At 62.1% G+C, this 57,243-nt stretch carries 50 protein-coding genes and 2 tRNA genes (1 of these 52 running past the window's edge); 17 read left to right on the top strand and 35 right to left on the bottom strand.

The window, feature by feature from the left end; all coding sequences use genetic code 11:
- Positions 1-281 precede the first annotated feature (281 nt).
- On the bottom strand, positions 282-764 hold the full coding sequence (locus tag A8B82_RS15355; protein ID WP_067294225.1) for a class I SAM-dependent methyltransferase: 483 nt from the start codon (positions 762-764) through the stop codon (positions 282-284).
- 147 nt (positions 765-911) lie between these two features.
- Between A8B82_RS15355 and A8B82_RS15350 the strand changes: the two genes are divergently transcribed.
- The 5 genes from A8B82_RS15350 (at position 912) to A8B82_RS15330 (ending at position 7,934) form a co-directional block, all read left to right on the top strand.
- Entirely contained in the window at positions 912-2,681 is a 1,770-nt protein-coding gene (locus A8B82_RS15350; protein WP_067294222.1) for a dipeptide ABC transporter ATP-binding protein, read from the top strand.
- Positions 2,674-4,593 (top strand): ABC transporter substrate-binding protein, encoded by a 1,920-nt coding sequence (locus A8B82_RS15345; RefSeq protein WP_067294219.1) that lies wholly within the window; start codon positions 2,674-2,676, stop codon positions 4,591-4,593. Before A8B82_RS15350 ends, A8B82_RS15345 begins: the two co-directional genes overlap by 8 nt.
- Positions 4,590-5,618 carry an ABC transporter permease gene (locus tag A8B82_RS15340; protein WP_067294218.1) on the top strand — a complete coding sequence of 343 codons (1,029 nt, stop codon included), beginning with the start codon at positions 4,590-4,592 and terminating at the stop codon, positions 5,616-5,618. Before A8B82_RS15345 ends, A8B82_RS15340 begins: the two co-directional genes overlap by 4 nt.
- Positions 5,615-6,769 (top strand): ABC transporter permease, encoded by a 1,155-nt coding sequence (locus A8B82_RS15335; protein WP_067294215.1) that lies wholly within the window; start codon positions 5,615-5,617, stop codon positions 6,767-6,769. The genes A8B82_RS15340 and A8B82_RS15335 overlap by 4 nt, the downstream gene beginning before the upstream one ends.
- 211 nt (positions 6,770-6,980) lie before the next feature.
- The gene (locus A8B82_RS15330; protein ID WP_067294214.1) at positions 6,981-7,934 is read left to right on the top strand and encodes a hypothetical protein; all 954 of its coding nucleotides are present in this window, start codon (positions 6,981-6,983) and stop codon (positions 7,932-7,934) included.
- 225 nt (positions 7,935-8,159) lie between these two features.
- Here the strand turns inward: A8B82_RS15330 and A8B82_RS15325 are convergent, their stop codons facing one another.
- Positions 8,160-8,933 (bottom strand): MBL fold metallo-hydrolase, encoded by a 774-nt coding sequence (locus A8B82_RS15325; RefSeq protein WP_067294211.1) that lies wholly within the window; start codon positions 8,931-8,933, stop codon positions 8,160-8,162.
- Positions 8,934-9,023: 90 nt separating this feature from the next.
- Complete coding sequence (locus tag A8B82_RS15320; protein WP_067294209.1) at positions 9,024-11,459, bottom strand: mechanosensitive ion channel family protein; 2,436 nt, start codon at positions 11,457-11,459, stop codon at positions 9,024-9,026.
- A gap of 346 nt (positions 11,460-11,805) precedes the next feature.
- On the opposite strand from A8B82_RS15320, the gene A8B82_RS15315 reads away from it, so the two are divergent.
- Genes A8B82_RS15315 through A8B82_RS15285 form a run of 7 tightly spaced genes read left to right on the top strand, consistent with a single transcriptional unit; the run spans position 11,806 to position 18,261 of the window.
- A complete protein-coding gene (locus tag A8B82_RS15315; protein ID WP_067294393.1) occupies positions 11,806-13,011 on the top strand; it encodes a glycosyltransferase family protein in 1,206 nt (401 codons plus the stop codon).
- Positions 13,008-14,246 carry a glycosyltransferase family 4 protein gene (locus A8B82_RS15310; protein WP_067294206.1) on the top strand — a complete coding sequence of 413 codons (1,239 nt, stop codon included), beginning with the start codon at positions 13,008-13,010 and terminating at the stop codon, positions 14,244-14,246. The genes A8B82_RS15315 and A8B82_RS15310 overlap by 4 nt, the downstream gene beginning before the upstream one ends.
- On the top strand, positions 14,246-15,319 hold the full coding sequence (locus tag A8B82_RS15305; protein ID WP_328586504.1) for a glycosyltransferase family 4 protein: 1,074 nt from the start codon (positions 14,246-14,248) through the stop codon (positions 15,317-15,319). Before A8B82_RS15310 ends, A8B82_RS15305 begins: the two co-directional genes overlap by 1 nt.
- Positions 15,316-15,900 carry a histidine phosphatase family protein gene (locus tag A8B82_RS15300; protein ID WP_067294204.1) on the top strand — a complete coding sequence of 195 codons (585 nt, stop codon included), beginning with the start codon at positions 15,316-15,318 and terminating at the stop codon, positions 15,898-15,900. The genes A8B82_RS15305 and A8B82_RS15300 overlap by 4 nt, the downstream gene beginning before the upstream one ends.
- Positions 15,897-17,030, top strand: a complete 1,134-nt coding sequence (locus tag A8B82_RS15295; protein ID WP_067294202.1) for a glycosyltransferase family protein — start codon at positions 15,897-15,899, stop codon at positions 17,028-17,030. The genes A8B82_RS15300 and A8B82_RS15295 overlap by 4 nt, the downstream gene beginning before the upstream one ends.
- Complete coding sequence (locus A8B82_RS15290) at positions 17,027-17,788, top strand: polysaccharide deacetylase family protein (protein ID WP_067294199.1); 762 nt, start codon at positions 17,027-17,029, stop codon at positions 17,786-17,788. Before A8B82_RS15295 ends, A8B82_RS15290 begins: the two co-directional genes overlap by 4 nt.
- On the top strand, positions 17,785-18,261 hold the full coding sequence (locus tag A8B82_RS15285) for a class I SAM-dependent methyltransferase (RefSeq protein ID WP_067294196.1): 477 nt from the start codon (positions 17,785-17,787) through the stop codon (positions 18,259-18,261). The genes A8B82_RS15290 and A8B82_RS15285 overlap by 4 nt, the downstream gene beginning before the upstream one ends.
- Here the strand turns inward: A8B82_RS15285 and A8B82_RS15280 are convergent.
- Entirely contained in the window at positions 18,258-18,758 is a 501-nt protein-coding gene (locus A8B82_RS15280) for an alkylphosphonate utilization protein (RefSeq protein WP_067294194.1), read from the bottom strand. The two genes, A8B82_RS15285 and A8B82_RS15280, sit on opposite strands and share 4 nt — an antisense overlap.
- 400 nt (positions 18,759-19,158) lie before the next feature.
- Here A8B82_RS15280 and A8B82_RS15275 point away from each other — a divergent pair, with 400 nt between their 5' ends.
- Positions 19,159-19,734, top strand: coding sequence for a hypothetical protein (locus tag A8B82_RS15275; RefSeq protein WP_067294191.1), 576 nt, complete (start codon positions 19,159-19,161; stop codon positions 19,732-19,734).
- A 319-nt stretch (positions 19,735-20,053) separates the two neighbouring features.
- Here the strand turns inward: A8B82_RS15275 and lepA are convergent, their stop codons facing one another.
- Positions 20,054-21,853, bottom strand: a complete 1,800-nt coding sequence (lepA, locus tag A8B82_RS15270; RefSeq protein WP_067294388.1) for a translation elongation factor 4 — start codon at positions 21,851-21,853, stop codon at positions 20,054-20,056.
- Positions 21,854-22,150: 297 nt separating this feature from the next.
- Between lepA and A8B82_RS15265 the strand changes: the two genes are divergently transcribed.
- Positions 22,151-22,537 (top strand): hypothetical protein, encoded by a 387-nt coding sequence (locus A8B82_RS15265; RefSeq protein WP_235604709.1) that lies wholly within the window; start codon positions 22,151-22,153, stop codon positions 22,535-22,537.
- A 58-nt stretch (positions 22,538-22,595) separates the two neighbouring features.
- Here A8B82_RS15265 and A8B82_RS15260 read toward each other — a convergent pair whose 3' ends face one another.
- From A8B82_RS15260 to A8B82_RS24360, 8 genes are all read right to left on the bottom strand, one after another.
- Positions 22,596-23,183 (bottom strand): GNAT family N-acetyltransferase, encoded by a 588-nt coding sequence (locus tag A8B82_RS15260; protein ID WP_067294188.1) that lies wholly within the window; start codon positions 23,181-23,183, stop codon positions 22,596-22,598.
- 1 nt (position 23,184) lies between these two features.
- Positions 23,185-23,577 carry a ketosteroid isomerase-related protein gene (locus A8B82_RS15255; protein WP_067294186.1) on the bottom strand — a complete coding sequence of 131 codons (393 nt, stop codon included), beginning with the start codon at positions 23,575-23,577 and terminating at the stop codon, positions 23,185-23,187.
- A 9-nt stretch (positions 23,578-23,586) separates the two neighbouring features.
- Entirely contained in the window at positions 23,587-24,048 is a 462-nt protein-coding gene (locus tag A8B82_RS15250) for an arsenate-mycothiol transferase ArsC (RefSeq protein ID WP_067294184.1), read from the bottom strand.
- A 3-nt stretch (positions 24,049-24,051) separates the two neighbouring features.
- Positions 24,052-24,531, bottom strand: a complete 480-nt coding sequence (locus A8B82_RS15245; RefSeq protein WP_067294182.1) for a UPF0262 family protein — start codon at positions 24,529-24,531, stop codon at positions 24,052-24,054.
- Positions 24,532-24,618: 87 nt separating this feature from the next.
- The gene (gene hisD, locus A8B82_RS15240; RefSeq protein WP_067294179.1) at positions 24,619-25,920 is read right to left on the bottom strand and encodes a histidinol dehydrogenase; all 1,302 of its coding nucleotides are present in this window, start codon (positions 25,918-25,920) and stop codon (positions 24,619-24,621) included.
- Between the two features lie 200 nt (positions 25,921-26,120).
- Positions 26,121-26,591 (bottom strand): DUF2948 family protein, encoded by a 471-nt coding sequence (locus tag A8B82_RS15235; protein ID WP_067294178.1) that lies wholly within the window; start codon positions 26,589-26,591, stop codon positions 26,121-26,123.
- Entirely contained in the window at positions 26,588-27,859 is a 1,272-nt protein-coding gene (gene murA, locus A8B82_RS15230; protein ID WP_067294175.1) for a UDP-N-acetylglucosamine 1-carboxyvinyltransferase, read from the bottom strand. Before murA ends, A8B82_RS15235 begins: the two co-directional genes overlap by 4 nt.
- Position 27,860: 1 nt before the next feature.
- Complete coding sequence (locus tag A8B82_RS24360; RefSeq protein WP_162841714.1) at positions 27,861-28,031, bottom strand: hypothetical protein; 171 nt, start codon at positions 28,029-28,031, stop codon at positions 27,861-27,863.
- Positions 28,032-28,117: 86 nt separating this feature from the next.
- On the opposite strand from A8B82_RS24360, the gene A8B82_RS15225 reads away from it, so the two are divergent.
- Positions 28,118-28,192: transfer RNA gene (locus A8B82_RS15225), tRNA-Thr, on the top strand.
- A 396-nt stretch (positions 28,193-28,588) separates the two neighbouring features.
- On the opposite strand, the gene A8B82_RS15220 is transcribed toward A8B82_RS15225, so the two are convergent.
- Both A8B82_RS15220 and A8B82_RS15215 read right to left on the bottom strand, forming a co-directional pair.
- A complete protein-coding gene (locus tag A8B82_RS15220; RefSeq protein ID WP_067294172.1) occupies positions 28,589-29,002 on the bottom strand; it encodes a MerR family transcriptional regulator in 414 nt (137 codons plus the stop codon).
- 93 nt (positions 29,003-29,095) lie between these two features.
- Complete coding sequence (locus A8B82_RS15215; RefSeq protein WP_067294169.1) at positions 29,096-31,555, bottom strand: heavy metal translocating P-type ATPase; 2,460 nt, start codon at positions 31,553-31,555, stop codon at positions 29,096-29,098.
- Between the two features lie 210 nt (positions 31,556-31,765).
- On the opposite strand from A8B82_RS15215, the gene A8B82_RS15210 reads away from it, so the two are divergent.
- Complete coding sequence (locus A8B82_RS15210) at positions 31,766-32,758, top strand: aldo/keto reductase (RefSeq protein WP_067294166.1); 993 nt, start codon at positions 31,766-31,768, stop codon at positions 32,756-32,758.
- 2 nt (positions 32,759-32,760) lie between these two features.
- Here the strand turns inward: A8B82_RS15210 and A8B82_RS15205 are convergent, their stop codons facing one another.
- The 7 genes from A8B82_RS15205 to A8B82_RS15175 all read right to left on the bottom strand — a co-directional run bounded on the left by A8B82_RS15205 (position 32,761) and on the right by A8B82_RS15175 (position 41,686).
- Positions 32,761-32,943, bottom strand: coding sequence for a hypothetical protein (locus A8B82_RS15205; RefSeq protein ID WP_067294163.1), 183 nt, complete (start codon positions 32,941-32,943; stop codon positions 32,761-32,763).
- A gap of 15 nt (positions 32,944-32,958) precedes the next feature.
- Positions 32,959-34,407, bottom strand: a complete 1,449-nt coding sequence (locus tag A8B82_RS15200) for a peptidoglycan-binding domain-containing protein (RefSeq protein WP_067294160.1) — start codon at positions 34,405-34,407, stop codon at positions 32,959-32,961.
- Positions 34,389-36,173, bottom strand: coding sequence for a hypothetical protein (locus A8B82_RS15195; protein ID WP_067294158.1), 1,785 nt, complete (start codon positions 36,171-36,173; stop codon positions 34,389-34,391). The genes A8B82_RS15200 and A8B82_RS15195 overlap by 19 nt, the downstream gene beginning before the upstream one ends.
- Positions 36,170-37,879 carry a lipase/acyltransferase domain-containing protein gene (locus A8B82_RS15190; protein ID WP_067294155.1) on the bottom strand — a complete coding sequence of 570 codons (1,710 nt, stop codon included), beginning with the start codon at positions 37,877-37,879 and terminating at the stop codon, positions 36,170-36,172. The genes A8B82_RS15195 and A8B82_RS15190 overlap by 4 nt, the downstream gene beginning before the upstream one ends.
- A gap of 207 nt (positions 37,880-38,086) precedes the next feature.
- Complete coding sequence (locus A8B82_RS15185) at positions 38,087-39,235, bottom strand: lytic murein transglycosylase (protein ID WP_067294152.1); 1,149 nt, start codon at positions 39,233-39,235, stop codon at positions 38,087-38,089.
- A gap of 101 nt (positions 39,236-39,336) precedes the next feature.
- Entirely contained in the window at positions 39,337-39,777 is a 441-nt protein-coding gene (locus A8B82_RS15180) for a CreA family protein (RefSeq protein ID WP_138069783.1), read from the bottom strand.
- 292 nt (positions 39,778-40,069) lie between these two features.
- Complete coding sequence (locus A8B82_RS15175) at positions 40,070-41,686, bottom strand: winged helix-turn-helix domain-containing protein (RefSeq protein ID WP_235604708.1); 1,617 nt, start codon at positions 41,684-41,686, stop codon at positions 40,070-40,072.
- A gap of 105 nt (positions 41,687-41,791) precedes the next feature.
- Between A8B82_RS15175 and A8B82_RS15170 the strand changes: the two genes are divergently transcribed.
- Positions 41,792-43,318 carry a hypothetical protein gene (locus A8B82_RS15170; protein WP_082899329.1) on the top strand — a complete coding sequence of 509 codons (1,527 nt, stop codon included), beginning with the start codon at positions 41,792-41,794 and terminating at the stop codon, positions 43,316-43,318.
- A 757-nt stretch (positions 43,319-44,075) separates the two neighbouring features.
- Here A8B82_RS15170 and A8B82_RS15165 read toward each other — a convergent pair.
- The 13 genes from A8B82_RS15165 to araD form a co-directional block, all read right to left on the bottom strand.
- Positions 44,076-44,152 (bottom strand) — tRNA-Arg (locus A8B82_RS15165).
- A gap of 89 nt (positions 44,153-44,241) precedes the next feature.
- Entirely contained in the window at positions 44,242-45,195 is a 954-nt protein-coding gene (locus A8B82_RS15160) for an MYG1 family protein (protein WP_067294147.1), read from the bottom strand.
- 569 nt (positions 45,196-45,764) lie between these two features.
- Positions 45,765-46,757 carry an aldose epimerase family protein gene (locus A8B82_RS15155; protein WP_067294144.1) on the bottom strand — a complete coding sequence of 331 codons (993 nt, stop codon included), beginning with the start codon at positions 46,755-46,757 and terminating at the stop codon, positions 45,765-45,767.
- Positions 46,754-47,599, bottom strand: a complete 846-nt coding sequence (locus tag A8B82_RS15150) for an SMP-30/gluconolactonase/LRE family protein (protein WP_067294140.1) — start codon at positions 47,597-47,599, stop codon at positions 46,754-46,756. The genes A8B82_RS15155 and A8B82_RS15150 overlap by 4 nt, the downstream gene beginning before the upstream one ends.
- A complete protein-coding gene (locus A8B82_RS15145; protein ID WP_067294137.1) occupies positions 47,596-48,198 on the bottom strand; it encodes a 2-dehydro-3-deoxy-6-phosphogalactonate aldolase in 603 nt (200 codons plus the stop codon). The genes A8B82_RS15150 and A8B82_RS15145 overlap by 4 nt, the downstream gene beginning before the upstream one ends.
- Entirely contained in the window at positions 48,195-49,091 is an 897-nt protein-coding gene (locus A8B82_RS15140) for a 2-dehydro-3-deoxygalactonokinase (RefSeq protein WP_067294134.1), read from the bottom strand. Before A8B82_RS15140 ends, A8B82_RS15145 begins: the two co-directional genes overlap by 4 nt.
- Positions 49,088-50,053 (bottom strand): galactofuranose ABC transporter, permease protein YjfF, encoded by a 966-nt coding sequence (gene yjfF, locus A8B82_RS15135; protein WP_067294128.1) that lies wholly within the window; start codon positions 50,051-50,053, stop codon positions 49,088-49,090. The genes A8B82_RS15140 and yjfF overlap by 4 nt, the downstream gene beginning before the upstream one ends.
- The gene (locus A8B82_RS15130) at positions 50,050-51,075 is read right to left on the bottom strand and encodes an ABC transporter permease (protein WP_067294125.1); all 1,026 of its coding nucleotides are present in this window, start codon (positions 51,073-51,075) and stop codon (positions 50,050-50,052) included. Before A8B82_RS15130 ends, yjfF begins: the two co-directional genes overlap by 4 nt.
- Complete coding sequence (locus A8B82_RS15125) at positions 51,072-52,589, bottom strand: sugar ABC transporter ATP-binding protein (RefSeq protein ID WP_067294123.1); 1,518 nt, start codon at positions 52,587-52,589, stop codon at positions 51,072-51,074. The genes A8B82_RS15130 and A8B82_RS15125 overlap by 4 nt, the downstream gene beginning before the upstream one ends.
- Positions 52,590-52,685: 96 nt before the next feature.
- A complete protein-coding gene (gene ytfQ, locus A8B82_RS15120; protein ID WP_067294120.1) occupies positions 52,686-53,633 on the bottom strand; it encodes a galactofuranose ABC transporter, galactofuranose-binding protein YtfQ in 948 nt (315 codons plus the stop codon).
- Between the two features lie 98 nt (positions 53,634-53,731).
- Positions 53,732-55,255, bottom strand: coding sequence for an aldehyde dehydrogenase (NADP(+)) (locus A8B82_RS15115; RefSeq protein ID WP_067294117.1), 1,524 nt, complete (start codon positions 55,253-55,255; stop codon positions 53,732-53,734).
- Position 55,256: 1 nt separating this feature from the next.
- Positions 55,257-56,219, bottom strand: coding sequence for a Gfo/Idh/MocA family protein (locus tag A8B82_RS15110; RefSeq protein ID WP_067294114.1), 963 nt, complete (start codon positions 56,217-56,219; stop codon positions 55,257-55,259).
- Positions 56,206-57,243: the 3' portion of an L-arabinonate dehydratase gene (gene araD, locus A8B82_RS15105; protein WP_067294109.1), read on the bottom strand. Its footprint extends 708 nt past the window's final position; 1,038 of the gene's 1,746 nt are visible here — the last part of the coding sequence; its start codon lies beyond the right edge, outside the window; it ends in the stop codon at positions 56,206-56,208. The genes A8B82_RS15110 and araD overlap by 14 nt, the downstream gene beginning before the upstream one ends.

The following is a 57,243-nucleotide window of genomic DNA, read 5'->3' as shown; positions in this document are numbered from 1 at the left end:
GCGACCTACCAGCGCCCCTAGGCTCTGGACCCATTAATCTTATATGCTCAGCGGCGATTTCACGAAATTTCAAGGGTTTGGGGCGTGCCGCCAATAGTGGTTCTATTTGCAAACGACTCAAGACGTTGAAATGAAGTGAAATCTCCGCCCTTCGGGTTTGACGGATTTTCCCGCAGCCTGCGTCACATCTGCTTGAAATAGAACCACTATTCTTGCGCAGATTTTCCTAGTCTGCGAAAAAATCTGTCAAACTGAGCATATAAGATTAATGGGTCCAGAGCCTAACCGTAGATGAAACACCGCCCCGGCACCGCGTCCGGCGGCAGGTCCTGTTCCTGCAAACGCTCGAAATACATCCTGTCCGATGACACCATCAGGCCACCGGGGGCCAGAAGCGGCTCTATCAGGGGCGACACCAGCCGCGCAAAGGCATCGTTCTTGGCCAGGTTGTGACCGCCCAGATCGGCATGGATCAGCGCCACCGTCGGCCCGAACCGCGCAAGTGCCTCGACCAGCGTTTCCCGCACGTCGCCGAGAATCAGCATTTCGTCAGACGGGGTGCTGTCAGGGTGCGCGGCAACGGCCCGTTCAAAGACATAGATGTCCCGGCCCGTCATCGTCTCGCGCATGTGGTGATAGGTACGGCCGTTGCCCAGCCCCAGTTCGAAAACCGGCCCGGCGAAATCGGCTGTCCGCGCGGCTGCATGATCCAGACAAGCACGCTGCGACACCATCCGGTTGATAAAGACATCTAGGCGGCTCATGCTGTTCTCCTGTTACGTTTCCGGTCCTACATGGCGCAGGCGCACCGCAAAGTGAAGCTTTGACAACCAGCGCAACGCGCCTCTGGACCTATGGCGCGGAATAGGCTTCACTTCAAATTCTGCACTTTTACCCCTGACAGGAAGCTGATGACCTCACTGCTCGATGTTGACGGACTTACAATCGGCTTTGGCACTGCCCTGCCGGTGGTCAACAACGTGAGCTTTTCGGTCCGCGCGGGCGAGACGCTGGCGCTGGTGGGCGAGAGCGGATCGGGCAAGACACTGACCTGCCGCGCGGTGCTGCGCATCCTGCCGGAGACTGCACAGGTTCGGGGGGGCGGGATCACCTTTCATCAGCCTGACGGCGCGACCAACCTGCTGACCTGTTCCAGCAGGCACATGCGGCGCATCCGGGGCAACCGGATCGCGATGATCTTTCAGGAGCCGATGCGCTCGCTGTCGCCGCTGCACCGGCTGGGCAATCAGGTCGGCGAGGTGCTGCGCATTCACCGCAACCTCGGCCGCGCCGAGACAAAGCGACGGGTGCTGGCACAATTCGAGAAGGTCGGCTTTGCCGATCCTGAACGGGCGTGGCGCAGCTATCCTTTCGAGATGTCGGGCGGGATGCGTCAGCGCGCCATGATCGCCATGGCCATGGTTGCCGAACCGGAGCTTTTGATCGCGGACGAACCCACCACCGCGTTGGATGTCACGACACAGGCGCAGGTCCTGGGCCTGATCCGCAGGTTGCAAAAGGATACCGGCATGGCCGTCATTCTGGTGACCCACGATCTGGGCGTGGTGGCCAATATGGCGCAGCAAGTTGTGGTCATGAACAAGGGCCGTGTGATGGAGAGCGGCTGTGCAAGTGACGTTCTGGGCGCGCCAGCACATGGCTACACGAAAAAGCTCTTTGCCGCCGCACCGATGATCCCGGAGGTCGCGCAACCCGCGCGGGCACTGGACCACAGGGATATCATCCTGGACCTCAGAAGCGTGTCCAAGACCTATACCATGCGGGCAGGCGGCTGGCGCAAGCCGGTGCAGATCGCGGCCTGCCGGGACGTGAACCTTCAGGTGGTGCGCGGCAAGACGCTGGCAGTGGTGGGCGAAAGCGGCTCGGGCAAGACGACCTGCGCACGCATCGCCCTAGGGGCGGAACGCCCCGATCCCGGGGGGCAGGTGCTTTTTGCCCCGGACAAGGACGATGCGCCCCTGCCGGTCCATGACATGACGCGCGTCCAGCGCACCGCCTTTCAGCGGCAGGCGCAGATGGTCTTCCAGGACCCCTATTCATCGCTTTCACCGCGCATGCGGGTCCAAAGCGCGATGATTGAGCCGATGCAGATCCACAACATCGGCAACCGCGCGGAACAGCTTGAAAAGGCCGCCGAAATGCTGCGCTGGGTCGGGCTGGACCCGGACATGCTGCGCCGCTACCCACATGCCTTTTCCGGTGGCCAGCGGCAGCGGCTGTCCATTGCGCGGGCGCTGACCCTCGATCCCAGGCTGCTGATCTGTGATGAGCCGACATCGGCGCTGGATGTGTCGGTGCAGGATCAGATCCTGACCCTGCTCGAAGACATCCGCGACCGCGCCGCGCTGAGCTACCTTTTCATCAGCCACGACCTGGCTGTGGTCGCGCGGATCGCCGATGAGGTGGCGGTGATGCGTGCCGGGGTGATCGTGGAACAGGCCCCGCCCGAAACGCTGTTCTACAACCCGCGCCATCCCTACACATGCGCATTGATCGCCGCGCAGCCGGAACCGGACCTCGCCCGCCCCATCGACCTTGCCCTTGTCGCCAAAGGGGCCGGATCACCGGCAAGCTGGCCGGACCAGTTCCGCTTTGAAGGGGCCGACGCGCCCATGCTGCGCGAGTTGGACCCCGGACATCTGGTGAGATGCCATGTTTAGGTTCATTGCACTTTGCCTGGCCCTGATGCTGGCCTCTCCCGCCCCCGCCCAACAAAGGCCAGCGCTCCAGGAAAGCTCTTTCTGGCAGATGGAGATAAACCAGGGCCATCTGCCCCGGATCGCGGACCGTCTGCCCGAAACCCCGCTGATCGTTGACCTGCCGGCCAAGGGGCGCAGTTTTGGCAGGCAGGGCGGCACCCTGCGCACCATGGTCTCGCGCGCCAAGGACGTGCGCCAAATGGTGATCTATGGCTATGCCCGGCTGGTCGGCTATGACACGAATTACGAACTTTATCCCGACATCCTGCGCGACATCGAGATCGAGGAAGACCGCAAGTTCACCATGCATCTGCGCCCCGGCCACCGCTGGTCCGACGGCGCACCCTTCACGTCGGAAGATTTCCGCTACTGGTGGGAATATGTCGTGAACAATGAAAAGATCACGCCAACCGGGCCGCCGGAGTTCATGTATGTCGATGGCGTTCTGGGCAGCGTGACCTTTCCCGACGCCCATACCGTCGTGTTCGAATGGCCCACGCCCAATGCGAACTTCCTGCCGCTGCTCGCTCAGGCGGCCCCGCCGTTCATCTACCGGCCTGCGCATTACCTCAGCCAGTTTCACGGCGATCTCGCCGATCCCGACGCATTGAAACTGGAAACCCGGAAGGCGCGGGTCAAAAGCTGGGCCGCGTTGCACAACCGTCGCGACAGCATGTACAAATTCGACAACCCGCAACAGCCAACCCTGCAGCCCTGGATCAACGCAAGCGGCACGACCTCAAGGCAGGTTTTTGTGCGCAATCCCTATTATCACCGGATCGACGCCCAAGGCGTCCAACTGCCCTATATCGACATCGTCGAGATGAGCATCGTCGGCGGCGGGTTGGTCGCGGCCAAGGCCAACGCGGGCGAGGCGGACCTTCAGGCACGCGGCCTCGATTTTCCGGACATCTCGATCCTCAAGAAAGGCGAAGCAGACGGCGGCAACTACCGCACGCTGCTCTGGGGCAACGGGGCGGCCAGCCAGATCGCGATCTACCCCAACCTCAACTTCAACGATCCGGTCTGGCGCGACGTGATGCGCGATGTGCGGTTCCGCCGGGCGCTCAGCATGGGCATCGACCGGCACATGATCAACCGCGCCCTCTATTTCGGTCTGGCGCTGGAAGGCGGCATGACCGCCCTGTCGTCCAGCCCCCTGTTCAACCGCGACGACCTGTCGATGTGGGCCGCAATGGACATCGACGCGGCCAATGAGCTGCTGGACGAGATGGGACTGACCGAACGCACCTCGGACGGGCTGCGCAGGCTGCCGGACGGGCGACCGATGGAGTTCATCGTGGAAACCGCAGGCGAACGGCAGGAAGTCGAGAACGCCCTGGCCATCGTCACGGACACCTGGCGCGATCTGGGGATCAAATTGGTGATGCGCCCGCTTGACCGCGACATCCTGCGCAACCGCGTCTATGCCGGCGTGTCCATGTCAGCGGTCTGGTTCGGCTGGGACAATGGGCTGCCTTCCGCCTCGACGTCCCCGATGTATCTTGCCCCCACCAATCAGGAATTCTTTGCCTGGCCAAAGTGGGGCCAGTACTACCAGTCGGGCGGCGAGGTTGGCGAAGCCCCGGATATGCCGGAGGCGAAACGCCTGCTGGAGCTGTCGGACCAATGGAACCACACCTTCAATCGCGACGAACGCCGCGCGATCTGGGCCCAGATGCTCGACATCCACGCAGAGCAGCAATTCGCGATTGGCATCCTGTCCGAAGCCCCCCAGCCCGTCGTCGTGAACAAAAGGCTGCGCAACGTCCCCGAGACAGGCATCTGGGCCTTCGAGCCCGGCGCCCATTTCGGCGTTCACCGGATTGACGAATTCTACTTTGAAGATGCGTTGCAGCAGGTGACGCAATGACCTTTCTCAAATACGCAGTCTATCGCTTTTTCACCATGTTGCTGACGCTCTGGGTCGTGTCGATCCTGGTCTTCACCATCATCAACCTGCCACCCGGCGATTATCTGTCCAACCAGATTGCCGAACTGCGCGCCACGGGTCAGGCCGAAGGGGTGGCCAAGGCCGAATTCCTGCGCACAGAATATGCGCTGGACCGACCGATCTGGGAACAATACCTGATCTGGGTCGGCTTTGCCCCCGGCCCGAACGGGTTTTCCGGGCTGATACAGGGCGATTTCGGCTGGTCCTTCGAATTCGACCAGCCGGTCGGGGAAATTGTGGGCGATGCGCTGTGGTTGACCGTGCTGGTCAATCTCGCAGCCGTTCTGTTTGTCTATGTCGTCGCCCTGCCGCTCGGCGTGCTGGCCGCTGCCAAGGCAGAGACCTGGACAGATTACACCGCCGGATTCGCGGGGTATCTCGGCCTTGCCACGCCCAACTTCCTGCTGGCGCTGATCCTGTTCTACTATGGTCACAAGTATTTCGACATTCCCATCGGCGGCCTGATGGATGCCAATTTCGAGGGTGAACCGCTGAGCTGGGCCAAGGTCAAATCCATCGCCATCCACCTGATCGTGCCCACCTTCGTCATCGGCACCTCGGGAGCGGCGGCGATGATGCAGCGCCTGCGCGCGAACATGCTGGACGAGCTTAGCAAACCCTATGTGGAGACCGCCCGCGCCAAGGGGCTGGCACCGGCGCGCCTGTTGGCCAAATATCCCCTGCGGATGGCCTTCAACCCCTTTGTCGCGGACATCGGCAACCTGCTGCCCGCCATGGTTTCGGGCTCGGTGCTGGTGTCGGTCGTTCTGGCCCTGCCCACCATCGGCCCGGCCCTGCTGGCCGCGCTGAAAAGCCAGGATCAGTTCCTTGCCGCCTTTGTGCTGATGTTCGTGGCCCTGCTGACGCTGGTCGGCACGATGATCTCCGACTTGCTGCTGGTGCTGCTCGATCCGCGCATCCGCTACGGGAGCCGTGACGCATGAGCATCCAGCCCGACAACCGTTACGTCGACACAGAACCCTGGTCCGACGATACCGATATCAGCGCGCCTGAACGTGCAGACATGGATGCACCGGCTTGGCTGCTGACCTGGCGCAAGTTCAAACGCCACCGGATCGGGCTGGTCTCGGGCATTTTCCTGCTGCTGTGTTACCTGATGCTGCCGGTCGCGGGTTTCATTTCACCCTACACCCCCAATGAGCGCAGCGCCGACTACCTCTATGCGCCACCGCAAAGCGTCAACCTCTGGCACGAGGGGTCGTTTGTCGGGCCTTACGTCTATCCGATCACGGCAGAGGCTGACCTCATCAATTTCCGCTGGACCTATACCACCGATACATCCACGCCGATGCCGCTGGAATTCTTCTGTGAAGGTGCGGAATACAACCTCTTTGGCCTGATCCCGTCCGACACCCATCTGTTCTGCGCGCCGCAGGGGGCCACGATATTCCTCTGGGGGTCCGACAGGCTGGGCCGCGACGTGTTCAGCCGCATCCTCTATGGCGCCCAACTGTCGCTGACCGTCGGGCTGATCGGCATAACCGTGTCCTTCCTGCTCGGCATCACTTTCGGCGCACTTGCAGGCTACTTTGGCGGGCGCACCGACTGGATCGTCAACCGCGCCATCGAAATCCTGCGCTCCCTGCCGGAATTGCCACTCTGGCTTGCCCTTTCGGCGGCGGTGCCCTCCAACTGGGGGCCAGTGGCCGTCTTTTTCATCATCTCGATTATCCTGGGGATTCTGGACTGGCCCGGCCTCGCACGCGCAGTCCGGTCAAAATTCCTGTCGCTGCGCGAAGAGGAATTCGTGAAAGCGGCGGAAATGATGGGGGCCAGACCGGCGCGGGTCATCAGCCGCCACCTGCTGCCGAATTTCATGTCGCATCTGATCGCCAGTGCAACCCTGTCGATCCCCGCCATGATCCTGGGCGAAACCGCGCTCAGCTTCCTTGGTCTGGGGTTGCGCGCGCCTGCCGTTAGCTGGGGTGTCATGCTGAACGACGCGCAAAACCTGGCCAGCATCGAAATCTACTGGTGGACCGCGATCCCCATGCTGCCCATCATCATCGTCGTGCTGGCGTTCAATTTCCTCGGCGACGGGCTGCGGGCATCTCTCGACCCCTACAAGAGCTGAAAGGCGCATGAAGATGACTGAACCAATAATCTGCCAAGACCAATTTTCACCCTTCCCGGACCTTGGAACATTGCCGCAAGAGGGATTCACTGATACGGAAATTTCCTTGCAGGGTCAGTTTCCCATGGCCAAAATGAAGCATCGACCGGACCATCCGGGTTACCTTGTATTGCCACATTGAAATGAAATTCATCGAGTTTTCGAGGAAAGCATGTCACAACCAAAAGAAATTCTGCTGCACGTTGGCCATGGCAAAACCGGCACCAGCTTCTTGCAGTCGGTTCTGGCAGCTTCCAGTGACGCATTGCATTTCCGACAAATATGCTACCCGATAAGCAACACCGATCGGGAGCGCGCCGCAAAAGGCCTGACGACGTCAGGAAACCTGTCAAACGGTGAAAATTCTTGGGACAAAATGTTGATGCAGGCAGATGATATTGCTGGCATGAGCTTGCTCGTCTCGAACGAGAACCTGTTTCAACGCCTCTTCGACACCATTGCCGAGGATATTTCCACGCGGCATCCCGGCGTCCCGGTTTCCGTGTTGCTTTTCGTGCGCAACCCCTTGGAAAATGTCGCTGCGAGCTATAGCCAAGCTGTGAAAAGCGGCAATCTGGCCCTCGCGTTCGAGTATGCCCTGAACAATCCCCATAACGACAATATCTCAAGAGCCATAAAGTTCGCGGAAGCGTGTAAAAGGGCAAACTTCAAACTTACAGTTCGCAATTACTCGTATGAGCGAAACAGATTGCTGACACACTTGTCGGACTGGTTATGCCAACCGGAATCCACTTTTGTTTTGCCGCCGGTCCGCGTCGTCAACCGCTCACTGGATAGTGCCGAGCTGGAAATACAGCGCGCGATGAACAAGTACCTGCCTGTGGATGGTGCGTTCCTGGCTCAGACCATGTCGGCGCGCCTTCCTCCAGCCGCAAATTCCAAACCCAAGGCATCGCGAGAGGCTTTGGAAACCTACAGCGAGGAAATTGGCGAGCGCATCAAAAAAGGCAACGCGTACTTTGGCCGCGAACTCTATTATGAGGAGGACATCGAACCTTATGTCGAAGGCCCGCAAGACAAGCAAATCTGCCTAAGCAGGGAACAGCTGGACGTTATGATGGAAACAATGGCCGCGCGCTTACGGATGTTGTCCCGCTCAAGTTGAGAGCCGCGCCACGCGAGAGCCTCCATTCGAACCAGATCACAACCGAAAAATGCCTTTGTCGCTTACGGCGCAGTAGCGCTCAATCTGCTTTGGTGGCACGGGCCGTCATTAGCCGCCCCCGGCATTTATCCTGGTCGGCTTTGACAAACCAAAGGCCAAGACCCACCGAACCACCGTGAGTGGCGCAGAGTTGGAGGGTCCCGGTTCTGCTTCGGTTCAAGTATGCTAGGCGTACCAGTCGCCCATTTTCACTTCCACGTCCGTGCCGACGCGTTTGGCGAATTCCTCCGGGTCCTGTGTGCCGCCGTCGCGGCCCCGGTAGTGGTAGGGATAGACATAAGTGGGGGCGAATTCCGACACGGCGGACGCCGCCGCATTCACGTCCATGGTAAAGGGCAGGTTCATACAGACAAAGGCCAGGTCGATGTCCGACAGCTGCCGCATTTCTGGAATGTCCTCGGTATCGCCCGAAATATAGACCCTGAATTTGTCGAAGTTCAGGACATAGCCGTTGTCGCGACCCTCGGGGTGAAAATTCTTGCGCTCTTCGGTCGTGTTGTAGGCCGGGATCGCCTCGATGTTCATCTCGGCAAACTGCGCCATCTCACCGTTGGCCACGGCACTTGCCTTGCCCTTCAGATCTTCGGGCAACATATCAAAGACGGCCGGGTTGGTGATCAGCTGGGTGGTCTCACCCACCACTGCGGCCAGGGTTTCGGCGTTGTAGTGGTCCCCATGTTCGTGGGTGACCAGCACCAGGTCCGCAGCGGGGAAGTCCCCGTATTGTGCCGCGTCGCCCACCGGGTCGACGTAGATCGTGCCTTTCGGCGTCTCCATGACAAAGGACGCATGGGACACCGGGTGCACCGTGATGGGGCCTGCATCGGTGTCAAACGTGTCTCCGGCGTGGGCCGCAGCCCGTGCGGCATAGGGCAGAAGCGTGACAACCCCGGCTGCCGCAGCAGAGGTGACAAGGAAATGGCGACGTGTCTGTGACATTGTGATCCTCCTTTTGGATTAAGGAATGACATAGGCGGATGGCCCCCTTTGTCAAAACGCCCCGATCACAATTTCGACGCCACAGGCGGATTAACGGTCATCACCCGATTCAGCGGCATCTCCCATGTCCTCTTCCTCGATATGGGCCTGGGCGGCGGCGGTCACCGCCTTGCGGTCTTCTTCATTCAGGTCCGCGACCTTGCCGTCGGCCAGACGCACGGTCACTTCGCGGTGGGCAAATTTTATCCCTTCACGCTCAAAAAGTTCGCGAATGTCCTCGTAGACCTTCTTGCGCACCAGCCATTGATCCCCCGGTTTGGTCATGAACTTGACCCGGATGATCATGGCACTGTCCTGCATCTCGATCACGCCCTGGGATTTCAGGGGCTGGATAAAGTTCTCGCCGATCACCGGGTCGTCCAGCAATTCCTGCCCCAGTTTCTTGATCAGCTTGCGGACCTTTTCGACATCGGTGTCATAGGTCACGCGCAGCGGCAGTTTCATCATCACCCAATCGCGGGAATAGTTGGTGATGACCTGCAATTCGCCAAAGGGGATCGTGTGCAGTGCGCCAAGGTGATGGCGCAGTTGAAAGGACCGGACAGATATCTTCTCGACCGTGCCTTTGACGTCGCCCACGTCCAGATATTCGCCTTTGCGAAAGGCATCGTCGAACAGAAAGAACGCCCCGGCAAAGATGTCGCGCACCAACGCCTGGGAACCGAAGCCGATCGCCACGCCAACAATCCCGGCGCCGGCAAAGAGGGGACCGACGTTGATGCCCATTTCCATCAGGATGATCAACAGCAGCGTGACCACCACAAGGATCAGGATGAAATTGCGAAACAGCGGCAGCAGGGTCGCAAGGCGACTTGCCGAAGAGCCGCCACCTTCATCGCCCAGTTCGACCTCCTTTTCATCGCCGGTTTCCTCGGCGATCTTGTTGTCGATCCAGATCCGGAAGGCGTGATAGACCACGTAACCGACAAAGATGATCACCATGATGTCGAGAAACCGGTCGGCATAGCTTTCGACCATCTGCGCGCCGTCGTTGTCCCAGATGTAGAAAAACGCATAGGCCCCGGCGACAAAGGCAAGAATGCCGGCCACCCGCCCCGCAAGCCCTTCGAAAGTGTTCAACCGGTGGCGCGGCATCAGGCTCATCCGCGCCTCTTCCTCGGCGACGGCGGCACGGGTGTCGGCCAGTTCCTCGCTTAACCGCGCAGCTTCACCTTCGGACGTTTCGGACTGCGTTTCCAGTGCGGCGGCCAGTTCGGCCTCCTGGGTTTCTTCCTCGGCCAGCTTTTCGTTCATGCGGCGCATCGCCCGTGCACGGGCGAAACTGCGTTCGATCAGATAGTTGATCACACCGTAAACCACGATGATCGACATGATGATGCCATAGGCCCCGGCGATCAGGGGAATGGAAGACGGGTTTCCAAGCACCAGGTCAGCGGTCAGTTCGAGCCAGGCGAAGATGACGTAAACAATCATCCCCGGTGCCCATGCACGCGACAGGAACCGCACGAGGAAACTACATTCCTCCGGAGACTTCCCGTTTCGCAAAGCGAGGCCGATCGCGCGGCGGTTGATCAGGAACATCAGAATATTCATCAGGACGATGCCCGCCGACATCATCGCGGAAAGAAAGGCATATACCTCGTAGTTCAGGCCCAGTTCACCAATCCAGATGCCGAAAAGGATCGCGCAGACGTCAAAGACTGCCAATATCCATAGCCATCTGTGCAACCTTTTTGCGTCCCGGTCGCTGAAATGCGGGATGCGGTACTGGCTCAGGAAGGGCGAGAGGATCATCCGCCAAAGTCCCGCAACAAACCGGCACGCAAAATACCCGATGTTGATCAGACTGACGGTGAATTGCATCGCCGTGTCTTCCAGTGTCCCGAAAACGAGGAAGCCCAACACATAGGCAATCAGCATCGACACCAGAATACCGATGACGCCAATCGCAAATCGCATCACCAGGAAGGGCATCTTCTCCACATAGCCACGCGGGTTTTCCTGCACACGGGCGGTGACGAAACCCCGCGCAATGCGCATCCCGAATACGTACCGCTCGAACAGGGCGCCGACTGCAAACAGCGCGAGGCACAGCAGCAGTGCCTTGCCAAAGGCCCAAATGGTCCCATCCGGGCTGGCTGCGCGCAGGATATAGGCCACTTCGTTGAAAGCATTGGGCAGCAGCAACAGCCGTTCGACAAGGGCGGCCCGGAACCGGGTTGCCCGGTCCTGTGCGGCCATCAGCGGTGATTTCGCCTCTTCCTGCTCTGCCGTGGGTTCCGCCGCGTCTGTGGTTGCCTGGGTCAGCAAGTTGCCCTCGCGGTCGATCACGACAACCCCGACGCCATTTTCGGCGGCCTGCCGGATGATCCGGTCGATGTTTTCCTCGGCGTCGGACGGGGCGGACTTTTCCTGGGTCAGCAGCGGCCCCAGCCCCTGTGCCCTCATTTCCGACGCGGGCAGGCAGAGCATCAACGCCACGATGAGAAACGTAAGATAGCGCATGACGGCCCCCAAATTTAATCTTGCTACGCTATGTCAGGCGACACGCCATTGCAATCGCTGCCCCCAGTGCTGCAGGGCATCTGTTCAATTATGAGCGCAGATGTTTTACAAGCCCATGCAACTTGTGCCATATCGGAATGCAGGCGCCACGGGCTGCCACCTTCAAACCGGAAAGACTGCCCATGATGCATCGTGCCTGCCTTCGCCGCTCAACGCAAAGCCAGAACCAGCAGCGCCTCATCCCGATTGCCCATTTGGTAAATCGGGAAAGTACAATCCTAAAACAAGCGGGAAATCGGACCCTGTCCTGATGCGATCGGGGCCGGAACCGCTGCACATGGAACGCATGAAGCAAACCGTCACGATGGCCCGCAAGGCAACGTCGCGCAGGATCATGTTCTACAGTCATGACACCTTCGGGCTGGGCCATTTGCGACGGTCCCGCGCGCTGGCCACCGCCCTGACAAAGGGCGATGACAAGGCATCCGCGATCATCCTGACCGGATCGCCCGTCGCGGGGCGTTTTACCTTTCCCGAACGGGTCGATCACATCCGCCTGCCCGGCGTCACCAAACTGCCGGACGGGTCCTATGTCAGCCAGACGCTCGGCATGGACATCGACCAGACAACCTCATTGCGGGCCGGGCTGATCCAGACCTCGGTCGAGCAATACCAGCCGGACCTGCTGATCGTGGACAAGGAGCCAACCGGCTTTCGCGGCGAATTGCTGCCAACGCTGGAATGGCTGGATGCCAAGGGCACGATACCCTGCGTCCTTGGATTAAGGGACGTGCTGGACGAACCGGACGTCATCGGGGCCGAATGGGCGCGCAAGGGCGCGATCGAGGCCACAGAGCGTTTTTATGACGAGATCTGGGTCTATGGCGCGCGCGATGTCTATGACCCGACCGAGGGGCTGAACCTGTCGGATGCCGCCCGCGCGCGGTTGCATTGGACCGGCTATCTGCGCCGCACCGTCACCGATGCCTCCGAAGTGCCGGACAGGCCCTATATCCTGATCACCCCCGGTGGCGGCGGCGACGGGGCCACCATGGTGTCGCTGGTTCTTGAAGCCTATGAAAACGACCCCTCTCTGGGGCCGGACGCTGTGCTGGTCTATGGCCCGTTCCTGTCGGGCGAAGTGCGCGCGGCATTCGACGCGCGTGTGGCCAAACTGGGTGGGCGGGTCATCGCGACGGGGTTCGACAGCCGGATCGAGGCGCTTTTTGCGCGGGCCGAAGGGGTCATCTGCATGGGCGGCTACAATACCTTTTGCGAGGTGCTTTCCTTTGACAAGCCGGCGGTGATCGTGCCGCGCACCAAACCCCGGCTGGAGCAATGGATCAGGGCAAGCCGCGCGGAACAGCGCGGGCTGGTGCGGATGCTGGACGAAACCCGCGACGGGATGACCGCCGCGTCGATGATTGAGGCCATCCGCAACCTGCCGCAGCAAGGCAAGCCATCGGAATCCGGGGCGGACGGGCTGCTGGATGGTCTGGATATCGTGGTGAAGCGGGCCCGCGCCCTGATGGCAGGGGAGGACCGCAAATGAGCCACGATAAGCTGGCAGTCGTGGTCAAGGGCTGGCCGCGCCTGTCAGAGACATTTATCGCGCAGGAGCTGGTCGCGCTTGAAGAGGCCGGTCTGCACTTCGACATCTGGTCGCTGCGGCATCCGACCGATCACAAGACGCATCCGCTGCATGACCGCCTGCAAGCGCAGGTGCACTATCTGCCGGAATACCTGCGCGATGAGCCCACTCGCGTGGCCCGTGCCATGGGTGCCGCTGCCGACATGCCCGGCTTTGACGCCGCCGCTGCCGCCTATGCTGCCGATCTGGGCCGCGACGACACGCCCAACCGCCGCCGCCGCTGGGGGCAGGCCTGCGTGATGGCGCATGAACTGCCGCAGGACGTCGCTGGCCTCTATGCACATTTCCTGCATACGCCCTCCTCTGTCGCGCGCTATGCGGCGATTCTGAGGGGGCTGCCCTGGTCGTTCTCTGCCCATGCAAAGGACATCTGGACCTCGCCTGACTGGGAGCTGCGCGAAAAGCTGTCTGGTCTGCACCACGGCGCTGCCTTTGGCGCGACCTGCACCGCCTTCGGGGCGGCGCATCTTCAGGGGCTGGCCGACACGCCCGCGCGGGTCGATCTGGTGTATCACGGGTTGGACCTCGCACGGTTCCCTGCACCACCAGAGCGGAAACTGCGCCAACCGGGTGACCCGTTCCAGATGATGTCCGTCGGGCGGCTGGTTGAGAAGAAGGGCTTCGACAACCTGATTGACGCGCTGGCCCTTTTGCCCGCCACCCTCGACTGGCACTGGACCCATATCGGCGGTGGCGCGCTGGACGCGCAGATGCGCACGCGCGCCGATGCCCATGGCATCAGCGACCGCATCACCTGGCGCGGTGCCTGTGACCAGCCCGAAGTCATCGCGGCGATGCGCGCCGCTGATCTCTTTGTCCTGCCCTCGCGCATCGCGGCGGATGGCGACCGCGACGGCCTGCCCAATGTGTTGATGGAGGCGGCCAGTCAGAAGCTGCCGATCCTCAGCACGCCGGTCTCTGCCATCCCCGAATTCATCGACACCGGCGTGCATGGCGTGCTGAGCGATGACACACCGGCGACATTGGCCCGGGCGATGGCCGATCTTGCCGCAGATCCGGTTCGGGCTGCGGACATGGCCGATGCGGCCCATGCCCGGCTGACCTCGGACTTCCTGATGCAACCAGGGATTGCCCATCTGAAAAAGCGCCTTGTCGCGATGCTTGCGCCGAAGTGATGATACGGCTGGCGTTCTATGCTCCACTGAAACCGCCTGACCACCCCACGCCCTCCGGTGACCGGGCAATGGCACGGGGGCTGATGATGGCGCTGGAAAGGACCGGCGCGGAGGTGACCCTTGCCAGCACCCTGCGCAGCCGGGACGGCAGCGGAGACACCGCACTGCAAGCCAGTTTGTTTGCGCAGGCAGAGGAGCAGATCGCCCGCCTGATCCCGCAGGGCCGCCGGGAGGGTTGGCACGCATGGGTGAGCTATCACAACTACTACAAGGCCCCAGACCTGATTGGCCCCGCCGTCGCGCGGGCATTAGGCATTCCTTATCTGCAAGTCGAATCCACCCGCGCGCGCAAGCGGCTGGTGGGTCCCTGGGCCGGTTTCGCCACTGCGGCAGAAGCAGCGGCGGATGCGGCAGCGGTGATATTCTACGTGACAACCCGTGACGCCGAAACCCTGCGCCGCGACGCGCCGTCGGGGCAGCATCTGATCCACCTGCGCCCGTTTCTGTGCCGCGACACACTGCCGGAAGCCGCGACTTTGAGCGGTCCCATGCTAAGTGTCGGCATGATGCGCGTGGGGGACAAGCTGGCCTCCTACCGCATAATTGCGGAGACCCTGGCCCTGCTGGAGGGCGACTGGGCGCTGGAGATCGCAGGCGATGGTCCGGCGCGCGCGGAGGTGGCGGCGCTGATGGCACCTTTTGGTGACAAAGTGCGTTTTCTCGGTGCGCTGACCGACGATGCGTTGAATGACGCCTACGCCCGCGCGTCGCTGCTGTTCTGGCCCGGCGTGAACGAGGCATTCGGCCTGACCTATCTCGAAGCGCAGGCGGCAGGGCTGCCGGTCGTGGCGCAGGACCGCCCCGGCGTCCGCGATGTGCTGGCACCCGGCACATACCCCGCCCCTGAAGCAGGGGCAGCCGCCCTGGCCCGACGGGTGAGAGAACTGCTGGCCAACCCTGACCTCCGCCAGGCCGCCAGGACCAGCGCTCGGGACCACATCGCGGATCACCACCTGCTGCCCGCTGCGACGCAATGCCTGCGCGCGGGTCTTTCCGCTGCGGGGCTGACATGAGCCGCCTTGCCCTCTTGCGCCACGGCCATACGGAATGGAACCGCGCGGGCCGCATTCAGGGCCGCACCGACATCCCGCTTGATCCCGAAGCACGGGCGCACCTGGCGTTGCTGTCCTTGCCGCCCCCCTGGGACCGCGCCGCGATCTGGTCCAGCCCCCTGTGCCGCGCGGCAGAAACCGCACGGCTGGTCAGCGGCCGGGACCCGATGACCGATGCGGCCCTCACTGAAATGGACTGGGGCAGTTGGGAGGGGCAAAAACGCCCCGACCTGCATGCCGACCCGGACTGCGACTATCGCCCGATTGAAGAATGGGGCTGGCACTTTGCCCCGCCCGGCGGCGAAAGCCCAGCCGAGGTTCGGGCACGCGTGCTGCCCTGGGCCGGTAAACTGACCGGCGACGCCGTGGCGGTCTGCCATATCGGCGTCATGCGGGTGCTGTTGGCCCATGCCCATGGCTGGGACTTTGACGGCCCTGCCCCCTTTGCCGTCAAGCGCAACAGGCTTTACATCATCGACATCGGCCCTTCTGGCTGGCACCCCTGCGCCGAACCGCCGCGCCTGACGGAGAATGCACCATGAAGGTGATGATCGTCGTAACCCACTTGCTCGGCACCGGGCACCTGTCCCGTGCGATGACCCTTGCGCGGGCGTTCCGGCAGGCGGGCCATAGCGTCAGCCTGGTGTCGGGCGGGATGCCTGCCCCGCACCTGAAGGACGCAGATATTCCCTTGCACCAACTACCGCCGGTCCGGTCTGATGGCGTCGATTTCACCCGTTTGCTGGACGCGCAAGGCGACGTGGTGGCCGATACGGCGCTGGCCCGGCGTCAGGCCGCCTTGCTGGATCATTTCCACGCCGAGGCACCCGATGTCCTGATCACCGAACTGTTTCCCTTTGGCCGCCGCATCCTGCGTGATGAATTCCGCGCCTTGTTGAACGCGGCACGCGCAGGCGCGACCAATCCGCTGATCTGCGCGTCTGTCCGGGACATTCTTGCGCCGCCGTCAAAACCCAGGAAAGCCACCTTTGCCGATGACATGATCGCCACCTATTATGACGCGGTGCTTGTGCATTCGGATGTGGCCATCACGCCCCTGACCCTCAGTTGGCCGGTATCCAAGGCGCTGCAGGCCAAGCTCAGGTACACCGGTTTCGTTGCCCCTTCCCCCGCCCCGGCACACCCCCGGAACGCCGGAGCGGAGGAAGTGATCGTCAGCGCGGGTGGTGGCGACGTGGGCGCGGACATTTTCGCATCTGCGCTGGAGGCCGCCACGCAGGACCCCGGCAGGCAATGGCGGCTGTTGCTGGGGGGAACCAATGCGGCAGAACGGAGTGCCCAGATGGCCGCGCCGCCCAATGTAGTGATCGAGCCCGCGCGCCCGGATTTTCGCCAGATGTTGCACCATGCGGCGGCCTCCGTCTCCATGTGTGGCTACAACACCGCGCTTGATGTGTTGCAGACCGGGTGCCGGGCGGTGTTCATCCCCTTCGATGCGGGCAGCGAGGTGGAGCAGGGCATCCGCGCCGAGGCCCTTGCCAAACGCCCCGGCATTGCGTTGGTGCGCAGCGCCGATCTGACGGCTGAGACCTTGCTGCGCGCGCTGCTTGAGGTCACCGCAGGCCCGCGCCCCGCCCCGCTGCACCAGGGGCTGGACGGGGCTGCGCGCACAGTTCAGATCGTGTCAGAGATGCAAGGCGCGCGGTCATGAGCCCCGATTGGTCCCCGCTGACCAACGAGCTGGCCATCTGGCGCGCCGAGGGCCGGGATTTGCCGCTCTGGTGGCGGGACGACGACGCGACGGAGCCGACGGCGGCGCTGGACGCGCTTTTGCGCCTGGCTGAGGATTTGGAGATCCCGGTGCACCTTGCCGTCATCCCGAAACCTGCCACAACCGCTCTGGCAAAGGTGATCGGCGACAGCCCCCATGCGACGGCACTGGTGCATGGATGGGCCCATCTGAACCACGCACCCGAAGGGCAAAAGAAGGCCGAGTTTGGCCATGCCCGCCCGGATGCGGCCGAACAGGCGCAAGCGGGGCTGAACCGTCTGCGTGACCTCTTTGGCGCAAACCTGTTCGAGATGTTCGTGCCACCCTGGAACCGCATCGAGCCTGCCTTTATCCCCCGCCTGCCCGATCTGGGCTACCGCGCCCTGTCGACCTATACCCCACGCCCCGCGCGCGAGGCGGCACCGGGACTGGTGCAGATCAACACTCACATGGACCCGATCCACTGGCGCGGCGGTGGCGGGCTGGCTAACCCGGACAGCCAGATTGCCGCCCTTGTCCGGCACCTGCAGGACCGCCGCGCGGGCCGTGCAGATGCGGCCGAGCCGCTGGGCTTTCTGACGCACCATCTGGTACATGACGCCGCGATCTGGGATTTTACCCGCGCCTGCCTGTCCACACTGCTTGCGGGCGGTGCCACACCTGTGAACCTGATCTCCCTGAAAGGACCCCTGCCATGAGCCGTCTTGAATCCATGCGCCGCCGCCTGACCGCCCAGATCGACGGGCTCAACTGGGCCGCGCGCCAGATCGAGGGGATGGCCGGTGACGTGCTTGAACTGGGTCTGGGCAACGGGCGCACATATGACCACCTGCGCGAGGTCCTGCCCAAACGCCGCATCTGGGTCATTGACCGCGAGATGAACGCGCATCCCTCCTGCGTGCCGCCAGCGGAGAATTTCCTGCAAGGCGACGCCGACCGGATGCTGATGCAGATGGCGCAGACGGGGACAAGGCTGGCGCTGGTGCATTACGAATTGGGCATCGGCGTGGCGGAGAAAGACGCGGCGAAAAGCCGGGCCATGAGCCCGCTGATCGCGCCGCTGATGGTGCCGGGCGGGCTGGTCATCTCGCAGGATCCGCTGGAGGGGTTCGAACCTGTCGCAGGGCCGGACACGGTGGAAGGCGAGCGGTATCTGTTCTACCGGGCCTAACGCTTTTTCACGAATTCCGTCAGGATCACGATGCGCTGCCCTTCGACCCGGCCTTCGATATGGGCGGGGTTGTCGAGCACCAGCGAGATTTTATGGACCGCCGTGCCGCGCTTGGCGGTAAAGCCCGCGCCCTTGACGTTCAGGTCCTTGATCAGCACCACGGTGTCGCCGGTGGCCAGCGGGACGCCGTTGCTGTCCTTATGCTCCGACCCCTGCGGGACATTGTCGGCCCAGGCACGGTTGTCGTCATCAAGGTAGAGTTGCTCCGACAGGTCGCGCGCCCAATCGGTATCGAGCCGCGTGAGGATGCGGGCCGCGAGAACCTGCAGCGCGGGGTCCTCGGACCACATGGTGGAGGCCATCGGGCGGAAGTGATCGGATGGCGTATCCGGGTCCGCACAGGTGGCGCAAATCTCGACGGAAGCGCCATCGGGGCCGCCGGGGACGGGCGTTTCGATAAGCGGGGTGTTTTCGGTGAGGCAGAGGGGGCATGTCATGGGGATGCGCTATCCCCATTTGCGGTGTGTCGCAATGGTTTACAGTGTCCCGCCTTTAACCTGATACATTCCGTATCGCCGATGCCCCGAGAGCGCGAAGCGCGGCAGGGTATCGGCGATTCAAGTTCAAGGCGGGGCGCTTTGGGTGAAGCAGGTGTGGTGTGCCTGACGCGGATTTCGCGGGAATTGGGCCTGGGTTCAGGGCGCTTTGAGGCTAGGTGCTGGGGTTGATTGGGACCGCTGCGCCCGCCCCGTGGGGGCGGTTCGGGCGCTGCCAAATCGCAGATTTGGCATTTGGTGGGTCGCGGCCATTGACGCGTCTAATGACGTCATATTATCGTAAACATAGATATTGACACGTCTGAATGTCTATCGTAGACATTAATGGAGGAGACAGAAAATGCCCGCATCAACAGATAGCTATTCAGTCGAGAATCTCGAGAGATTTCTGAGGTACCTTGAAGACAAAGGGTTAATGCCCAAACAAACTGTAGTGGCAAGGCGGGCAGCGTGTAACAAGATGCTGGGAATTCTCGAGGTAGATGAAAGGAGCGACGTACGAAAGTTAGACCTTGATAGTGTGTTCACTCGCTTCAGCAATCTGGAGGGTCGCAGCTATACGCCAGACAGCTTGAAGACATATAAATCTCGTGTCTTTAAGGCAATTAAGGACTTCATTACATACACAGACGATCCCGCCGGATTTAAAATAAATGGGGCACGCACTAGACGCACCCAAACGACCGAAACCGCAAAAGATAGACAAGACACAACTGCTGATCATCCCCCTACTTTGCCCAACGAAAGGTCAAAGGATAACGGGTTAATGGGGGGGGCTTTGGGCGGACTGTCTATCCCAATTCCGATCAGATCCGACGTCGTGGTGACGGTCTGTGGACTCCCCTTTGATCTCAAAAACCAGGAGGCGAAAAAAATTGCGAATGTAATTATCGCAATGTCCTCTGAACCGGAATAGGAGCTTCGGTCCAAACGAAGACTCCCTTGCAGGCTCCGTCTGCGCACCGCAGCCCTGCTAGAGTTGGATTCCACGCCAACCTCTAGCAGGATGCACTAATCAGAATAACGACATTATCCCAAAACGCAATTTATCTTACTTTATTGAAGCCGCGAGCAAAGCCTTGGCGAGTCCGAGAACTAACACCCCCAAGATAGCCAAGCTTCACCCATCCATCTTGACTAACCCAACACCCAAAACACAACCAAGCGGGAACGCGCATTGCTACGCAATACGCTGCCTCCCACCGTCTTTCATATCAGCCCGAAATGGACAGCTTTCAGCTGTCCATTTTGAGGGCTGATATGAAAGCTTCCTGCGGAATGTCCACCTTGCCAAACTGGCGCATCTTCTTCTTGCCCGCCTTCTGCTTCTCCAGCAGCTTCTTCTTCCGCGTGGCGTCCCCACCGTAACACTTGGCCGTCACGTCCTTGCGCATGGCACTCAGCGTCTCGCGCGCGATGACCTTGCCGCCAATCGCCGCCTGGATCGGGATCTTGAACATGTGGCGGGGGATCAGGTCTTTGAGCTTTTCGACCATCGCGCGGCCCCGCGTCTCTGCCCGGTCGCGGTGGACCATGGTTGACAGCGCGTCGACGGGTTCGTCGTTGACCAGGATCGACATTTTCACCAGCGCGTCGGTGCGATAGCCGATCATCGCGTAATCAAAGCTGGCATAGCCCTTGGTGACCGATTTCAACCGGTCGTAGAAGTCGAACACCACTTCGTTGAGCGGCAGGTCATAGACGACCATGGCGCGGGACCCGGCATAGGTCAGGTCCATCTGGATGCCGCGGCGGTCCTGGCAAAGCTTCAGCACGTCGCCAAGGTATTCGTCAGGCACAAGAATCGTCGCCTTGATCCGCGGTTCCTCGATGTGGTCGACATAGGTCAGGTCGGGCATGTCGGCGGGGTTGTGCAACTGGCTGACGGTGCCGTCCTTCATGTGGATGTCATAGATCACCGATGGCGCGGTGGTGATCAGGTCGATGTCATATTCACGTTCGATCCGGTCGCGGATCACCTCGAGGTGCAACAGCCCCAGGAACCCGCAGCGAAAGCCAAAACCGAGCGCGGCGGAGGTTTCCATTTCGAAGCTGAAGGAGGCATCGTTCAGGGCCAGCTTCTCGATACTGTCGCGCAGGTCCTCGAAATCATTGGCGTCGACGGGGAAGAGGCCACAGAAGACGACCGGTTGCGCGGGCTTGAAGCCCGGCAGCGCCTTGTCCGTGCCCTTTTTCTCATGCGTGATCGTATCGCCGACGCGGGTGTCGCGGACCTGTTTGATGGAAGCGGTCAGGAAGCCGATCTCGCCGGGGCCCAGAACGTCGATTTCCGTCATGACGGGCCGGAAAACCCCGATCCGGTCGACGTGGTGGACAGATCCGTTCTGCATCATCTTGATGCGGTCGCCCTTTTTCAGCTGGCCGTCCATGATGCGCACCAGCACGATGACGCCGAGATAGCTGTCGTACCACGAATCCACCAGCATCGCCTTCAAGGGCGCATCCAACGTGCCCTTGGGCGCGGGCAGGTGGTGCACGATCGCTTCCAGTGTCTCATGGATGCCCTGCCCGGTCTTGGCCGAGACGCGGATCGCGCCCGAGGCGTCGATGCCGATCACATCCTCGATCTGTTCGGCCACGCGGTCGCATTCGCTGGCGGGCAGGTCGATCTTGTTGAGGATCGGCACGATCTCATGGTCCGCGTCGATGGCGTGATAGACGTTGGCGAGCGTCTGCGCCTCGACACCTTGCGTCGAATCCACCACCAGCAGCGATCCTTCGACTGCGCGCATGGAGCGTGACACCTCATAGGCAAAGTCGACATGGCCGGGCGTGTCGATCAGGTTGAGGATGTAATCCTCGCCATTATCGGCGGTATAGTTGATCCGCACCGTCTGGGCCTTGATGGTGATGCCCCGTTCGCGTTCGATGTCCATGCTGTCGAGCATCTGCGCCTTCATGTCGCGCAGGGAGACGGTGTTCGTCTCCTGGATGAGCCGGTCGGCAAGCGTGGATTTCCCATGGTCGATATGCGCGACGATGGAGAAATTGCGGATGTGTGAAAGCGGTGTCATGTATGGGGATATGGCGCAGCGCGGGGCAAGCGTCAATTGGTCAAAACGCAGCGGTGCGGGTTCATCCTGTCTGTTCATATGCGGCTGCAACTGTCGCGCTTCCGCGCCATAGCCCTTGCCGACCGCAATTTTATCGAATTTGCCAAGCAAACCCGAAACCGACACCTGAACCGCACAGGAGTCAACGCCCGCAATCAAACGTGAATTGCCCCGCCATCCCGATTCAGGCATACTCTGCGGCAGAGCAAATCAGGGACCACCAAGGGGCAAACCCCACGGTCCGGGCAGAGGGCAGTTATGATGATGCGTATCGGTGTGGCGCTTGTCGCCGTTTTGGGGCTGGCCGCCTGTGGTGGCGGCAGCAGGTATTCCAGCAGCAATGCAACGGGCTATGGCGGCGGGTATTCAGCCGCACCAGTGGTTGTTCCCTTTGCAAGCGGGCCAATTCAGCAGGCCTGCCAGTCGGACGGACGCAAGGCAGCGTCCAGAACCCGCTGTGGCTGCGTGCAGGCGGTGGCGGACCAGTCACTTTCATCAGCAGACCAGCGCCGGGGGGCCAAGATGTTCCGCGATCCGCATCAGTTGCAGGAAATCCGCCAATCTGACAATGCCAACAATGAACGCTTCTGGAAGGCCTGGAAAGAGTTCGGCCAGAACGCGGCGGCGGTCTGCGCGCAAACCTGACAACGGGCGAAATTTTTTCGGAAAAATTTGTCCGGAGTTTTCCAAAACTCCGGCACCCTCACAGATCGCGGATCCAGAATTGCAGGCGTTTCGGCGACTGTTCGGCCTCGGCATGGTCCTTCCAGTGAAATTCGGCGATCACCCCGTCGAGCGGCCGGTATCCCCGCGCGCGCCAGAAGGCATCAAGCGGGCGGTAACCGGCGGGGCGTGCCGGGTGATCATCGGGCCGGATCACCGCGCAAAAGCAACTCTTGGCGAAGCCCTGGGCGCGGGCATGGCTCTCTCTTGCATCAAAGAACCGATGCCCGATCCCCTGCCCCCGGTAGTGGGGCAAGAGCACGCTTTCAGCGCAATAGAACACCTCTGACAGGTCAATCCCGGTCGGGGCAAAGGCGGCGGCGAAATCATCCGCGTGATCCGTCAGTGGCGTCCCGGTGCTGGCCCCCACCAGAGTTTTCCCGTCGAAGGCCCCCACAACAATGGCCCGGTCGCTGTCCCGGTAACTGTGCAGATAGCGTTCCTCATAGGCCAGGTCGCCGTCATAGAGGTAGGGCCATTCAGCAAAGACCGCGATGCGCAGCCCTGCGACATCCGGCAGCGCCTGGGCCAGCGCCGCACCGGTGAGGGGCGTGATCCGCAAGGCCATCTCAGCTGACCTGCGCGGTCCAGTCCGACAGATTGTAATAGGTGGTGATGCGGCTGATCTTGCCGTCCGTCAAGTCAAAGAACGAGCCCGCCGGCAGCCGGTAGGTCTGCCCCCGAGCCTCCGGCAGCCCCGCGTCCGTTTCAAGGTAGGTGCCGTTGACCGTGTATTCCGCCGCCCCGCGCGTGCCTTCGGGGTCAGAGAAAATCACCATGTCGGTCAGGTTCTCCTTGTAGCAGCGGCTCATATGGGCGCAGAACGCCGCGAATTTCGCTTTGCCTTCGCGCTGGTTGCCCTCGTTGACGTGATGGGCCACGTCATCGGTCAGGCAGGCCAGCATCCCGTCGGTGTCGCCCGCGTTGAAGGCGTCAAAGTAGGTATTGATGATGTCAGCCATGTGAAAATCCTAATTGTCGGGGCAAACCGGATCGCCGAAACGGTCGATCAGGCGGGTCTTGATCTGGTCACGGGCAGCGCGGAATTGCACCAGTTTGGCCTCGCGTCCCTCGCCCAGACCCGTCGGGTCCAGAATGGGCCAATATTCAACCTCAAGATGGAAGAATCGCGTCAGTTCCAGCGCGCGGCGCTGGCTTGCCGGGGACAGGGCTATCACCAGATCGAAGGAAGACAGATCGTCGCCCCATTGCTCCATCTCGTCGAAACTGCGCGAGCGGTGGCGCGACAGTTCAACACCGATTTCCGCGCAGACTGCGATGGAAAAGCCGTCAATCTCCAGGTCGTTCTTGACGCCCACGGATTGCACATAGGTGTCGGTGCCATAGAACTTCTTCATGATCCCTTCCGCCATCGGCGAACGCACCGCGTTGTGGTCGCAGCAGAACAGCACGGACTGAGGAAGCGCCGCCATCGTTCAGCCGCCGAAATGCAGGACGCAGATCAGGGTGAACAGGCGACGGGCGGTGTCGATGTCGATCTCGGCCTTGCCCTCCAGGCGTTCCTGCAACACGCGGGAGCCTTCGTTGTGGATGCCGCGACGGGCCATGTCGATGGTCTCGATCTGGCTGGGCGGCAGTTTCTTGACCGCGTCGAAATAGCTTTCGCAGATTTGAAAGTAGTCTTTGACCACTTGCCGAAACGGTCCCAGCGACAGATGAAACTCCGCCGCCTTCTCGTCCTTTTCGGTCGCCACGTCGAACACCAGGCGCTTATCGCGGATCGACAGGCCAAGGTGATAGGGCCCTTCCGGAACGGGGCGGTCGTCACGGGCCGGAATGATAAAGTGGTTGTCTTCCAGCAGGTCGAACATCGCAACCTTGCGCTCCTGCTCTATTTCGGGCGTCGGGGGCGGCAGGTTGGCATCGTCAAGGACGATATGGGAGATGCGGGACATGGATGGACCTCAGGCAGGAAAGTCGCATAGGCATAGCGCAGCGCGCAGCGCGGGGCAATCGCAACGGTGCCGCGCCGCAGCGCGCGGTTACTGGTTCAGCTTGTTCAGACGTGCCGTGACGCTCAGCCCATGTGCCTGAAGGCTTTCCGAGGCTGCGAGTGTTTCGGCAGCAGGGCCGATGGCGCGCAGGGCCTCTGGCGTCATCCGTGCCAGCGTTGTGCGTTTCATGAAGTCCAGCACCGACAGGCCGGATGAGAATCGGGCAGACCGCGCCGTCGGCAGGACGTGGTTCGGGCCGCCGACATAATCGCCAATCGCCTCCGGGGTCCACTGGCCGAGGAAGATCGCACCGGCATGGGTGATCTGCGCGCTCAAGCCATCTGGGTCTGCCACGCAAAGCTCAAGGTGCTCGGGCGCGATGCGGTTCGACAGTTCCGCCGCCGTGGCAAGGTTGGGCACCGTGATGATCGCCCCGTTGTCGCGCCAGGACACCCCTGCAATCGCACGCCGTTCCAGCGTTTCAAGGTATTTATCCACCGAGGCCGCAACCGCCTGCCCAAAATCCGCATCGGTGGTGATCAGGATGCTTTGTGCGCTTTCGTCGTGTTCGGCCTGGCTGAGCAGATCGAGAGCGATGAAATCCGGGTCGTTGTCCGCATCCGCGATCACCAGGATCTCGGAAGGGCCCGCGATCATGTCGATACCAACCTTGCCAAAGACCCGGCGTTTGGCCGCGGCGACAAATGCGTTGCCGGGGCCGGTGATCTTGTCCACCGGCGCGATGGTTTCGGTGCCATAGGCTAGCGCCGCCACAGCCTGCGCGCCGCCGATGCGGTAAATCTCCGTTACGCCGGAGAGCTGCGCGGCCAGCAACACCAGTGGGTTCAGCACGCCATCGGGTGTTGGCACCACCATGGCAAGGCGGTTGACCCCGGCGACCGCAGCCGGGATGGCGTTCATCAAGACGGAACTGGGGTAGCTTGCCAGCCCGCCCGGCACATAAAGGCCCGCCGCCGATACCGGAGTCCAGCGCCAGCCCAATGTTGCACCGGCCTCGTCCGTCCATTCCGCATCTTCCGGCAGTTGCCGCGCGTGATAGGCACGGATGCGTGCGGCTGCGGTTTCAAGGGCCGCGCGTTCGGCGGCGGGGACGTTTTCGACCGCTTGCGCAACCTCGTCCGCGCTGATGGCCATTTGATCGGCACTCAGGATGATCCGGTCGAATTTCTCCGTCAGTTCGATTACGCCAGCATCGCCCCGCGCGCGCACATCGGCAATGATACCGGCCACGGTGGCGTCCACGTCGGGGCTGTCCTCGCGCTTGGCGTTCAGCAGGGCGGTGAAGCGGGTTTCAAAGTCGGGCTGGCGTTGATCTAGAAACACGGGCATGGGCGCATCCTTTTGCTGGCCCGTGCATAGCTGCCACATCGCCAACCCTCAAGAGCGCGCGCGACGTGAGGCGTCTGCCGGGCGGGTACGCTTAGGGGTCAGGCTCTGCACCAACGTGATGGCAGTAAGGTCTGCGCATATGACGTCGGCGGATTGGTTCAGGTCATATATCGGCGTCAGCGTGTGCCGCGACGCGAACCTCAGCCGTCATGCCGGGGCAACTTGCCGGAGGGTGCCGCATAGGGCCGCGTCACATCCTTCAGCGATACTTCCAGCGCCTCGACCGTCAGCCGGATCGCCCCGTCCCCTGCCAATGTCAGATCCACATGACCCGAAGGCGCGTCAGTCTCATCGAACGCGATGCTGAGCAGCGACAGGATCGTATCGGCATCGCCCTTTGTCACACCTTGCGAGGCGACCTTTTGCACGTTGTCGAATACCAGCAGCGATTGCACACGCTCGGGCGCATGGCGTTCGTTGCCCGCGTCCTCCCACCGGACCCGGTTGAGAAGCAGCGCAAAACGGCCCCCCTTGCGGTCCCAGCGCATTTCGGACGCCGGAAAGACCGCATCCTGCGTCAGCGACGCAATGACTTTGAGATCATCCGCGTCCAGCGCGCCAATATTCAGCGGTGCCTCGCGGCCATCTTCAAACCTTGCGTCCTCAATCATGATTCCTTGATCCGTTCAATGTTGGCCCCCACGCCCGACAGCTTGGCCACCACATGTTCATAGCCCCGATCCAGATGATAGACCCGCGCCACCTTGGTTTCGCCCTCGGCGGCCATCCCAGCCAGGATCAGCGAGATCGACGCGCGCAGGTCCGTCGCCATCACCGGCGCGCCCTTGAGTTTCTGCACGCCCTTGACCGTCGCATGGCCCCCATGCACCTCGATATCGGCGCCCATGCGGATCAGTTCCGGCGCATGCATGAAACGGTTCTCGAAAATCTTCTCTTCCAGCACCGAAGTGCCTTCTGCGGTGCAGAGCAGCGCCATCATCTGGGCCTGCAGATCGGTCGGAAAACCGGGGAACGGTGCGGTCGTGACATCGACCGCGCGGATGCGACCGTTCTTGCGTGCAACTTTCAGACCCTTGTCCGTTTCAGTCACGGCAATACCTGCCGCGTCCAGCTTCTCGCAAAAGGCCTCCAGCAGGTCGATCCGCCCGCCCAGGCACTCCACCTCACCCCCGCAAAGCGCCGGTGCCAGCATATAGGTGCCCAGTTCGATCCGGTCGGTGACCACGCGGTGCGTTGCCCCATGCAAACGGTCCACACCCTGAATCTCGATCCGCGACGTGCCATCGCCGTCGATCTGCGCCCCCATCGCCCGCAGGCAGGTGGCCAGATCGACAATTTCGGGCTCGCGCGCGGCATTGTTGATGACGGTGGTCCCCTTGGCCAGCGTCGCCGCCATCATGATGTTCTCGGTCGCGCCGACGGATGCAAAGGGAAAGTCGATCACCGCCCCCTTCAGATGCCCGCCCTGCGCCTTGGCATGCAGATAGCCGTCCCGCAGCTCGATGTCCGCACCCATCTTTGCCAACCCATCGGTATGGATATCCATCGGGCGCGCACCGATGGCACAACCGCCGGGCAGGGACACTTCCGCATGTCCTTCGCGCGCCAGCAGCGGTCCCAGCACAAGGTTGGACGCCCGCATCTTGCGCACGATATCGTAATCCGCACGGGTGTTGATCGCGCCATGCGAGGACAGTGCAAGCACCAGACCATCCTGCAGCGATGTCGCCTCTGCCCCCAATGACCCCAGCAACTGTGTCATCGTGCGGATATCGCTGAGGCGCGGCGCATTGGTCAGCGTCAGCGGCTCCTCGGACAACAGCGTTGCGGGCATCAGGGCAAGGCAGGCATTCTTGGCCCCCGCGATCGGAATTTGCCCCTGCAGCGCGCCGCCGCCCTTGACCAGAATAGAATCCATCTTAACTGCTTTCCTCGTTAGCGCCTTTGCGGCTTTCTGTTGTGTCCTGTGCCGCCCGCGCGCGCATCTGCGCCTTGCGACGCGCCATGTTCGCCTTCAGCGCAGCCTTGAGCCGATCCTCGCGCGGAGATGCTTTCTTGCCGGGTGTTTTGGGGTCCTGCCGCTCTGCCATGCAGCGTGTCTATCGCAGCGACCCGGAGCCGTCCAGATTAGGGTTGCACGATTGTCGGTTTGCGTCTAATCACCCCGCTCATCGGCGCTGCTGTAGCTCAGAGGTAGAGCACTCCCTTGGTAAGGGAGAGGTCGAGAGTTCAATTCTCTCCAGCAGCACCATAAAATACGCCCAAAAAGAACGGCCAAGACCCTGAAGAGACATGCTTTTCAAGTGTTCTCGGCGCCCTGTTTCGAGGGTACGTGGATCCGCCCGAGAACCCAATCTCAGGACGATTCCGTGTACGTTTGCATCACCGCTTTCCCAAATTTTACAAGGACTTGAGAGAAACCTGAGGGAGAGTCTCAGAAATTCCTCATACCACTTGGTCTCGACGCCTATTCTGCAAGGGTTGCGACCATTGGCATCTTCGTTTTCTCCAGTTCAGTGAGCTTCTTTTCAGGGGCTCCAAGGATCGCATCATTGCCTGCCTGCATGTTACGCGTGAGCAATGCGTCGATTTCCCTCCCGGCCTCTGCGAACTGTCGCCTGGCTGGTCGAATGGCCCGATTGCCGGCTCAACCCGACGTGCGGGGCACAAGGCCCGTTCTTCCGTTCAATCCATTCAGGATCGCGCACTGCGGGTCGTCATCGCCGTGGCACTGGCCAATCAGTGTTTCCAACTGCCCTTCCAGCGCCTTCAACTGGTCGATCTTCGACCGCACGGTATCAAGGTTGCGCAGCGCCAGCGCTTTTACATCACGGCTGGCCCGCTCGGGGTCGGCGTTGAGGTCCAGAAGCCTGCGGCATTCCTCCAGCCCGAATCCCAGATGCCGGGCCTGGGCCAGCATCCGCAACTGCGTGATCTGCTGGTCGCCAAAATCCCGATAGCCGTTTTCGGCCCGTTCCGGGTCCACAAGGCCAATCTCCTCGTAGTAGCGGATCGTCTTGACGGTCAGGCCCGTCTCGGTCGCGGCATGTCCGATGTTCATGGGCAGGCTCCTTTCCCCCTGATACAGGGTCCATCTGCGTTGGCCTCATTCCGGAGGCATCTTCTGCCAGCAACATAAGACCCCTTCCGCCTTTCACAACTTCTGCGCCCTGAGCCGCAGCGCGTTGCCGATCACCGACACGGATGACAGGCTCATCGCGGCCGCCGCAACCATGGGCGACAACAGCACCCCCAGGAAGGGATATAATATGCCTGCGGCAATCGGCACCCCCGCAGTGTTGTAGACAAAGGCAAAGAACAGATTCTGGCGGATGTTGCGCATCGTTGCCTCGGCCAGTTTCCGCGCGCGGATGATGCCGGTCAGGTCGCCCTTCACCAACGTGATGCCAGCACTTTCCACCGCGACATCGGCACCGGTGCCCATGGCGATGCCCACATCCGCCTCTGCCAATGCGGGGGCGTCGTTCACCCCGTCCCCGGCCATGGCAACCGACAGGCCCTCGCCCTTCAGGCTCCTGACCAGCGCACCCTTCTCTTCCGGGCTGACGCCGGCATGAACCTCGTCGATGCCCAGTTCCCTTGCAACAGCCTGCGCGGTGGCTTCGGCGTCCCCCGTGGCCATCACGATGCGCAGGCCCAGGTCGTGCAGCGCACGGATCGCCTTGGGCGTCGTCTCCTTGATCCGGTCGGCGACGGCAACAAGCCCCGCCACCTGCCCGTCCACGGCGACAAACATGGCGGTCTTGCCCTCGGACTGAAGCGCCTTTGCACGGTCGGCAAGATCACCGGTCTGCACCGACAGGTCCGCCATCAGCGCCGCATTGCCAAGCGCGACTTTGCGGCCCTCCACGGTCCCGGTGACGCCCTTGCCCGTTACCGCCTCGAAATCATGGCAGTCCTTTCGGGAAGCACCGTGCTCTTTCGCACCGGCGACAAGCGCCTCGGCCAGCGGGTGTTCGGATCCCCGCTCGAGCGCCGCGACCAGGGTCATCAGCTCAGCCTCTTCGATCCCCTGCGGCACCACGTCTGTCAGGCTCGGCCTGCCTTCCGTCAGCGTGCCGGTCTTGTCGACAATCAGCACGTCAACCTTGGCAAAGCGTTCCAACGCCTCTGCGTCGCGGATCAGAACCCCGGCATGCGCACCGCGCCCCGAAGCGACCATGATCGACATCGGCGTCGCAAGTCCAAGCGCACAGGGGCAGGCAATAATCAGGACAGAGACCGCCGCCACAAAGGCATAGGACAGCGCGGGCGCAGGCCCGAAGACCCACCATAGTGCAAAGGCCAGCAAGGCACAGGCGACCACCGCGGGCACGAAATAGCCCGCTACCCTGTCCGCCACGGCCTGAATCGGCGCGCGGGAGCGTTGCGCACTGGCCACCATCTGCACGATCCGGTTCAGGGTGGTGTCATCGCCGACATTCTGCGCTTCCATCAGGAACGATCCCGTCTTGTTCAGCGTCCCTCCGGTGACCGCTTCACCCGCGACTTTCTCGACCGGCACAGGTTCCCCGGTGATCATGCTTTCATCCACCGACGACCGCCCCTCTGTCACGACGCCATCGACGGGCACGCTTTCGCCCGGCCGCACCCGAAGGATATCGCCGCTGTGCAAGGCGTCCAGCGGCACGTCCTCTTCCGCGTCACCCGATACACGCCGCGCCGTCTTGGGCGCGAGGTCCATCAGCGCGCGGATCGCGTCACCTGTGCGTTCGCGAGCCGCCAGCTCCATCACCTGCCCGACCAGCACAAGCACAAGGATCACCGCCGTTGCCTCGAAATAGACGGGCGTCATGCCCATGCCGTCCTGCATCTGCGCAGGCAGGATACCGGGGACAAGCAGCGACACGATGGAAAACAGATAGGCCGCCCCGGTGCCTAGCCCGATCAGCGTCCACATGTTGGGGCTGCGGTTCAGGGCGGAATTCCACGCGCGTCTAAAGAAAATGCGGCAAAACCACACCACAGGCGTCGCTAGGGCAAACTGAAGCCAGCCAAAGGCCCGATGTCCGATCCAGTCGGCAAAGGGAATGCCGACATGCGAGCCCATTTCCAGCAGGAAGACCGCCAGCGCCAGCGGCGCGGTGATCCAGAGCCGCCGTTTGAAATCGACGTATTCCGGGTGTGGCCCACTGTCGAGGCTGGGTGTCATCGGCTCCAGTGCCATGCCGCAGATCGGGCAGTCGCCGGGATGGTCCTGTACGATTTCGGGGTCCATCGGGCATGTGTACATCGTGCCTTCCGGGGCGGGTTCCGGGTCTGGCCGGTCTCCAAGGTAGTGTTCCGGTGCGCCCTCGAACTTTGTCTGGCACCCGGCAGAGCAGAAATAGAACCGCTCGCCCGCGTGCTTGGCCATATGTGCGGCGCTGGCGCGGTCCACCGTCATGCCGCAGACCGGGTCGGTTGCGGTGCGATAGGCCTCTGGGTCGGCCTCGAACTTCTTCATGCAACCGGCAGCGCAGAAATGATAGGTCCGGCCATCATGCTCTGCCGTCGGTTTGCCCGTATCCGGATCAACCGTCATCCCGCAAACGGGATCGCGGATGATGTCTTTGGCAGATTGCCCGTCTTGGTTTGCCCGCATGTCGGCCATGGCTGAAACTTTCCTCGCTCTGAAGTGGTAACTGCGATGTAGGGCCTCCAGTCACTGGAGGGTCAAGGGGTCCTTCGGCGACACTTGGCAGATTTTCGACCTATCTGCTTGCGGACATCCGGATTGGCCGTTTTTCTGAAAGCGACAGAAACATCCAGCAACTGATGCTCTGGCCTGCCCCGGCAGATCAGACACTCAAAGGAACAGCATATGAAAACCGTCCGCCTTGGCCCCGATGGCCCAAATGTTTCACAATTCGGCATTGGTGCGATGTCCTTTGCCGGTATTTATGGCGATGCAAGCGTCGAAGACAGCCACGCGGTCCTGAATGCCTGCCGCGCGGCAGGTGTCAGCCACATCGACACATCGAATGTCTATGGCAACGGACGGTCAGAGCAGATCGTCGGAGAGTGGTTTGCCAGGACACCCGGCGCGCGGCAGGACATGGTTCTGGCGACCAAGGCAGGCATCACCCGTGATCCGGACCGGCGGTTCAACAACGATCCCGACCACCTGGAGGCATCACTGGACGAAAGCCTGCAACGGCTGGGGGTCGATCATGTCGATCTGTTCTATGTCCACCGCTACGACCGCAGTCACAGCCCCGAAGAGGTGGCCGGCACGCTGAAACACCTGATGGACAAGGGCAAAACGCGCGCCGTCGGCTTTTCCGAGATCGCACCGTCCACCCTGCGCCGGGCCTTTTCCGAATGCCCCATTGCGGCGGTCCAATCGGAATATTCCCTGTCCACCCGTGCGCCGGAACTGGGGCTGGTGCAGACCTGTCGCGCACTTGGCACCACGCTGGTCGCGTTTTCGCCGGTCGGGCGCGCCATTCTGACCGACACGCCCTTCAGCTATGCCAAGGCACAATCGCTGGCCTTCACCAAGGGCAATCCGCGCTTCATGCAGCCTAACTACGACGCGAATATCGCCGCCACAGATCACTTTCGTGCGCTTGCGGCAGATATGGGGGAACCCGCCGCCGCCCTTGCGATTGCATGGCTGATCGCACAGGGCGACCGGATCTTGCCGATTCCGGGAACAAAGGACCTGTCCCACCTGGAAGAGCTGATCCGGGGCACTGAAATCGACCTCTCAGCCGAGGATCTGGCGCGCATCGAGACCGTGCTGCCGGTCGGCTGGGCGCATGGGGACCGCTATAACGCGGCCCAGTGGGAAGGGCCTGAAAGGTACTGCTGAACTCAGCAGCCGCAGCCCGCCGGTTTGCTGCCGGAATCAAGCGACCCTGAGCAGCATTGCTGGCCATTGGTTAGCGAACAGCAATAGACCGTACTGCCCTGCACCGTCTGGGCCGTGTCGCATTTCGGCAGGGCATCCGCCTGGGGCGTGGACAGAACGGCAAGCAGGGAAAGGACTTTGGACATTGTGTTTTCCTTTGTTCAGTCGTTGACCAACCGAGCGGGTTTTTCCTTCAGCAGGTATTTCGGGAACGAGCTGACAATGCTCTGATAAAGCATCTGCGCTTGCCCGTCAGCTTCGTTCGAACCCGGCGATGTCCGGCCCTTTCCCGACAGGAAATCCCCGACAGCCGCCGTTGTCTGCGGCCCCAGGATACCATCCGGAAAACCTGCCGACAAATCCTGTGTGTTCAATTGTTCCTGCAGGGCCTTGATGGATGGAAAACTGGCGGGCACCTGCAACCAATCCGACAGGGCAGCCGGATTTTCGATCACGGTAATACGCCAATCCCCGCCAAAGGGCGCGCGGCCCGTGACGATGGCAGCGGCGGCACCGTCACTGCTCATCTCAAGCCGCTGGACAGGTGCGCCGGTGGCAATGCGGCCACGATAGTTCAATCCGGTGCCGTCGAACTCGAACCGCAGCACGACGCTGGCAGAGGTGCTGCTGACATGTACCTCACGGCCCTCTGCGTCGGTGGCAAGGTCGGTCAGCACGGCTTCCTGGGCGTCCGAGGGCATGAATTTGCTCAATTCAAGCTCAAGCGCGCCAAGGCGGGACAGGAAATGTGTTTCGCCGAAGGGTTCGATGCGAAACAGCGACAACCTGTTGCTGTTCGGGTTCAGCACCATGATCGCCTTGCTGGCACCTTCGATGGAAAACGGCGTATCGCCCAGATCAATCACCGCATGGCGCACCGCGTCAAAGGTCGGCTGGCGCTTTTGACCCTTTTCCATCTGTTCCACCATGAAACATTCGCCAGATGCGCCGCGCTCGCCCCCCAGGTCGAGCTTGCCGAACTCCAGCGTGGCCTGCCCGGCTGTCGATGCGAGGTAGTGGTCAACGCCATCTATGGCAAAGATCGAGAGCTGTGAAACGCCGCCGCAACGGAACTTGAGCTGCGGATAATTGCGCGCGCCGCCGCTCTGCAGGTCTTCGCGGCGCGGAAAGGGGCTGGCGGTAAAGCTGCTGGCACTGGCCAGGATCGCATTGCCGCCGCTGTCGAAGGCGATGGAGGAATATTGCGAAATCCCCAGGTTCGAATTGGCCTCGACCGCTTCGAACGCCGTGCCGCTGGCCCCGTCCCGGCCAAATGCCACCGCCTTGCTGCCCGCCTGATTGAAAGAGCCGCGCGCGCTGCCCAGGCCAACTGAATACAGTTTGCGATCTGGCCCCAGCACCATCTCATTCGCCAGAATCTGCGTATTCTGGTGGTGGACAAGGTTGAGCGGATCAAGCTCCCATTGCAACAGATGCCCTTCTACCGCAACGAACAATTCGCGCCCGCCGGGCGCAAACTCAAGGCTTTGGACAAAGGGCAGATCAAAGATCGTATCGAACCGCAGCCGCGCCTCTGACTGGGCATGTGCGGCACCAGCCAGCGTCGTCAGCAGCGCAAGGCACAGGGCGATCAGATATCGTTGGAACATTCGGTTTCCTTCGGCAGGTTTTCCACACCATCCGCGACAGCCTGGGTCAGGCTGGGACCATCCTTAAAGATTTTGCAGGGCATTGCCGAGCCTTCATTCGCACTCTCGGCGTCGCGCAGCAGATCAATCAGGGCACGGGTGTGAATCTTGTACCTTGCTGCCCCCTCTGCACTGCCGGGGACAAGTTCGAACACCTGAAAATAATAGAGACCGTCCCAGTCACTGCCCGGATAGCGGCGCTGAGCATCCCTGATCAAATCCAGCAAGGCACCCTGATTACGGCTCCACTGGAAGCTGCCTGTCGTCACGGAATCTGACGCGGGGTTGCCCGCGTTCTGGCCCGAATGTATCGCGGGATAGCAATTATCGGGCGCGTTGCTGCCCGCCTCGAACGGCCAGTTGAGCAGGTTCTGGCTTGGTTCGAACGGCCCTTCGAATGGGACATAGAAGTTGCGGTTTGTCGGGTCCTGATCGTTTGGCGTGCCGGGGGGGACGTCAAATGCGATCGGGGTGAAGCAGAACACCAGTTCCTCGGCATAGGGCGGGCCCGAAAGCGCGCGGTCATAGGACAGGCTGATCGCGACGTCATTTTTCGAACTGACCGAACCTGACAGGGTCCATTCCGGGTTCCCCAATTCACTGGAGATGCGGGTGACGGTAGGGCGCAGCGGCGGCAGGATGGTCAGCGTTTCGAACAGGTTCTTACCGGTTTCATGCAGCAACTCATTGGCTGCCAGCATCTCAAGGCCAACGGTTTCGGGCAGCCCGAGTTCACTGGTGCCTGCACGCTCAGCCTCGCTTGCCAGCCGGATCTGGTTGCGCATCAGCGTATTGACCTGGGTCATCAACAACTCGTTGCGCTTGCGCAGCGATGCGAATTCTTCCGCCAGCGCGTCCTTTTGCGCGCGCAGTTCTGTCATCGCGTCCTGCGCGGCGGTCAGGTCCGTTTGCAGATCGTCGATGCGGCGCAGGCGAATGCGATCGCTGCATGGGATATCCAGGTATTCCTGCGCGCCAATCTGCAACGGGATCAGGTCGAGAAACGATTTCACCAGGGTCACATGGACCTCGTCGCGCACGTCGCTGCCGCTGTCGGGGTTGATCGCAGAGACCAACCCGATCACCCGGTTGTCAGGGCCAAGCACCGGCGACCCGCTGTCGCCCTCGATGATCGTGCCTTTTGGCCCCGTCATCACGACCACGCTGCCCGCGTCGCCCAGATTGGACCGGCCATAAGCCTTCAGCGTGATCGGCACCTGTTTCGGCTGGAACACGTTGCCGTCGTTGAATTTCAACACCCGATAGCTGGCACTCGCCGTGATGTCGCAGGCGCTCAGGTCAAACGGGGTTGCCATCAGGTCGGGAAAACCGATGCGCGCCGCGTCGATGCTCTCGAAAGGTGAGGTCGTCACGATGCCTTGCGGATACTTCTCTGCGGGCATGCCCTGGAATGTCCTGGTCGCTCCGACCTCTACCGTCACATCCCGGCGCGGGATGAAAACCTTGTCGGAAGAGGACATGTTCTTGTAATTCAGCGCCTTGCCGGTGACGTGATCAGCGGTGATCAAAATGCCCGGTGCCACGGCCCAGGCGGTGCCCTTGACCGGTTGCAGCGCGGTGCCGTCAGCACCCAGCCCGGTCACCACCACGCGGAAAAGCTGCTTGGTTTGCAGGAATTCCGGCCAGTCCTGCGCCGCAGCAGGTCCGCCCCACAGCGCAACCAGCAGTGCCGCAGATTGCAGGACCCGTGACAATCGCCGCTTCATGATTCATCCTCCAGCACATGCAACAGTTCCTGCGCGATGCTTCGGTCGGCAATCCGCGCAGTCACCAGATAGACCCCTTCGCCCGGCGCGGGCAGGCTGGCGGTAAAGACAGCCAACCCTCCGGCGGCAAAGGAAAGACCCTCGTTCAACCCAACCGACTGCTGCCAGACCGGCGCGTCTGTACTGTAAGACGTCAGGATCAATTCGATCCGAGCGGTTGCCAGATCATCGCCATCAAAGTTCTGAGAGGAATCGGCGGTCAGGTCCAGCCTGAGGTCAACCGTCTGCCCCACGCCTGCGATCTGCGGCAGTGCCCTCAGAACCAGCGATTCCACATCGCCCCCGCCAACGAAAATCCGTTCCGAATTCACCATCTGCGGGACGGTCTGAACCGGGTCGATCAGAATGTTGTAAACGTATCGGTGCACCTCGTCGCTGCCGACGATGAAAGGATGTTTCGACCGCAGGACAAAAGACTGATTGCCATCCGCCAGGGCGCTGCCTTCGTATACCGTGCCGTCGCCGCGCGCGCTGGTCCGATAGGTGATACCCACCCCGTCTCCTTCGGCCCCGCGCGCGACATACATCGTTTCGCGGGTGCCATCGACCAGCCTGCCCACCATGACGTGATTGGCGGTCACCGTATCGGGCAACCCTTGCGCAAAGACCTGGTCCAGCAGCGCCCTGTTCTGCAATCCGATCAGCAGCAATGCGCGCCGGGAGGCGCAATGGGCATAGGGACAGGGATCGACCTCGAACCCCAGCACCAGTTTGGACCAATAGGTTTCGTCCAGCGCTGCCACAACAGAGTTCTGGGGCCTGCCCGCCTCGCCCATGGCGCAGCAGTTTTCGTAGGACGGGATCAACTCGTAGGGGCCGACCATGGACAGAAGGATGTTCTGAATGTCCCGCTTGCCACCGATCAGGATCTGGCTCAGCCGCCCCCAGCCATCGACCAGCGTGCTGGCCACGTTGACAGAGCCCTGATGCGGCGTCGCGATCTCGACAAATGTGTGCAGGCGCGATGCCTCGGAAAAGCGGTTGTCTGCCCCGATGCCGCGCCATCCGCCGTCGCCCAGCGTGCCATAGGCGGCGTGGCAGGTGGCCGCCCGCGCCGCTGCGGGCAGGTCGGTCTCCATCACCGGGTCGGTGCAGAAATCCTGCGGGCGCAGATCGGATAGAAACGCCCGCGACAGCAAGCCCCCCATCGAATGGGCAACAATATCAAACTGCTCTCCCGCCGGGACATGGGCCTTTACGAATTCGTTCAGCAGGACCGCATTGGCGAAATTCGACCGCCGCCAGTCATAGGCAAAGACAAACAGATCCGTACCCTCGGTATAATTGCCCAGGATCTGCCGCTGCGCCGCGCTGTCAAAGATCGACCGCTTGCCAACCAGAAAGTCGATCAGCCCGGCATAAAGACCAATGTTCACCGTGCCAAACACCAGCGGCACCTCCCGCAAGGCATCGGTCGGCTTCAACGCCACCGGATCGCCGTTCTCCGGCAGCAGATCAAGCTGGCGAAAGTTGGAAGACTTGAGCGAACTCACGCGCCCCCAGATCACCTCATCCGATTGGTTCGACAATTCGGACCCGACGATACCCGGAATGACGATGAGCTTGCGATCAACCTGCGCCTGCGCGGGCAGCGCGCCGATCGACAGGACAAGCATCAGAACAAATTTGAGTGCCCAATGTGGCATAATAGAACCCCGGCTGCGTAAAATAAGAAAAGAAAAACATGACAATATTCTACCCATGGTAGCGCCCATGGGCGATTCGGGGCAAGGCTGCTGAAATTGCTGCCAAAGTTCTCCCGCCATTACGCGCAGGCACCATGAGAAACGGGGCAGGCAACTTTGTCACCTGCCCCGCAATTGGGTCATCGGAAGTGCCCGGACCGTCCGGTGTCAGAGCGTCTGCAACAGGTCCACCGATGGATCGCCAGTCGCCGCGCGGCCGATGCTGGATTGATAGGCCGCAATCGCCTTGCGGCTGTTGGGGCCGATCACGCCATCCGCGCCGTCGGTGTCAAACCCCTTGGCGGTCAGTCGTTGCTGCAACTGGATGCGCTGGTCCTTGGTCAGGCCGAACTTGTCAGGGGGGAAACTCCCCCGGATCGGCCCGCCACCCGCGATGCGGTCCGCCAGATGGCCAACGCCGATCGCATAGCTGTCAGAGTTGTTGTAGCGCTTGATCACGTTGAAATTGGACGTGACGTTGAAGGTCGGCCCGCCCGGCTGGGGCTGAAGCGCGCGGCCCGCCGGTGCGCCATTGCCAACCTCGCCGCCCCATCGGGTGCCGCGTGTCCAGCCATTTCGCTGCAGGTAGGCCGCGGTAGAGGCCAGCGAATCCGTCGGATCGTCAGACCAGATATCGCGCCGCCCGTCGCCGGTGAAATCGACGGCAAAGGCCTCGTATGAGGTCGGGATGAACTGGGTATGCCCCATCGCCCCCGCCCAGGAGCCAGTCATGTTCTGGGCCGAGGTGTCGCCATTCTGGATGATCTTCAGCGCCGCCAGAAGCTGCTTTTCAAAGAACGCGCCGCGCCGCCCGTCGAATGCCAGTGTCGAGGTGGAGGAGATCACCGGCACATTGCCGCGCCGCTCGCCGTAAAAGCTCTCCAGCCCCCAGACGGCCGTGACAATCTCGGGTGCCACGCCATAACGGCTTTCGATGGCGGCAAGGGTGCTGCGGTGCCGGGAAAAGGCCGCGCGCCCCTTGCTGACCCGCTCGTCCGAGGCGGCAATGGCGAGGTAATCCTCCAGTGTGCGGGAAAATTCTGTCTGGTTGCGGTCGCGCGTGACCACGCCGGGGAGATAGCCCGCGCCGCGAAAGCCAGCGCTCAGGGTTGCGGGTGAAATGCCCTGCCCGGCGGCCCTGCTGCGAAATGCCGTGACCCAGGCGTCATATGCGCCATTGGACACCGGGCGCAGGTCGTCGGGCAGACCGCCCGCGCCGCTGCTGGCCACAGGGCCCAGCGCGCCACCGCCTGTCGTACAGGCTGTCAGGCCCAAGGCCCCCAGCCCAAAGGTGAATGTTCTGCGTGTCGATACCATTTTACTGCCCCGTTTCTCGGATTTTTGCCGATGGTAACCCAAGAAAAACCCCGCGCAAAGCGAGGTTCTATCGCATGTGCGGCTTTACGCTGTTCTGTCGATCAATCGACCCCGGCCCCGAACAGGGGCACGGTGGACATCGACATCTTGGCTGACCCGTTCTGCACATCTCGGGCGTGGCTGATATAGACCAGCGTCTGGTTCGCCTCGTCAAAGATACGCTTGACCCGCAGTGTCTTGAAGATGATGGAACGCCGTTCGCTGAACACGTCCTCCCCCTCGTCGCCCCGGTCGATGTCACCGACCTCGATTGGCCCGGTCTGACGGCAGGAGATGGAGGAATTGGAGGGGTCCTCGAACCAGTTGCCCTTTTGCAGACGGTCGATCAGCCCCCGCTCAAAATAGGCAAGATGGCAGGTCACGCCCTTCACCTTGGGGTCCGCGACCGCTTCGACCACGATGTCATTGCCAAGCCAGTCAACATCCACGTTTCCCACCACCTCTGCCGACAAGGGCCCGGTCAGACCAAGCGACAGCAGCATGGCGGCGGCAGGAGAAATGTATTTCAGCTTCATGCAGTTGAACGCATCATGACGATTAAGGTTCCGCCGGAACCTACCCAAAAGAATCCGCACGCGCGATCTGCGCCTGCGGCACAGAATGGCTATGTATCGCCTTGCCACCTTCGAATTGCCGCCATTCGTGGATCGCGCAGTTTTCTTGCAAGGTTAGCCCCCGATCAGCGGGCGGGCGGGAACGTGCAATCTCTGCCCTGAAGACGATTTTCATGTTTTTTCAACGGCAAGCCAAACCGTCAAACTTGCCACCAACCTGTCACAAGGGCATGCCCGCGGCTTCGAGTGCAGTCAGCCACCGTTCAAGAGCAGCCTGAGCAGTCCACATGCCGGTATTATTTTCCCGTTCCCGAGAAACAGTCCAGGCTGGATTTTCCACAAGGTATTCCTGGATCGCACTGGCCGCCTTTTCCTGGTTTCCAAGGCAATACTGGATCGCCGCAAGTACCTTGTTCGCAGCGATCGGCATGGACGGCGTCGATTGAAAGGCAACGAGGGCCTGCTCGCAATCTCCAGCTTGCCATAGGGCCCAGGCCTTCGTCCACTGCACGCCGAACCTGTAAAGCGGGTCGATGCGCTCCAGCCTGGCGATCAATTCAAGGGCCTGGTCCGTGTTGCCGACAAACAGGAGCGATTCTGCCAACCCCTGCGTCACGAACGAAGAAGACGGGTTCAACTCCACCCCCCGCCGGAACGCGCCGATTGCCGCCTCGACGTCACGGTTGTACATCAGAACCCGCCCCATTGCGTGGTGGGCCATGAAATTGTTCGGGTCGAGCGCCACGCCCCGCCGAGCGAGATCGTGCATGCGCTTGCGCGTCGCCGCTTCATCGCCTTCGATCCAACCTTGGCGTAATCCGTTTCGCAAGGCCAATGCCTGGCCAAGATAGCCCCAGGCGGAATCGGGGTAATCCCTGATCGCCTTTTCCTGTTCTTCGAGGTTCTTCATCAGGTTTTCGCGTGTGAAGCCCCGCATGAGCCGGCTTTGCGCGGCGTTCGCAATCATCAGCGCACTGACGTCGCCTGCTGTCATCCGCGCCTCGGAAGTGTCGATCACGCTGTGCCCCACAGCATTGGCGATCTTGCCGCTGATCTGGCTATTCACTTCCAGCAGCGCGTCCAGAGGCACGTCAATCTCGTCCGTCCAGATATGGGCCTCGGACGTGCCCTCAATCAGTTGCGCCGTGATCCGCAAGCGCGATCCGTCGAATTGCTGACTGCCCTCAAGCAAGAAGTCGGCTCCGAGCCTTTCTGCAATTTCTGACGTACCCAGATCTGACTCGCGAAACTGAAAGCTGGAGCTGCGCGAAATCACGGTCAGTTGGGGATAGCGTGCCAACATGGTGATGATGCTCTCGGCGACCGCATCGCTCAGATAGCCCTGATGCGGAGCCGCGCTGAAATCGTCTAATGGCAGTACAGCGATAACCGGCGGCCCCTGCGATGCAGGCGGCTGGGAAAACAAGGTCCACACCAGCGCCAGACAAGCGATCAAAACCGCACCCACCGCGACAAATATCCTGCCACGCGGCAGGGAGCGCGCAGACGCCGGTGGCACCAGCCGATAGCCCTTTCGCGGCACGGTCTCGATCAGGCGCTTTTCGCTGTCGCCCAGCACGCGGCGAATCTCTGCGATGCATTGCGCGACACTGTCCTGTGAAACTTCGCGGCCCGCCCAGACCTTTTCGATCAGCGTGGCCTGCGACACTGTTCTGGCAGGGTGTTGCGCCAGCACCATGAGCACTTCGCGCGACTGATGCCGCAGCTCCAGCTCCCGTCCTTCCCCGTCGAACAGATAGCCAGACGAACTGTCGAACCGCGCAGCACCGAGGTCGATTTCAAAAGATTTCAAGTCATTTCGTTTGCCATTCAGCACGTTCTTGCCCCCGATTGAAGGATAACATGCCGACCATTGCTGCCAAGACATTTACCGCAAACGGTTGCGATGCGGCCGCATTTACCCTGCAAGGAGGACCATTCAATGCCATCCACCCGGAGCCTGAAACTATCCGTCTCGACAGCAGCGCTGATCCTGTTGGCAGCACCTTCCATGGCACATTCCCTCGATACAATATTGAAAGGCCTGAACCCGGCCGATCTGGGACAAGTTGCCTTCGCCACGTCCTGCAATGACGATGCACAGCCGGTATTCGAGACAGGGTTACTGCTGCTCCATCACATGATGTACCGGCAATCCGCCCAGGCATTCGAAGCGGCGACGGAGGCCGACCCTGACTGCGCAATGGCCCAATGGGGCATCGCCATGACAAAATTTCATCCACTGTGGCCCGGTGGCCCCTCACCCGAAGAAACAGAAGCCGGTCGCGCAGCCGTCGCGCGCCTGGCAGAGCTGGACGCCGGCACGCCACGGGAAGCGGCCTATATCGAGGCGGTGCAGGCGTTCTATTCCGGTGAAGACAAGACCTTTCGTGAACGGCTGTCCGTCTGGGCCGCGAAACAGCGCCAGCTTGACGAGGCCTTTCCAGATGATATCGACGCGGCAGCTTTCGACGCGCTGGCCCAACTGACCGTTGCCCCCCGCGGGCCCGAGGCGGTGCCGGAACTACGCGATGCCGGTGCCCGCATGGACTCCCTGCGCACGCAGGCTCCGCTGCACCCCGCAGGCTACCACTATGCCATTCACGCCTACGATCACCCCGCCCTTGCCGACCTAGCACTGGAAACGGCTCGGGGCTATGACAAGATCGCCCCCGAAGTGCCGCATGCGCTGCATATGCCATCGCATATCTTTACCCGCCTCGGTTTTTGGGAAGAATCGGCGGCCTGGAACGCGCGCAGCGCTGCCGCCGTACTGGCCCAGTCGGAGGGTGATGTGATTGCCGATCATTACCCCCATGCCATTGACTATGCCGTCTACGCCCATCTGCAAGCAGGCGACGTCGGGGCGGCGGAGGCCCTTCTGGCCGAACTGCATGCGCATCCCAACCTGGAGAACAATTTCGGTTCAGCCTACCCCGAAGCGGCCACCGCCGCTCGGTTGCCACTGGAACAGGATGACTGGGCCCGTGCGGCAGCCCTTCCCGCTGATCTGAACCCGGCGATCAGCTGGGACAGATTCCCGCAGGCCGTGGCGATCCGCTGGTATGCGAAGGGCATCGGGGCCGCGCGCGCCGGCGATCTGCCAGCCGCCGAGGACGCGCTCAATCATCTCGCGGAATTGGGCCAGGTGATGAAGGAGCGGGGCCTTGGCTACTGGCTGGCGCTTCTGGACGCCCAGAGCAAGACCATCGAAGCCTGGGTTGCGCTTTCGCAGGGCGATACCGAGGCGGCTGTAGAGCGCATGCGCGCAGCTGCGGATGTGGAGGACAAGGCAGGCAAGGCCCCGGTCACGCCGGGCCACGTTTTGCCTGCTCGGGAACTGCTGGGAGACATGTTGCTGGCAGTCGGCGACAAGACAGGTGCCAGACAAGCCTACCAGGCGTCCCTCGATATTACTCCGAACAGGCGGCGCAGCGTCGAAGGTCTGGCGCTTGCCTCCGGTGACTAAGGCTCCGGACCCATTAATTCTATATGCTCAGCGGCGATTTCACGAAATTTCAGTGGTTTGGGGCGAGCAGCCAATAGTGGTTCTATTTGCAAGCGACCCAAGACGTTGAAATGAAGTGAAATCACCGCCCGTCGCTCCGAAGGAGCGCCGCGTTATGCTGGCACGCCTTCGGCGTGACGGGTTTGACGGATTTTCCCGCAGCCCATTGCCCGGCAGGGCATTGCGCAGCAATGTCCCGAGAGGAGGCGTCACATCTGCTTGAAATAGAACCACCACTGCCCGGCAGGGTATTGCGAAGCAATGCACGAGAGGGAATTCCTGCGCAGATGCTTCTTGTCTGCGAAAAAATCTGGCAAACTGTGAATATAGAATTAATGGGTCCAGAGCCTAAGGCGCGCCCGGCCAATCGGCGTCACGCCACAATGCCCTTGAAAGGCTTGACGACCGGTGCGTTTCGCGCACCGGCGTTGACGCAGGTTGCCCCCTCGCGACTGGCGGGCTGGACACAGCCTCCACAGGCTACCTGGATGTCGGCTGCCAAAATCATCCACAGACCACTCAGCACGCGCCGCAATTGCCCGCTTCGGACTGATTTTGTTGAAAAGTCCTTGGTCTTGACGGTTTGAACCCGGCTGTGTTGTGTTTCTGTGCACGGAAGAGATGCGTGCTGCAATCGAGGGACGCGTCGAAATATTGACGACGCAGAAAGCGCGCCTTGAGAACAATCAATTCTTATCAAGTAGTTAATTAGACAGTCTGGCGATCCCTGAAGGACTCGAACCCTCAACCTGCTGATTAGAAGTCAGCTGCTCTATCCAGTTGAGCTAAGGGACCGCTGCGCGGGGTTTTCCATCATCGGGGCTGGCTTGGCAAGCCTTCTGGAACCCCTCTGCGTGATCTATTCCGCCACGGTGTCCGGCAACCTAAATCGCTTCGGCAGCCAATTGGTCTGCCGCATCAATCGCAAGGGCGGCCATGCGCAGCGCGCTTTCCCGGTCGGCTGCAACCGCAATGAACCGCCCCGCGTGACAGAACCTGGCACCGGGCACGCCGCTGGCCTGTTGCAGTTCTTCATCGCTCAAACCGGCCCAATGCGCCGGCAGATCCGCACGCAGCGCAAAACTGTCGTCGCTTTTCCTGATCCCCGTGATCGCCCAGTCGGTGTCGCGTGGATGTACCACAAACCAAAGGTGATCCGCCCCCGCATCAAGAATGGCCGCACGGAACGGCATGCCCATCGGCAGTTCCAGAACCCGCGACTGGCCCGCCTGGCTGATGGCATCATGAACAATCGTGGCCGCGCGCCGCTTGGCCGCCTTTCCGGCAATCGCCGCCTCGACAAAGGCGCGGGCGATCGGCAGAGCGGCGGCAAAGGCTTCGTCTTCTGCCTTCGGACTGCGATCATCGAATACCGGTTTCAGCGTCTCCAGCAGAACCGGGAGGGTCAATCCGGCAAGTGGACCTGCAACGCCGGGGTCCAGCGCCCCATTGTCCATCAGGTCGACGGGCAGCACGAAACCCCTGTCGAATCCCGCGAATACCGCTTCGATGTCACTTTCCGGTACGGCAAGGGCACGCAGATAATCGCGCCCGTATGCGGCCCAGATCAGGCCGAAAGAACTGTAAGGCTGGCCATCCGCACGGAGGGGGCCGGGCAGTTGGTGATGGTCGAAAATTCCCGCAGCGGGGTCAAACTGCCGCCCGACATCATATATGATCCTGTCGGGGGCCGGTGTGATCCAGGCCGCGTCCCGGCTGCGAACAAGGTCGGCCTGCGGATACAAGCGGGTCAGAATGACCGAGGACAACAACTCATCAGCGTGAAAGCCGCCGGAATGTGTCACCAGGTGCCGGATTGCCGCTTTGGGTAGGCTCATATCTGCTCCGATCACGGGTTGGTGGTTATTACGAATACCGGATGCGGTTCACCCGGCATCGTACCTTGGGAAAACCGTCTGCAAAAGCGATCATTTCCAGCCAATGACGCATATCATGGATGATCCGGCTGACGGTTGCAGATCAGGCCTGAATATCGAGATGAAGTCATCCCGAAAGATTCCCAAAAAACCCAGCAAATACAAGATACTATATTTCGGGCATTCGGAATGGATGTAAGAACCCCGCGAACGGCGCGCAACAACAATATCAAGACAATATAAAAAAACCCGCCCTTGTGCGCTGCGCAATTTCGGATTTTGCCGGGAACAAGGGATTTACCGTGCTGGAACTTCCGCAAATAAAGCGTCCGGCCTTTAACCTAAGGCAGCGAACAAGTGATTCATATATAAGGCCGGACGCTCCAATTCCTGCAAACGACCCGCCCGCGCTGACATGCATAGGCGATCGGGCGCAATGTCGCCTCGGTTGCTTCCTCGATCACTGTAAAGCCACCGAGTTCGCCAATTTTCTCATTTAGATGATCTCGTGCGGCCTGGGACCCGTATCCTCAAGCTGCCGGACCAGCAAAGGCGTAGGTCGTTTCGGCCCGGTACGTCTCTCCCGGCCTCAGGATGCAGTTCGGGAAATCCGCGCGGTTCGGGCTGTCCGGCCAGGCCTGCGTTTCCAACGCAAGGCCGGGCTTGGGCAGCAGGCTCAAGCTATCATGTCCGCTCTGGCCTCCAAGATGCGCGCCGTCATAGATCTGAAGGCCCGGTTCGGTCGTGGCCACCTGCATCGTCACACCCGATGCGGCGCTCGCCAGCCGGGCAACAGGGCGCAGATGAGTGGCCTTGTCCGACAGACAGAAATTATGATCGTACCCCGCCTGTCCGACCCTTCGCGCCTCGCGAAAGTCAAACGCGGTGCCGGCAACGGGCGCGGGCCCGCTGGTCGGGATCAGATCCTGATTTACCGGCAAGTAATGCCTGGCCTCAATCTGCAGGTCGTGGTCCGTGATGGTCCCGGTATCATCCAATACAAAGTATCCATGATGGGCGAAGCTGCAGGGCGTGGCGCGGGTTGTCCGGGCCTCGATCACCACGCGCAGGGTCGCGGGCGGCGCGACGGTGTAGGCGACCGTGACGGTCAACGCGCCCGGGAACCCCATGTCCCCATCGCGAAGCGTCAGCGACAGGCGGATGCTATCAGCGCGGGTTTCTTCCAGCGTCCAGAGACGTTCGCCCGCCCCCTGCTCACCCCCATGCAGCGTATGGCGTCCCAGGTAGTTGGGATCGGTTGTATAGGTCTGGCCATCAAGGTCGAACCGGGCATTGCCGATCCGGTTGGCAAACCGGCCGACCACGGCCCCGCAGTAGCGCAGATCGTTCAGATAGGGCTCGATCGTATCTGCCCCGATCACCACCCGCTGCCCGCGATAGCGCAGGTCCTGAACCGTGGCACCCCAGGTTAGGACCTGGGCCTCCAGATCACCTGCGGTGATGCGGTTGCGCGTGACTTCCCGCCCGTTGGGAAGGCGGCCGAAACTCTCGGGTCCGGTCATAAAAGCACACGGGGTGAAGGCAGGCCTGTGTGGCCCGGATCGACAGTGAATGTCTGACCGTCCGCCGCTCCGCGATCCGTCAGACCCTCCCAGGCGCTGGTGACGAACATCCGGTCCAATGTCTCGCCCCCGAAACAGGGACTGGTGACCAGCCGGGCGGGAAGGTCGATCACCCGGTCCGCGCGACCATCCGACCGATACCGCACGACCCTGCCCGCCCCCCACTGCGCAACCCAGAGCGCGCCCTGGGAATCGACGACAGCGCCATCCGGGAATGTTCCGTCGCTGCGCAGATCAGCGAAAATCTCGGACGGGCCGTCGGGCCAGCCCTGTGCATCCAGCGGGACCGTCCAGATGCGCTGGCGGGGTGTATCGGCGTAAAAGGCGCGGCGTCCGTCGGGCGCGAAACAAATGGCGTTCGGAATGGTGATCTCCGGGAACAGGCGTTCGAGCTTGCCGCCGAAATAGCGATAGATTGCGCCAGCACGCGGCTGGGCCTCCTTGCCCATGGTGCCGATCCAGAAGCCGCCCATGGGATCGGCGCGGCCATCGTTGGACCGGGTGTCGGCCTGGTCAGCTTCCATTTCGACCAACAGGTCACGCGAACCGGTCTCCAGATCGAACCGGAACAGCCCCGTCTCGGTCGCAATCAGCAGGCGGTCGCGGTCGATCCATCCGGCGGCCGAGGCACTTTCGACCATGCCCCACTCCTGCGGTCCCTCCGGTCCGCGCGACAGCAGGCGGTGGCCATGGATGTCGAACCAGAACAGCTGTTGCCGTTCGGGATGCCACAACGGGCCTTCGCCCAGTTCACAGGCACGGTCGTCGAAAATATCGGTCATGCCATGGCCTTATCGTAGGCCGCGACGATTCGCGCTGCATGTTCCGCGACCTCCGCAACCGTGTTCCCCGGACGGAAAAGCGCCGTTCCTATGCCAAAGCCCGAAACGCCCGCCTTCGCCCAGTCGGAAAAGTTCTCGGGGCCCACGCCGCCCACAGCCAGCACCTTTGTTCCGGAAGGCAGAACGGCCCGTACCGCCGCCAATCCAGATGGGCCGATCAGCCCCCCCGGAAACAGCTTGATTGCATCGGCGCCAGCCCGGAGGGCGGCGAAACACTCGCTTGGCGTCATCGCGCCGGGGTACGAAGCCATCCCCTGCCGTTTGGTCTCGACAATCACGGCGGCGTTGGTGTCGGGTGAAACGATCAGCCGCCCGCCCGCTTGTTTCACCGCAAGCACCTGCGCGGGGTCAAGCACTGTTCCCGCCCCAATCTCGGCCTCTGCGCCAAAGGCCAAAGCAAGCCGGTTAATGCTGTCCAGCGGATCGGGCGAATTCAGCGGCACCTCGATCCGGGTGATCCCGGCGGCGATCATGACCTCGCCGATCTTCACTACCTCGGACGGGGTTACGCCGCGCAGGATGGCGATGATTTCTCTCATTGGCAGTCCTCCCTGAATGTCTCGAAGGCGGCGCACAGACCGGTGAGGGTCAGTTCGCCCGCGTCGAAACTCTCGGCCCGCTGCCCGGCAGCGTCCAGCGCCCGGCGATAGAGGTCCTCTAGCGTGGCATCCCCGATCAGGGCAACGGGCCTGTCCTGCCAAATGGGCCGCATTGAGGCGACCTCCTGTCCGATCAGCAGCGCCGACAACCGCGCGCGCGCCGCACCGGGGGCGACGTGCTCCAGAAGACCGGCGGCGCGCAAACCGAACAGGTCGGCAGCCAGCGCGCCCGTTGAGCGCACGGCCACGCTCACAGCCTGATCGAAAGCGGCTTCGTCCCAACCGTCATCTGTCAATCCGGCGAGGGTCGAGCGGGTGGCGAGCAGGTCGAACAGTTCTCCTGTCATGGCGGTGCGGAAGGTCAGCACGCGGCCCTGTGCCACACGTACCCACTTGGTGTGGGTGCCGGGTAGGCAGATCACGCCGTCATAGCCGGGATGTACGGTCAAGAAGCCCGCAATCTGCGTCTCTTCGCCCCGCATCACGTCGAGTGGCGCGGATTGGCTGAGGCCGGGGATGATACGGACATTCAGGCGCGGGTCGCTGGTTGTGATCCTTTCAGGACAGGCGATGGGATCACAGGGCACGGCGGCGTAGGATACCTCCTGCCAGCCGGTCCTTGCCCCGGCCATGCCGCAGATCAGGACTTCGACCGTCCCTGCCTCGGGCAACAGGCCTGCGGCAGCGCGCAGGAAGGCAGGCTCAAAGGCATCGGGTGTCAGGCGGCTCATCCCCTCGTCAGAGGTCGCGGACCCAGTGACGTCTCCGCCAGCGCCCAGCGCCCAGATGCGCAGGCGGGAGGTGCCCCAGTCCGCCGCGATCCAGCCGGTCATGCACCGACCCTTGCCATGGTGACGCGCAGCAGCCCCTTTTGCAGCAGGATAAAGGCCAGCAGCAGCAAACCGATGATGATCTTGGTCCACCAGCTGGAGAGCGAGCCGTCAAAGACAATGTAGGTCTGGATCAGCCCCATGGTCAGCACCCCGATCAGCGTGCCAAAGACAAAGCCCGCCCCGCCGGTCAGTAGCGTGCCTCCGATCACGACCGCCGCAATCGCGGTCAATTCGGTGCCCACGGTGGCCAGCGGATAGCCCGAGCTGGTGTAGACCGAAAAGACGATGCCCGACAGCCCCGCCATCAGCCCCGAGAAAGCGTAGATCATCACAGTGGTGCGCCCGACCTTGACGCCCATTAGGCGTGCCGTGGCTTCTCCACCGCCCAGGGCAAAGACCGATGCGCCGAAACGGGTGCGGTGCGCGACGATCATGCCAACCGAAACAGTAAGCAGCATGACCAGCCCGATCAGGGTCAGCCGCCCCTTGCCGGGCATCAGGTAATAGGCATCGTCCAGCAGGTCGTAGAAGGCATGGTCGATGGGCACGGAGTCGATCGTGAGCATGTAGGCTGCCCCGCGCGCCAGGAACATCCCCGCCAACGTCACGATAAAGGGCGGCATGGCCAGCGCATGGATCAGCCACCCCATGGCTGCGCCGAAACCCGTGGCAATCACCAGCAGCAGGGCGAAAACGAGGATGGGGTGCAGGCCAGTATCGCGCAGCATCACGGCAATGAAGACGCCCGAAAATGCGATGACCGACCCAACCGACAGGTCAATACCGCCCGACAGGATCACCACGGTCATGCCAACCGCCACGATCCCGAGATACGCATTGTCGGTCAGCAGGTTCCCGACCACACGGGTGGACAGCATGTAGGGGAACTGCATGACGCAGATCACCCAGGCCAGCAGGAAGATCGCGATGGTCGCGGCCAGCGGATAGAGGCGTGGGTTCATCGTCCTGTCTCCTTGGCCCTGTCCATGGCGGTTTCGCGGCGGGTCCGGGCGGCACGGCGCAGGGCATACCAGTGATGGCTCAGGTTCGGGCTTTGCAGCACCAGGATGACCAGCACGAGGCCCGCCTTGATGACGAGATTATATTCCGACGGAAAGCCCGCCAGCAGGATGCCGGTATCTATGGTCTGAATGATCAGTGCCCCCAGCAGCGAGGCCGCGATGGAGAAGCGTCCGCCCATCAGGGAGTTGCCGCCGATCACCACGGCGAGGATCGCGTCGAGCTCCAGCCAGAGGCCCGAGTTGTTGGCATCTGCCCCGCGAATGTCGGCGGTGGCCACGATCCCGGCCAGCGCGGCGCAGAGGCCCGAGGCCACGTAGACCGCAATCAGCAGCACCGTTGCATTGACCCCCGCAAGGGCGGAGGCGGCGCGGTTCACCCCCACGGCCTCGATCAGCATGCCGAGGGCCGAACGACGCATCAAAAGCGCCACGCCAGCAGCAGTCAACAGCCACAGGAGCGCAGGGGAAGGAATGCCCAGCAGATCGCCGGAGCCGAAGAAGGCCATGCCCTCATGCGAGAAGGTCAGGATGCGCCCCTCGGTCACAAGTTGTGCGATCCCCCTGCCCGAGGTCATCAGGATCAATGTGGCCACAATCGGCTGGATGCCAAAAATGGCCACCAGCATGCCGTTCCACAGCCCGGCCGCGACCCCGGCCAGCAGCGCCAGCACCAGCGCGCCGCCAAGCCCGTAGCCTTGCGTGATCGACCAGGCGGCGACCGCGCCCGTGATGGCCATCGTGGTTCCCACGCTCAGGTCGATGCCGCGCGTGGCGATGACCAGCGTCATGCCGACAGCGAGCAAGCCAATCGGCGCGCCGCGTTTCAGGATGTCCATGATCGTCCCGACAAAGCGGCCGTTTACCACCTCGATCCGCAGGAAGTCAGGAAAGAACAACGTGACCAGCGCCACCAGCGCGGCCAGCGTCAGCAATTGCGGTGTCACGCGGCGCAGAGCGGTCATGCAAGCACCTCCGTTGTGTCGCGGTCAGGCGCGGCGATGGCGTGGACAATGGTGTCTGTGGTGATCTCGGAACCGGTAAGCTCGGCCACATGACGCCGGTCACGGACCACGATGACCCGGTCGGCCACGGCGATCAACTCGTCCAGTTCCGACGAGATGACGAGGATCGACATGCCCTCAGCGGTGACTTGCCGGATCAGCCGCAGAATCTCCGCATGGGCACCGACGTCGATGCCGCGTGTTGGCTCATCCAGGATCAGAAAACGCGGGTTCATGGCCAGCCAGCGGGCCAGGACGACCTTCTGCTGATTGCCGCCCGACAAATCTCCGATCGGCTGTTCCGGGCCGGAGGTGCGGATGTCGAGCTTTTCGATATAGTCCTCGGCGAGTCGCTGCTGCTCGGCGCGGGGGATTGGACGCATCCAGCCCCGGCGGGCCTGCATGGCGAGCGCAATATTCTCGCGAACGGAGAGATCGGCGATGATGCCGTCCTCCTTGCGTTCCTCAGGGGCAAAGCCGAAGCCCGCAGCGATGGCCTTGCGGGGCGAGGACAGATCAAGCGTCCCTTTGGCGTCGCGCGCCGCGCCGCTATGGGCCGCCGCAAGGCCGAACATCAGCTCCGCGCTTTCGGTACGGCCGGAGCCGAGCAGACCGGCGAGGCCGAGAACCTCGCCTTCTCCGACGCTCAGATCAAAGGGGGCGATATGGCCACGACGGCCAAAGCCTTCGAATTTCAAAAGCTCGGGCCATTCCCGGCCCGCCTGATGCGCCTTGGCATGGCCGACCACATCGTCCTTCAGCGCGCGGCCCAGCATATGTTCGATCAGCTGTACCCGGTCGAGATCGGCAGTGCGTTCGGTGATGACTTTCTGTCCGTTGCGCAGCACAGTGACGCGGTCGGTCAGATCAAAGACCTGATCGAGAAAATGTGAGACAAAGACAATCCCCAGCCCTTTATCGCGCAGGCCCCGGACAACTGCGAACAAGGTCTCGACCTCGCGCGCATCAAGGCTGGCGGTCGGTTCGTCCAGAATCAGAACCTTGCCGGACAGCGCGACCGCGCGGGCGATGGCGATGATCTGGCGGATGGCCACGGAATAGGCCGAAAGGTCGCGGGAAACGTCGATATCCAGCCTGTAGCCCTCCAGCATCGCCTCGGCCTGGCGCAGCTGTGCGCGCCGGTCGACCATGCCGAACCGCAGGGGTTCATTGCCGAATGTCAGGTTCTGCGCCACCGTGAGGTTGGGCAACAGGTTGACCTCCTGATAAACCGTGCCGATCCCCAGCTCCTGCGCCTCTGAGGTCGAGCGCGGAGAAATCGTTTCACCCTCCAGTGTGATCAGACCCTCGTCGCGTTCATATGCCCCGGTCAGACATTTGATCAGCGTCGACTTGCCTGCGCCGTTCTCGCCCAACAGGGCGTGAACCTCGCCAGCAGCGAGGTCAAAGTCGACCCCATCCAGCGCCTTGGTGCCGGGGAAGGTCTTGGTCAGGGATCGTATCGTCAGAAGCATTCAGCACCCGGAATTTCAAATCTGGCTGCGCAAGCCAGGAAGTTCGGCGCAGGGGAAACGGCGGCGGTCGGCCCGCCGCCGTTCAACAGGCCGGAATCAGTAGCCCAGACCCTTGCGGCGTTCGTACTCGCCCGCCGGGTCGTCCGCCTGGGTATAGAGCTTGGATTCGGTCTGGATGAACTTCTCCGGCTCCGTTCCGTCTGCAAGGTAGGCTTCGAGAGCATCGAATGCGGGGCCTGCCATGTTCGGTGTCAATTCCACCGTGGCGTTTGCTTCGCCTGCCGCCATGGCCTGGAAGATATCCGGCACGGCGTCGATCGACACGATCAGGATATCCTCGCCGGGCTTCAGGCCCGCTTCCTTGATGGCCTGGATCGCACCAACGGCCATATCGTCGTTATGAGCGTAAAGCGCACAGATGTCCTTGCCGCCGTTTTCCGCCTGCAAGAAGCTCTCCATGACTTCCTTGCCTTGGGCGCGGGTAAAGTCGCCGGTCTGGGACCGGACGATTTCAATGTTGTCGGCCCCGGCGATACCCTGTTCGAATCCGGTTTTTCGGTCGATTGCCGGGGAAGACCCGGTGGTGCCCTGAAGTTCGACGACGCGGCACTCTTCACCCGAGGCCTGTTCGACCAGCCATTTGCCCGCCACTTCGCCTTCATGCACGAGGTCGGAACCGACCGCAGTCAGGTAGAGCGACTTGTCGCTGTCGACCAGACGGTCCAGCAGCACGACGGGGATCTCGGCTTCCTTGGCTTCTTTCAGCACCGAGTCCCAACCGGTGGCCACGACCGGGGCCAGCAGGATCGCGTCAACGCCTTGGGCGATAAAAGACCGGATCGCGGCGATCTGGTTTTCCTGCTTCTGCTGCGCGTCCGAGAATTTCAGGTCGATTCCGCGCTCCTCGGCCTGCTGCTTGGTCAGGGTCGTTTCGGCAGCACGCCAGCCGGATTCCGAGCCGATCTGTGAAAAGCCGACCGTCTGCGCCATTGCGGCGGACGCGCCGAAAGCCAGAAATGCCGTTGTGGCAAGTAGATGTCTCATAATTCCCTCCCTAGGAATGAGGGACCCAATTCCTCCCTGGGTCCTGACCATCGGCGACGGACCATCCGCCGCCGATCTTCGTCTTTCCCGGCGCGCGGTCAACCGATCCGAAGATCGGAGGGCAAAAGCGCGGCTGGGATATTCTGGAACGACACCGGACGCAGGAACCGGCGGATGCCCAGACTGCCGACCGACGTTGCTCCGAAATTCGTGGAGGCGGGGAACGGCCCGCCGTGGACCATCGCATCGGCCACCTCGACCCCCGTGGGGAAGCCGTTCGCCAGCACCCGGCCCGCCATACGTTCCAGCACCGGCATCAGCGCGCGGGCGGCGTCGGTGTCCCCTTCCTCGATCTGAAGCGTGACGGTCAGCTGACCGTTGAACGATCTTGCGATGTCCAGCGTTTCGGCAGGCGATGCGGTGCGGATCAGAATGGCGGCGGGGCCGAACATCTCTTCCGCAAGCGCCGGATTGGCCAGCCAGTCAGCGCCGGTGACCTCGAAAACCGCAGGCAGGCCGCAGCGGTCCGGCGCTGTGGCCGCTTCTGTCAGGCGGTTCGCCGATTTCGCGGTCTCCTGCACGGCGGCAGCATAGCCCTTGGCGGTGCCGGTCGTGAGCATGGGCTGCGGGCCAACCTCGGCCAGAGCCTTGATCGCCGCATCGCGGAACGCGTCACCTCCCGCGCCTTGCGGCAGCACGACGACGCCGGGGTTGGTACAGAACTGGCCGACGCCCATTGTCAGCGACCCGGCCCAGGCAGCGCCGGTATCGGCCGCGCGGGCCTTGAGGGCGGCGGGCATCACGAAGACCGGGTTGATCGAACCAAGCTCACCATAAAACGGGATCGGCTCGGGTCGGGCCATGGCCAGATCGAACAGCGCCTTGCCGCCCCGGAAGGACCCGGTAAAGCCGATGGCGCGGATCAGGGGGTGCTTGACCAGCGCCTCGCCCGCCTCGTTGGTGTTTGACTGGACGAACCCGAAGGTGCCCTTGGGCATTCCGGTTTTCTCGATGGCGGCCGCGATGGCCTGGGCGACCAATTCGCCAGTGGCGGGGTGGCCGGGGTGTCCCTTGTAGACCACCGGACAGCCGGCAGCCAGCGCTGCGGCGGTATCGCCCCCGGCGGTGGAGAATGCCAGCGGGAAGTTCGACGCGCCAAAAACCGCGACAGGACCAAGCGGGCGCTGGACCATCCGCAGGTCGGGACGCGGCAGCGGTTCACGGTCGGGCAGCGCCGTGTCGTGACGAATGTCGAGGTAATCGCCCTTGCGGATATGGTCCGCGAACATGCGAAGCTGGCCGGTCGTGCGGCCCCGCTCTCCTTCAAGTCTCGCTTTGGGCAGGCCAGTTTCGGCAGAGCCACAGGCTGTAAGCTCAGAACCCCGCGCTTCGATCTCATCGGCGATGGCTTCGAGGAAGGTCGCGCGGGTTTCGCGATCGGTCCAGCCGTATGTGACGAAAGCCTCCTCCGCCGCGAGAACGGCGGCGTCGATGTCACCTGCCCCGCCGCAATAAACGGATACGGGATCGCCGGTCACCGGGTCTGAGGTGAAAGTCGGACCGCCATCGACCCATTCGCCAGCGATCAGGTGTTTTCCGGTGAGGCGTGCGCTATCAAGCATATCAGTCTTCCGTCAGTGTTGTGTCAAAGAACTCGGGCGCATCGAGGCGCTTGCCGAGGGTGAAGGCGTCGGCCACCAGCACCATGGGGCGCAGGTCGACTTCGGAGGTGTTCGTATCGAGCAAATCTGCAAAGCGGGCGTAGAGGCCGTCATATTCGCCGTGAATACCCGGCTCTTCGCGACCCGTGCTGTGCTCAGCGCCGCTGTCGATCTCCATGATCGCACCGCCGTGATTGAGGGTAAGGGTGCCGCCGTCCGTTTCGACGATCAGCCGCCACAAGGCATCGCCTTCCCAAAGGAAATCGACGTCGGCGGTGACGAGGGGACCGTCGGGGCCGTCCATCCGTATTTCGCCCGCAATCGGCGTCTCGCAATTGCTGGGGAAATGCAGTTCGGCCCCGGTCACGTGAACTTCGACCGGCAGGATTTCGGTCAGGATCGAGAAGGCGTTGATCGTAGGATCGAAGATGCCCAGCCCCCCGGCCTCCCATATCCACTGTTGACCGGGATGCCAGACGCGCACGTCTTCCTTCCAGTCGATCCTGACCGATTTGACCGTTTTGTCAGAGAGCCAGGCCTTCGCGGCGGGCACCGACGCCGCGTGCCGCGAATGCCAGGTGGCAAAGAGGGTCAGGCCCTTGTCCTGCGCCAGCGCCTCCAGCGCGTGGACCTCGGACAGCGACGCGCCTGGCGGTTTTTCCAACATCACGTGTCGACCAGCGTCCAGCGCGGCGCGCGCCCCGGCATAGCGGACCTGAGGCGGGGTGCAGAAGCTGATGGCAGAAATGTCGGGGCGTGCCGCGAGCAGCGCCTCGACGGTGTCGTAATTCTCGACGCCTTCCGTGCCGCCGGAGCGGCTGACCGTGGCGGCCAGTTGATACGCGTCTGATGCGGCGAGTGCAGGGATATGCTGGTCGCGGGCGATCTTGCCGATGCCGACCAACGCGACCTTAGTGGCTGTCACGGGGCACCTCGTTTCCTCTGCATCCCTTCAGGAAGCTGAAATCGGCCCCGGTGTCCGCGCCCTCGACGGCATCGTGATAAAGCCGGGTGTAACCGCCATTCACGGCAGGAACCTCCGGCGGGGTCCAATTGGCGAGGCGCGCCGCGATCTCCTCGTCGGTCAGATCAAGGTGGATGCGCCTGTTCTGCACGTCGACCTCGATCATGTCGCCGGTCTGCACGATGGCCAGCGGCCCCCCGGCGGCGGCTTCGGGGGCGGTGTGCAGGATGACCGTACCATAGGCGGTGCCGGACATGCGCGCATCCGAGATGCGGACCATGTCGGTGATACCCTTTTTCAGCACCTTGGGCGGCAGGCCCATGTTGCCGACCTCGGACATGCCGGGATAGCCCCTGGGGCCGCAGTTCTTCAGCACCATCACGCAGGTCTCGTCGATATCCAGCGCGTCGTCGTTGATCCGCGCCTTGTAATCGTCGATATCCTCGAACACGACCGCGCGGCCCCTGTGCTGCATCAGTTCGGGCGTCGCGGCAGAGGGTTTCAGCACGGCGCCGCAAGGCGCGAGATTACCCTTCAGCACGGCAATGCCCCCCGACTGGGTCAGGGCCTTGTCGACAGGCAGGATCACGTCCTCGTTCCAGTTCACGGCGTCCTTGACCTCCTCCCAGACCCCCTCGCCAGACACGGTCAGCGCATCCTTGTGCAGCATCCCCGCCTCGCCCAGGCGTTTCAGAACGACAGGCAGGCCACCGGCATAGAAGAACTCTTCCATCAGGTACTTGCCGGAAGGCATGAGGTTCACGATGGTCGGCACGTCGCGGCCCAGCCGGTCCCAGTCATCCAGCGTCAGGTCAACGCCAGCCCGGCCCGCCATCGCAAGCAGATGAACCACCGCGTTGGTCGACCCGCCGATGGCGCCGTTTACGCGGATCGCATTCTCGAAGGCCTGTTTCGTCATGATGTCCGAGGGCTTCAGATCGTCCTTTACCATCTGCACGATACGGCGTCCCGTGATCTGCGCCAT

This window comes from Sulfitobacter sp. EhC04 (assembly GCF_001650875.1).
In the GTDB taxonomy this organism is placed as follows: domain Bacteria; phylum Pseudomonadota; class Alphaproteobacteria; order Rhodobacterales; family Rhodobacteraceae; genus Sulfitobacter.
This window is presented reverse-complemented; position numbering and strand designations above follow the sequence as displayed.

Excerpts from the sequence above, each read along its gene's own strand:
- A8B82_RS15355 (WP_067294225.1), bottom strand. The coding sequence starts at position 764 with ATGAGCCGCCTAGATGTCTTTATCAACCGGATGGTGTCGCAGCGTGCT.
- A8B82_RS15350 (WP_067294222.1), top strand. The coding sequence starts at position 912 with ATGACCTCACTGCTCGATGTTGACGGACTTACAATCGGCTTTGGCACT.
- A8B82_RS15345 (WP_067294219.1), top strand. The coding sequence starts at position 2,674 with ATGTTTAGGTTCATTGCACTTTGCCTGGCCCTGATGCTGGCCTCTCCC.
- A8B82_RS15340 (WP_067294218.1), top strand. The coding sequence starts at position 4,590 with ATGACCTTTCTCAAATACGCAGTCTATCGCTTTTTCACCATGTTGCTG.
- A8B82_RS15335 (WP_067294215.1), top strand. The coding sequence starts at position 5,615 with ATGAGCATCCAGCCCGACAACCGTTACGTCGACACAGAACCCTGGTCC.
- A8B82_RS15330 (WP_067294214.1), top strand. The coding sequence starts at position 6,981 with ATGTCACAACCAAAAGAAATTCTGCTGCACGTTGGCCATGGCAAAACC.
- A8B82_RS15325 (WP_067294211.1), bottom strand. The coding sequence starts at position 8,933 with ATGTCACAGACACGTCGCCATTTCCTTGTCACCTCTGCTGCGGCAGCC.
- A8B82_RS15320 (WP_067294209.1), bottom strand. The coding sequence starts at position 11,459 with ATGCGCTATCTTACGTTTCTCATCGTGGCGTTGATGCTCTGCCTGCCC.
- A8B82_RS15315 (WP_067294393.1), top strand. The coding sequence starts at position 11,806 with ATGAAGCAAACCGTCACGATGGCCCGCAAGGCAACGTCGCGCAGGATC.
- A8B82_RS15310 (WP_067294206.1), top strand. The coding sequence starts at position 13,008 with ATGAGCCACGATAAGCTGGCAGTCGTGGTCAAGGGCTGGCCGCGCCTG.
- A8B82_RS15305 (WP_328586504.1), top strand. The coding sequence starts at position 14,246 with ATGATACGGCTGGCGTTCTATGCTCCACTGAAACCGCCTGACCACCCC.
- A8B82_RS15300 (WP_067294204.1), top strand. The coding sequence starts at position 15,316 with ATGAGCCGCCTTGCCCTCTTGCGCCACGGCCATACGGAATGGAACCGC.
- A8B82_RS15295 (WP_067294202.1), top strand. The coding sequence starts at position 15,897 with ATGAAGGTGATGATCGTCGTAACCCACTTGCTCGGCACCGGGCACCTG.
- A8B82_RS15290 (WP_067294199.1), top strand. The coding sequence starts at position 17,027 with ATGAGCCCCGATTGGTCCCCGCTGACCAACGAGCTGGCCATCTGGCGC.
- A8B82_RS15285 (WP_067294196.1), top strand. The coding sequence starts at position 17,785 with ATGAGCCGTCTTGAATCCATGCGCCGCCGCCTGACCGCCCAGATCGAC.
- A8B82_RS15280 (WP_067294194.1), bottom strand. The coding sequence starts at position 18,758 with ATGACATGCCCCCTCTGCCTCACCGAAAACACCCCGCTTATCGAAACG.
- A8B82_RS15275 (WP_067294191.1), top strand. The coding sequence starts at position 19,159 with ATGCCCGCATCAACAGATAGCTATTCAGTCGAGAATCTCGAGAGATTT.
- lepA (WP_067294388.1), bottom strand. The coding sequence starts at position 21,853 with ATGACACCGCTTTCACACATCCGCAATTTCTCCATCGTCGCGCATATC.
- A8B82_RS15265 (WP_235604709.1), top strand. The coding sequence starts at position 22,151 with ATGATGATGCGTATCGGTGTGGCGCTTGTCGCCGTTTTGGGGCTGGCC.
- A8B82_RS15260 (WP_067294188.1), bottom strand. The coding sequence starts at position 23,183 with ATGGCCTTGCGGATCACGCCCCTCACCGGTGCGGCGCTGGCCCAGGCG.
- A8B82_RS15255 (WP_067294186.1), bottom strand. The coding sequence starts at position 23,577 with ATGGCTGACATCATCAATACCTACTTTGACGCCTTCAACGCGGGCGAC.
- A8B82_RS15250 (WP_067294184.1), bottom strand. The coding sequence starts at position 24,048 with ATGGCGGCGCTTCCTCAGTCCGTGCTGTTCTGCTGCGACCACAACGCG.
- A8B82_RS15245 (WP_067294182.1), bottom strand. The coding sequence starts at position 24,531 with ATGTCCCGCATCTCCCATATCGTCCTTGACGATGCCAACCTGCCGCCC.
- hisD (WP_067294179.1), bottom strand. The coding sequence starts at position 25,920 with ATGCCCGTGTTTCTAGATCAACGCCAGCCCGACTTTGAAACCCGCTTC.
- A8B82_RS15235 (WP_067294178.1), bottom strand. The coding sequence starts at position 26,591 with ATGATTGAGGACGCAAGGTTTGAAGATGGCCGCGAGGCACCGCTGAAT.
- murA (WP_067294175.1), bottom strand. The coding sequence starts at position 27,859 with ATGGATTCTATTCTGGTCAAGGGCGGCGGCGCGCTGCAGGGGCAAATT.
- A8B82_RS24360 (WP_162841714.1), bottom strand. The coding sequence starts at position 28,031 with ATGGCAGAGCGGCAGGACCCCAAAACACCCGGCAAGAAAGCATCTCCG.
- A8B82_RS15220 (WP_067294172.1), bottom strand. The coding sequence starts at position 29,002 with ATGAACATCGGACATGCCGCGACCGAGACGGGCCTGACCGTCAAGACG.
- A8B82_RS15215 (WP_067294169.1), bottom strand. The coding sequence starts at position 31,555 with ATGGCCGACATGCGGGCAAACCAAGACGGGCAATCTGCCAAAGACATC.
- A8B82_RS15210 (WP_067294166.1), top strand. The coding sequence starts at position 31,766 with ATGAAAACCGTCCGCCTTGGCCCCGATGGCCCAAATGTTTCACAATTC.
- A8B82_RS15205 (WP_067294163.1), bottom strand. The coding sequence starts at position 32,943 with ATGTCCAAAGTCCTTTCCCTGCTTGCCGTTCTGTCCACGCCCCAGGCG.
- A8B82_RS15200 (WP_067294160.1), bottom strand. The coding sequence starts at position 34,407 with ATGTTCCAACGATATCTGATCGCCCTGTGCCTTGCGCTGCTGACGACG.
- A8B82_RS15195 (WP_067294158.1), bottom strand. The coding sequence starts at position 36,173 with ATGAAGCGGCGATTGTCACGGGTCCTGCAATCTGCGGCACTGCTGGTT.
- A8B82_RS15190 (WP_067294155.1), bottom strand. The coding sequence starts at position 37,879 with ATGCCACATTGGGCACTCAAATTTGTTCTGATGCTTGTCCTGTCGATC.
- A8B82_RS15185 (WP_067294152.1), bottom strand. The coding sequence starts at position 39,235 with ATGGTATCGACACGCAGAACATTCACCTTTGGGCTGGGGGCCTTGGGC.
- A8B82_RS15180 (WP_138069783.1), bottom strand. The coding sequence starts at position 39,777 with ATGCTGCTGTCGCTTGGTCTGACCGGGCCCTTGTCGGCAGAGGTGGTG.
- A8B82_RS15170 (WP_082899329.1), top strand. The coding sequence starts at position 41,792 with ATGCCATCCACCCGGAGCCTGAAACTATCCGTCTCGACAGCAGCGCTG.
- A8B82_RS15160 (WP_067294147.1), bottom strand. The coding sequence starts at position 45,195 with ATGAGCCTACCCAAAGCGGCAATCCGGCACCTGGTGACACATTCCGGC.
- A8B82_RS15155 (WP_067294144.1), bottom strand. The coding sequence starts at position 46,757 with ATGACCGGACCCGAGAGTTTCGGCCGCCTTCCCAACGGGCGGGAAGTC.
- A8B82_RS15150 (WP_067294140.1), bottom strand. The coding sequence starts at position 47,599 with ATGACCGATATTTTCGACGACCGTGCCTGTGAACTGGGCGAAGGCCCG.
- A8B82_RS15145 (WP_067294137.1), bottom strand. The coding sequence starts at position 48,198 with ATGAGAGAAATCATCGCCATCCTGCGCGGCGTAACCCCGTCCGAGGTA.
- A8B82_RS15140 (WP_067294134.1), bottom strand. The coding sequence starts at position 49,091 with ATGACCGGCTGGATCGCGGCGGACTGGGGCACCTCCCGCCTGCGCATC.
- yjfF (WP_067294128.1), bottom strand. The coding sequence starts at position 50,053 with ATGAACCCACGCCTCTATCCGCTGGCCGCGACCATCGCGATCTTCCTG.
- A8B82_RS15130 (WP_067294125.1), bottom strand. The coding sequence starts at position 51,075 with ATGACCGCTCTGCGCCGCGTGACACCGCAATTGCTGACGCTGGCCGCG.
- A8B82_RS15125 (WP_067294123.1), bottom strand. The coding sequence starts at position 52,589 with ATGCTTCTGACGATACGATCCCTGACCAAGACCTTCCCCGGCACCAAG.
- ytfQ (WP_067294120.1), bottom strand. The coding sequence starts at position 53,633 with ATGAGACATCTACTTGCCACAACGGCATTTCTGGCTTTCGGCGCGTCC.
- A8B82_RS15115 (WP_067294117.1), bottom strand. The coding sequence starts at position 55,255 with ATGCTTGATAGCGCACGCCTCACCGGAAAACACCTGATCGCTGGCGAA.